A 57,671-nucleotide genomic window follows, 5' to 3' on the forward strand; every position below is an offset into this window, starting at 1 on the left:
TGCTTAAACACACAAACACGGAAAGGAGGATAACTTACAAAATTTTTTTCGTGTCTTGACAAAGGGGAGCATTATATCGCCTAAAGTGTCGCCCCCCTTAAAGGCATTCGTACTACGTTTGAGCTGGTAAGTCTGCCACCAGTAAACTTGACTTGTTATGCCCTTTTGATGCGCGAAAAATATTTTTTAAAAAAGTCTTGACGTTTATTAGCCGGTTTAGGTAAGGTTTTGCGTCACTCTATTACCTGCTTAACAATATCAATTAATTCATCGGTAAGGTTATCGTGATTCATAAAATACTGATAAGCTTCAAACTGGTCTTTCAAATGTCTTTTAGCTAAATTAAGAGTACTTTCTAGTCTTATTGGAAAGGTGACTACTTTATTTTCGCCTGCAAGTTCAGAAATTAGCTTATTTTGCTTTTCCTGATTAACCTTATTATCGGGATCCATGCCGTCTTCAATATCAAGGTCATGGAGAACTACATACGGAATGCCGAAGGCATTCAAAACTCTTTGAAAAAACGGAATAGATTGTTTGCCTCCCGCAACAATTATTGACATTTCTATCTCTTCTGTTCGAGTTACAATCTTTTTTAAATACTTTGCCGTCTCAGTAATTGCTATTTTATCTTCTGGTCCTTCAACCAAAATCACCTTTTTTGCAAAGAAAAGTTCATTTACGTTAGGGTTCAACTGTGTTAAACCCTGAAATACTTTTTTATCAATCATTCCATCAAAAGCATCTTTATTACAATTATTTACCTTGGTTCCAATATTCACATTTTCTTTTCGAATTATAGAAATCGATTCGTATTCATAAGCATCTATCATTAGTGGAGAATGGGTAGTATAAATAACCTGGTCAGTTATAGAAAAAGATTTCATAACATCAAAAAACAGTTTTTGTAGTTGGGGGTGTATGTAAAGTTCAGGTTCCTCAATTAACAAAAGGATAGTCCTCAATGATTTTATATCACAACCAGCATTCTCACCCTCAGCATCTGACACTAATTGGTTTCTTTGATTTAAAATCAGCGCCTGCAGTAAGGAAAATACTACACATCGTTGTAAGCCATGACCTTTTAAGACAACTTCGGTTAAAACCCCATCATCTACAGAAATGGTTATCCCGCGAGAAAATATGTCTTTTATTTCATCAGTTTCTACCTGCAATCTTATACCCTTTACTGAGGGCATTAAACGACTTAAAATTCCAGATATTGCTGCCTCAATTTTATTTAGAGAATCAAGCCGAGTAACTTCCGCTCCTTCAGCAGTTTCATTAAGTAAAGCGCGTATATTATTTAATGCAGCTTGAATTTCCTGATACCTTGGGTCTGTCTTTAGTAAACGGTCTGTGAGATCACCAACCAACTTTCTAAAAGTAGTAGTGCTAGATCTTTGGTTTACCTCGTCATTGTAATCTGTAATGGCTCTTAATATATATACTGCTGGTAAAGAAGCTATCACGTTGCTTTGAAGGCCAAGAGCCTGGGTGTTACTTATATCAGGCTCGTCAAACTCAATGTCGTTTTCTTGTATATATCTCTCTAAACCCTTGGCATATGAAATTTTATTGCATTTTCTATCTTGTAGAAAGTAATCTGGTAATTTGTTGCCCTCAACAATTTCCAACCATTTAGGTCTATCACCTAATTTCTTATGTATCTTTTCGATAGATAAAAACCATTCTTTTGGTTCAGCTTTGTAGCCATGATATTCTGTTTTGACGCTGACCTTGCCACTTTTAACATCGGACTCTAGTCTAAATTGTTTCTCCAAAATTAAATTACCGTTTACCAAATATGGTTTCCAAACCTTTTTCTCAGAAGGAGTAAGTTCAATAAACTCACCCTTAATAATAATAGGTAACGATTCATCATTAAACGAATCTATGGTTACTCCTCCAGAACCTGCAGATAAGAAAGCTTCAATTGCTAGTAAAATATTTGATTTTCCCGTATTGTTCTCACCCACCAATGCATGTAAGGAACAAACGTTAATTTCTCCTGAATCTTTGATAGAGCGAAAATTTTTAATGTAAAGCTTGTTCAGTTTCATTATAAAAACCTCCTTATTTTACTATCAAAATTTCGTCGTTACGGTGGAGACGCCAGTTACCCAACGCCCCTAGCTCGGATACCGGCTTACGGAAATACCGTACCGGGCCTATTAACAATAGTCACTTCCGTAATCAGACAAAACCTAATTAAGTTCTAACTGGCAGCAGCGGCTCTCCATTAGTCGAGGCTTCAGTATTTTGTATCTTTTAAGGTTTTTGAAATTCCTTCCAGTTGAAGCTCCGCCTTTGACTCCTTCGGTTTAGCCATTTATACAGGATTCTTACGGCATTTTGGTAGAACTCATGTGTTGCCGCAGTTGAGCATATTGAGTAATTTTTTAACACCGGCAGGGCTGGTGCTTTACCGGTGTTTTTGTATGCTCAACTGCCGAAACACGGCTATATGTTAGGTAATGTTCGGCGCCGTTCCTTAAGTTTTATTAAGTACATTGTTGCTATGATTATCTAATTCGGGTATTCCATTTACACCGCGAATATGACCTTTTAGTATTTCGATTTCCTTGATAAAACTTCTACATGCTTCAGATACATCTGATATTTTGTATACTTCGTCTTGCATAACACAATGAAGAGCCAAGTTTAGTAAAAGTGAAGAATTGGCAAAGAATTCATGAAACCTTTTGATAGTCTCTTCATGGAGCCAAATCTCCACCGATTCAAATTCATTCATTAGAGCTGTCAAATCTTCTAATGGGGCAAACTTCGTCGGGTCCTTTCGTCCTATAAATTCGTTACCATGGTCTATAAAGTTATAAAGATATCTTTCATACTTGGACAGCGCTACAAAAACTTTAGTATAGGCCTGTTGCCTAAGGCTCAAATTTGTCAGCAATATCCTTTCTTTTTTATCACTTTTTCTCTTGATTGCATTAGAAATTTCACTGAGCGCAAATCCTAGCACAGTTCCACCAATACCAATAAAAGCTGATATAAGACTACTGTCCAAGACTGTCACCCCCAAAGTAGATTTTATTGCCACAAAGAATTACCAAGCCAAATTTCGCCTACCCGATATATACTAAACAATCTTCCCGCGCCAGCACGGCAGGTGCGGCTTTTTCCCCTGTATCTCCCACTTACCGCAAAAACCGTGACAGCCGGGGACGAGGCAAGCTGGGTCGGAGCGTAGCGGAGCCATTTAGCTCGTTGTTATGTGATGTATGATCTGCTTTCATAATTCTTTTCATTTTGAGTGTTTCTTAATTACTGCGCCGTACTCTCCATTCAAAAGTCGTTCTGTTGACATTAAAGTGGTAAACTGACTTAGATCACCAATATTAATAGTTAACGGTGTTCTAATACCTTCATTTAATATTACAATTCTATATTCGTTCTGATATGCAAAGCTTTTATCTTTCCAATAAAAAACGTCAGTATTTTGTTCTTTCCAACACTTTAGCCGGCGAAAGTTATTAACGCTAAAATCATCATACATAACTTTTTTGGCAACAAAAGAAAGTCCCTCTTCTTTAAATCGCTGAAGTAGCTTGTCTGTAAATTTGTCAAATGGAATTAACAAGACATATTTACCAAAATCAAGTAAAAATCGCTCTTTCTGTTCTTCGGTAAAGACCACTTTTGCTTCGTAGACCTCCTCCATTTCTCTCGTTATTTCAAGCATATCTCCATCTAAACTAGTTAAACAAAAAATTGGTTGTTTAATCAACTCGTTTACTGTTAATGTCATTCTTTTAGCCTTACCCGCCCCAATTATTTCATCAGTATTTGGATCGCGCAATTCAAAATCCATTTCATTAAAAACTTGGGTAACTTCAAATATGTCACCCATGCCCTTTTTACCTTCATTTTTTTCAAGTTCAATGAAATATTGGAAGTTGTTCATATATAAATTGCCGGACTGAAGTGATTCCAGGTGTTGTTTGTTATTGGAGAACTTCAATAAAATGAAACCTTTATCTTGATAGAACGGAATATTTGATAACCTCATTAATTACCCCCTAACTGACCCCAAAGACCTATCGTACTAGAAAGACCCCAAATATAGACCATATTTCACCTTAACGCATTGGGTGGAAACGAACTTTTCCTTCTCACAGGCTGGCGCGATTTTTGCTCATCGTTATCGTCGCTATAGCGCAAAAAGCGTGACAGTTGAGAACAAGAAAAAGTTGGATCGGAGCGTAGCGGAGCCGTTTCCACCGTTGTTAGGCGATGAACGCGCGCCCCAGATATATGTAAGAACAATTCCAAAACGCTAACTATAATATACCCCTCATGTTTTGACCTCTTTTTACCACCTTTTTCTTCTTTTCACCTCATTTTACCTCTTTTTACCATGTTTAAACTCTTATACAATCAACCTTATCTTTTGGTTGAATTTTTACGACACCATAATGAAGATTTTGGAACACAAAACTATTGATTACCCTGCAGAAATAATATATAATAGATATGACTAGAAAAATATTCCACCATGGGAGGAGAAGTTATGAACTTCGAGTGGTTTAATCCATCGCTGGGAGCTCCGGTTGTATCGATAGCCAGCTACGGCTTAACATTTTCTGGTGGAGCTATTGAGGCGTTAGGTAATCCCGAATATGTTATGCTTGGTTTTGACGCCGAAAACAAAATTATAGGAATTAAACCTTGCAGCAAAGACGATAAAAATAAAATTGAATTCATTAATAAGAAACGCAAGGGATACATTAGGCTAAGCAATAAGGATTTTATTAGATTTATAGAAAGCAAAATGCCCGACGATTTTAAGATAGATTCCACAGCAAGAAAATATATAGCAAAGTGGGATAAAGAACAACAAGTCTTGTTAATAGACCTAGACCAACCCATAGAGCAAAAATAAGGCTCTATGTATTGATAAAAAAATGAGAGATAGCGGCAACTATCCCTCATTTCCAGGAAACACTGGCAGGTTTCCTGACTAAAGAAAACGTAAAATCTTGTATCTTTTATTATAACACATTTTTCTTTAGTTTAAAAGTCCTCTGCCAGGTTTGGGGGGAATTTTTAATGAGGGCACTCAAAAAAAGAAAGGGCTATTACATTTTTAGGCCCTACATTACCATCAAAGGATTTCGCTATTACGCTAAAGACTACGGTAAGAAAGCCTTCAAAATATTCATTTATGAATAACTTACCTGGTCAAAGTCTCCAGTTCCATCGTGAACTGGAGATTTCTTTTTATTTTCATACTATGCATGTGCTGGAAACGAACTTGCCCCGACCGCAAGGCTGGCGCGGTTTTTGCACCTGCAATTGCAAAAATCGTGACACCGAGCTCCCCAAATGCCTGCATCACCGTAAGAGACGCACCGGCCTCCTTACCAAGGACCGATAAGGAACGTACACTGGCGGCCAAACCGAGGGTAATTGTTGAGGTTCTGCCAAGGTAAGTCTCGGTTCCCCATCTCTTAGGCCACCCATTCTTGGTAGCGCGATTTTTGCCAGGTAACTGCAAAAACCGTGACAGCCGAGGACGGGGCAAGTTGGGCGGAGCGAAGCGGAGCCGTTTAGCCTGTTGTTGGGTGAAGTTATGCTACCAGCTTTCAATAAGTTCTTTATAACCTTCAAAAACCAAAGACATTGCCGTATATTTATAACGATACTTAATAGGTTTAGTGAATTTATTAGTACGTTTAGTAATTGGGTGTGATAAATCACATTCCAACCGTTTCTCGTGAATTTCCTTGCACATTACAAAGAATTTGGGGTAATTTTTTTCAAGTGCGCTATTCTTTGAATTAGTTACGCCACCGATATTGCCTAATTGATATTGACCTAGATTGTTATCGTGATTATAGAGTCTATATAATGTTAAATCATTAAATGAATCCAGAATATTTACAAATGCAGATATATCGTTTTGAGAATAGCCGTAAGCACGGATAATTTTATTTTCAGCGGCACCATGATGCTCTCCAAAAACTTTTTTCCAAGAAATTTCCGGTAGTTTCTTATTACAAATACGCTCTAAACACTCCTGTATCTTACTCGGCCTAGAAGCTGCTCTATCAATTATTCCTGCGTACTTCAAAACTTTTTGAGCTGTATAATGGAATTTTGTATAAGGAGGGTTAATTTTCAAGTTAAGCTTAACTATTTCGTGTGCCGCTGAAACGGCAATATCAACGTTTTTGTGTTTCAAAAGAGTGTTTATGATTTCTAAATATGAAGGTCCTCCCATAAAATCTCTATTTATATCTGTGATCAAGCTTTTTACAACCCACCAATCTTTTTCTTCTTCAAAAAACTTTTTTATCTCATCATATTTAAGTGCATTATTCTTTAAAAGCCACGAAACAATAACTCTCCGATACATAGGCGTAAGAGTATTTCTTTGTTTCCACCTATTTTTTAGTAAATCTAGGATTTTGGTATACCCAACCTCATTTAGTTTATCCTCAATTGCGTGCACCAAATAGGCATTTACAATCTGATATACTTCTGGTTCATTTAAGATTTCTATAATTTGATCCAGCAACTTGTTTGGAATTGAACGTGAATAAGAACTAAAATACATAGCAATTGACTCAAATAGCTGTGGGTAATTTCGTAAGACATTAAGGATTTTACTAGAAAGCTTATAATTCGGCTTGGCTTGTGCTAGTAGCATTTTAAATTCAGTTATACTGGTATCTAGGTTCTTTTTAATAAGCTCACAAATTTTGCTTTGTACCGCTTTCTCTCCAACGCTGGCTTCTTTAAGTTTTTCTATTTCAAAAGAAAAGAAACTTATATTTTTAATCTCTTTATTTATATCTTCTATTTTGTGAACATCTATTTTTGAGGATTGTGGGAACAATCCTATCTGCTTACAAACATAATCCAGTTTTACCAATATTTGTCTTAAAGAAATTTCGTCTCTCGCCAGGATTTTAATGTCATCCACATATCTAAAATATTTTAAATCACTATTTTTTCTGAACCTTTCGTAATGCTTATCTAAAAATGTTAAAATTACCTCAGACAGTACACCGGAAGCAATAGGCCCTTGTGGGATACCATGTCCTTGAAGTATACCTGTATTGGTAGTCCAAACACTCAGGTAACTTTTTAACAGCTCAATAAATTCTTGGTCTATACCATATTTTTCAAGGAAAAACCCTAAAACTTTATGGTCGATACTGTCATAACAGGCTGTGATATCAAAGGAAGCTACATAATCATACCCATCTTTGTATGCTTTCTTTATTGCCCTATTAAATAATTTATAGCTCTCTGTCCACTTTTTATAGAAAAATATGCTTGTTTTACCGGCATATACATTGCCAAAAACCGTTTCAAGATACCGACTTTTATTAGCTTTATAATGATATTCCGCAATTACATTAGCAAATGCTTGATAAACTATCTGGTCTTCAATTGAGAGAAGCGTATAAGGCCTCATCACATATGGAGACTTAGGAAAATACGCTTTGCAGGGAATACTAGGCTCATACGTATCATTTTTTAATCGTTCACTCAAGTCTTTAATGTTATCATCTATTGCAATGGCGTAAGAAGCATATACATCTCTAAAAAAGTTTTTGTATTTATATGATGGATCAGTATTAATCCATCTCCAAGCACGCCGTAAATTTTCCTTGCTTTGTAGCTTTCTTAAGTCATTTGCCATCGTTTTCTCCCTATATTTTTTAAAAGTTCTGTTAACTTAAATCATGATTGCACCGTGAAACCCCAGTTGTTATGCTGGTTGGTAGAAGATTCCGCTTTCTCCCTCAGTTAACAAAGAGTTATCTACGATGCAAATTTCATGTCCACGTTGTTCAAACACCGATTTATACAGGTATGGCAAAGATAAATTAGGTCGTCAAAAATACTTGTGTAGAAACAAAGCTTGTAATCACCAGTCTGTTCTAGGAGTCAAGAAAAATTATTCAGAAGTTAAATGTCCCTAGAGCGGTTCAGGTATGTCAGTATATAAAAAGCGCAAGTTCTATACCCGTTACCGTTGTAATGGTTATCGAAGACCTATTAATCGGTGTAACTACAAGGTAAATATCTACAACATCCTCGATGAGGTTCTAAACACTGTTTCAAAAGTCGTTTCGGGTAAACCAAATTTCAAAACAATGGCGTTACCCTCAACATATCATTTTAAAAGCGCTACGCCTTTATTATCAAAATTGGTTAACCACCACGGAAATTGCTGACCTGTTATCAATGGACAGTATTAAAGTTTCTCATGTCACTATCCATTTTTAGACCCGTAAATTTGCATACTTATTTTCTTCCTTTGCCTCAACCCGTTCTTTTCAGGTTTGTGACGAATGGCATCTTGATGAAACTGTTGTTAAAGTTAAAGGTAAAAAATATTACTTACGGGTTGCTTTATCGGCAGAAACTAGGGTCGTATTAGCATGGCATCTCTCGCCTCATCGGGACACTATACAAGCCATTAGGATAATTCGTGAAGCCATTAGAAACTCTAACGGCCTGAAGCCATCTATGGTTGTTACTGACCGTTATCCCGCTTACGTTACTGCCTTTAAACTCGAATTAGGTGAAAATGTTGAACATATTAGAGTAGAATCCCATTTCAAATAACACTTTAGAAAGTTTCATGGGCACTTTTAAGGATTGGTACCGTAAATTAAAAGGCTTCAAATCCTTTAACAGCGCTGTTAATTTTATTTTTTTGAATGACCATCTATAACTTTTATGAGACCTCACAGCGGCCTTAGTTACTGGACACCTGCCGAAGTCGCCGGCTTTAAATCTAAATTCAAAGATAACCGCTGGATTTCATTAGTCGCCTAATTCCTTAAAATTTTGAAAACGAGGGAGCTTTTTCATCATGTTAAGTTAACAGGTCCCTCTTTTTCTATTTTTGACTTAATTCTTTATTCAATCCCGTTTTCCTCTCATTTTTCACCCAATTGCTACTTTTTGCTAAAAATAAAAAAGTAGCATTTCACCTAACCACCCTCATACCGCGCCGCTGTGATCTTCGCGGCATATAGCTTCCTGTAAATCTCTCTATTGTTGATTATTCAACATGTTCCGCCTTTTTCCTTTTTTATGGAAGGGTGGGGTGCTCTGGCTACCGTCAAGGAGCGACTGCGCCTGCGAAACCGCAGCCAGGAAGGCAGGGAGTTCCCGCATGTTTGAAGATGGCGAATATTCCGCTTGTGTCAGGAGGGCATATTATTCTGGAGCGGAAACTTAAATCGTCCTCCGGCCCGCGACCCACGCAGTGGAAGCGGCTGCCGGAGGAGATTTCGTCCGTGAGCGGAAGAATAATATGCCCTCCATGTTTTGTCGAGTTCGGGAACGCTGCCTGCCTGGCAAGGGTTTGCAGCACAAAGCTCCGTGATAGCCGGACACCCCACCCACCCTTCCAACAGACCGGCATTTTTTTATTCCCCAAAGCCCAGTTCCTTCATTTCGTTGTAACGAAATACCGGGCCTTCCATGCAGATGTATTTGCCGCCCAGCAGGCAATGCCCGCATTTACCGATGCCACACTTCATGTAGTTCTCCAGGGTGGAAATTATATTTTCCTCTTTAAATCCCAGCGCCAATAGGTCCTTGATGACAAAAGGTATCATCACCGGCGGGCCGCAGATAAAGGCCGTATAGGTTGCGGGGGTCAGCTCTATTCTGGGCAGCAATTGGGTGACCAGGCCTACATTGCCCTGCCATTGGGAGTCCCCCCTATCCACGGTATACAGCACCTCTGTATCAGGCTCGCCGGCCCATCGGGTCAGTTCACGGGTGAACACAATATCCCCCGGCGTACGGGCGCCGTATAAAATCTTTACCTTGCCGTAATCCTGCCGGTTATCCATTACCCAGTTAATCAGAGAGCGCAGGGGCGCCAGGCCAATACCCCCGGCAACAAATAGCAGGTCAAAGCCCTTCACCTCGTCAGCCGGGAAACCGTTGCCATAAGGCCCCCTGATGCCCACTTCATCCCCCGGCTTCAGTTGATGAATTACTTCCGTCAGTTTACCCACCCTTTTAATACTCAGTTCAAGAAAACCCTGCTGCGATGGCGATGAAGTTATTGATATAGGCGCCTCGCCCACGCCCAGAACAGATATTTCCACGAACTGAGCCGGTTTATATTGAAACCTCTTCTGCTCCTCCGGGTCGGTAAATACCAGGGTGAATGTCTTGGTATCGGCTGTTTCATCAATTATATTTTTTATTACTGCGGGTTTAGGTGTTAATTCGTTTTTATTCATTTCCCCACCTCCGCCGTTACCTTTTTGAGAACATCTAACATGCTGATGTGCCCCAGACAAGTAAGGGAACAACGGCCGCAACCGGTACAACCTGGGAAACCGTAGGTTTCCGGATATTGTTTCAGCTTATGGGCAAATCTTTTCTTCAGGCGCTCCTGCCGGCTTTTTATCAGGTTATGCCGTCCCGCCATGCGGGTAAAACCTTCAAAAATGCAGGAATCCCAGGTTCTGACCCGTTTCCCTTCCAGATCCTTGTTTTCCCGGTCCACTACGTTGTAGCAGAAACACATGGGGCAGACATAAGAACAACTGCCACAGGCGGCGCATTTGCGGCTTATGCTGCTGACAAACTCATCATCTATTAATGAATAACAGGCCCGTACGTCAGTCAAAGGCAGATTGGCCACCAATTTTTGCATAGCGGTTAATTCATGCCTGGATTTTTCACCCTGCTGCTCGGCAGTGGCTTCTTCGAAAAAATACCGGTATTTTTCTACGGCATTGATGCCATTAGGAGAAATGGGGGTGGCTATAAAGCTGTTCCCCATGTCCGCCAGGAAAATGTCGGCCCCTTCATGATAAAAGGGTCCGAGGCCCATGGCATGGCAAAAACAGTTGGCATCCGGGTCATTACAGCCGATCACTATCAATAGAGTATGTTCCCGGCGCTTCCGGTAATAAGGATCCTGGTAATTTTCCGTAAAAAACCGGTCAGCCTGGATAATTGCCTTCAAATCACAGGGCCGCAAGCCAAAAAATATCCTGGGGAACTCATCGAATACTTCTTTTATTGTGCCAAAAGAACGTTCCCTGAAAGTGAACAGGGTTTCCTCCTGCGGCAAAAAAAAGGGCTTGGCGGAATATAACGTCTTTTTGCATTCAAGCAGTATATTATCGGGGTTAAAAGCTTCTTTGAAAATTATATCCCCGCCCTCCAACCGAATAGGAGCTACGAGAATACCGTGTTTAATTAATTTGCGCAGCCACGCTTTGACCAATCCTTTGTTTAAAATATAGTCCAATTAGTCCACCCCCTTTATCTTGACGGCACAGACCTTGTATTCCGGAATCTTGGCAATGGGGTCCACAGCGCTGTTGGTCAGCAGGTTGGCGGCGGTTTCCGCAAAATGGAAGGGCATAAAAACTGTTCCGGCAGGCACAGTATCGGAGACACTGGCCCGGCAGACCACTTTGCCACGGACGGAAGAAACTTCCACCGGCCAACCGTCTCTTATCCCAATTTTCTGGGCATCTTTTTTATTGATTTCCACGTAACCGTCGGGGACTTCCCTCTGGATAACTGAAGTCCTGCCGGTCATGGTCCCTGTATGGAACTGGTAGGCAGTGCGGCCTGTCGTGAGTATGTATGGGTAATCATCGTTTGGTGTTTCTGCCGGCGGCCGGTAATCAACGGCATGAAACTTGCCCCTGCCGCAACTGAACCGGTCTTTATGGAGGTAGGGAGTACCCGGATGCTGCGTGTCAGGACAGGGCCACTGCAAACCCTTTTCATCCTCCAGTCGTTGGTAAGTAATTCCGCGGTACGCAGGCGTAAGGACAGCTATTTCTTCCATAATCTCTTCCGGTGTCTCATATCCCATCAGGTAACCCATTTTACAGGCCAGGGCTAAAATTATGCGCCAGTCTTCCATGGCTTTCCCCTTGGGTGCCAGAGCCTGCCGGACGCGCTGCACCCGGCGTTCCGTATTGGTAAAGGTGCCTTCTTTTTCGGCAAAACAGGCCCCCGGAAGTACGATGTCGGCCAGAGCAGCCGTCTCTGTCAGAAAAATGTCCTGCACGACCAATAATTCCAATTGTTCAAAAGCTTTCCGGACATGGTTTATGTCAGGGTCACTGACCAACGGGTTTTCACCCATAATGTATAAACATTTAATTTTGCCTTCTTCTGCGGCCCTGATCATTTCTGTTAAGGTCAGTCCCGGTTCGGCAGGCAATTTTACCTGCCAGGCCTGTTCGAACTTGCTCCGGGCATCTTCATCGTCAACTTTTTGGTATCCGGTCAGGACATTGGGCAAAGCTCCCATATCACAGGCGCCCTGCACATTATTTTGGCCTCTTAAGGGGTTCACTCCCGTTCCGGGCCGGCCTATATTGCCCGTAAGCATGGCCAGGTTGGCGCAGGCCCGGACATTATCCACACCGGATGTAAACTGGGTCAGACCCATACAGTAGAAAATCATTGCTTTGTCTGCGCCGGCGTATAACCTGGCTGCCTTAACCAAATCACCGGCGGGAATACCCGTCAATTGCTCGACATAGATGGGACTATACTTTTTAACAACCTGCTGAAGCTCCGCAAAACCATCCGTTCGTTCATCAACAAAAGTTCGGTCGCACAGGTTTTCTTCAATTATCACATGGGCTAATCCGTTCAACCAGGCCACATTTGTGCCCACTTTCGGCTGTAAATAAAGAGTGGCATAATCAGCTAGGGGTATTTTACGGGGATCAATAACAATGAGCTTTGCTCCTTCTTCAACGGCCTTAAGTATTTCCGCCCCCACCTGGGGGTGCTGTTCTGTTGTGTTGGAACCTGTAACCAATATCACATCTGCCTGGGATATCTCATCAATAGAATTAGTCATTGCTCCACTGCCAAAAGATGCCGCCAGACCGGCGACTGTTGAAGAGTGTCAGAGGCGGGCGCAGTGGTCAATGTTATTTGTGCCTACAACAGCCCGGGCAAATTTCATAAACAGGTAATTCTCTTCATTGGTACATTTGGCAGAACTGAAAAATCCCACTGCATCGGGCCCGTATTTTTTAATTATTTCTTTTAATTTGCCGGCAGTTTTGTTCAAAGCGTCGTCCCAGCCCGTTTCCCTGAGACTGCCCGCTTCCCGGACCAGCGGAGAAAGCAGCCTGTCAGGGCTGTTTATAAATTCAAAGACATTCCACCCTTTTACACAGAGCCTTCCCCTGCTGACCGGATGCTCGGCGCTTGGTACTACACCTGTTATTTCTTCCTTTTCATTGACCATCAGATAAAAACCACACCCACATCCACAATAAGGGCAAGTAGTCAGGACCTCTTTCAAAGGAAAACCTCCTCTCCCTAAAAGTAATTGTTATGTTTTAATTTTATTCCCGGGGTTCCGGCACTATCCCCATTCCGCAGGTTAATTCCATCATTTGCTTGCATTTGGCCCGTTCAACTTCCGTACAGCCCACTTCCTCCAACTCTTTTTTAGTTATGTTTTTTCCCCGGGCTACTAAATCGCAATAGTACACCCAACCGTTCATTGTGGGATATTCCATACGGTATTTACACATTTTGAATTCCCCCTCCACATAATCATCAAAAGTGAACAGCTCAAATTCTCTGACTCCCAAGGCTTTGGCCAGGGCGCGGGCTATTTTTTTAGACGGGTTTTTAACCTTACCGTTTTCGATTTCAGACAGGTAGCTTGGACTAATCTGCCCGTTGGCCAGTTGAGATATCTGCCGCAAGCTGAATCCCTTGGTTTTTCTGAGGGCCTGTATTTTTTTCCCGTTAATCATAGACATCTTTCTCCTGGCACACAAAGAAATAATTAACCATTAAGAATAAGAATGAACAATTAATAAGGAATATTAAAAAATTAAAATCATTTTTATATGTCAACTGCATATATTCTAATTAGATACTTTTTTAACCGTCTGCCGGTTCTGGAACCAAGCCGACCCCAACGGCTAATTCCATCAGGCTTTGGCAGATTTTCCGCTGCTCCGGAGTACAGCCTATCTCTTCCAATTCCCGGGCAGTTAACTTTAATCCAAAGGCTACTGCGTCGCAATAATAATACCAACCGTTAATGTTTTCGCCTTTTCTAACGTACGGGCACATAATCTCACTCTCCCACTTAATTGCTGAATTGGCGCCAACCAGCGTTCGCTTTGGTAAAAACTTAAATGCATCTGTTCAGAATAGCGAACAATTAAATTAAAAAAAAATTGTGGTTTTGGTAAATTATATGTTCGCTATACCGAACTTTTGCCTGTCCAGAAATTTTTTTTCGGAGGAAGCTGCATGAATAATACTCTTGGTGACAAAATAAAACACTTATTATTTTTACGATCCATGAAACAGGCTGATTTGGTTAAAGTATCAGGCGTTTCCAAAGCAACCATAAGTGAATTAATCAATAATAAACAAAAAAACCCCTCTATTGAAACAATTGAAAAAATAGCCAAAGCCCTACGGGTATCGCCTTTATATTTCCTGGAGGAAAATGCCGTTACCCCTTTGGAAGTTGCTCCTCATTTACCTCAACATATCCGCGAATTCATTCTCAACAGCGAAAATATGGATTATATTGTTCTGGCTCATAAATTAAAAAGTAAAAACCTCCCTGTGGAGGTCATGGAAAAGATAATAGAATCCTATGAATTCCTTATCCAAAACAAAAAATATGCAAATTCATAAGATATCTTTAAGACAGTCAGAGCATATAATATAACATAAGTCTTGCAGGTATTGAAGGTATGGCCCGTGAAAATACGAATTGTAAATTTTCAAGGTTACATTAAATGGCTGGTAACCACAGAGGTGATTTTCGTCGATCCTTTGTACCTTGACGAACTTTTGGAAAAAATCCAAATAACCACTAAGTTATAACTGTAATAAAAAAACAATCGTTGCTCATTGTTTCACCATTACATTGTGTTCACTGCCGGAATTAATATTAAAGGGACCGCCCAAAATCGTTTTTGGGACAGTCCCTTTTATCATTTGGTAACGCCTATTTGACTATTGATATAAAGATTTATTGGGCTATTTCTACTCTTGCACCCTGTTCCAGAGGGGTTTCCCCCTTTAACAAAAGTCCGATGATTCCTGCCAGCAATGGTAAAATAAAGATTAGGTGAATAGCAGAATAAATCCCAAAGTGATCCGCATATTTACCAATCAGAGAAACCGCCAAGCCACCCGCACCGATAGCAAAACCCAGACTCAATCCGGAAGCAAGCGCCTTGTTCTGTGGGATCACTTCCTGAGCGGCTACTACTGTAACCGAGAACGAGGACAATAGCGCCATCCCGCCAACGGCCAACAAGATAATAGACAACACTCCTTTGGTATAAAGGAATCCATAAAAGAAGAAGGAAGCGAGGATCAGAGAACCGACTATGAGAGGTTTTCTACCGTAGCGGTCCGAAATATAACCTCCAATGACTCCCCCCACCGCTCCTGTTGCCAGTGTGGCAAACATGAGATACCCGGTAGTTTCCGGTGAAAACTTCTCGGCCAAAAAATACATCGGTAAGAGGGTCATCAAACCAGTGTGTACCAAAGAGCGCAACGCCACCACTACCATCAGCTTAACTAGCTCTGATGAGGCTTTTCTAAGATCCGATACCACTTTTCCCAGTCCCGGAACATCGGCTCCATCGGATTTGATTCTGGGAGCAAACCAATAAAGAAGCAAACTGACCAGAATCCCGGGAATTATAACCAGCCAGGTATAGCCGGTACCATACCTGTGAAACAGGGGCAAAAGCAGCACAGGACTTATGGCCAGGCCTATGTTACCCATAGCAATAAAGGACGCCAGTACAAATCCTTTTCGACTGCCGCTTGCCTCTCCCACCATAGCTGCCGCCTGGGGGTGAAAAGCGGCCGTACCCATTCCGGCTAACGTCGAAACAACCAGTAGTAAGCCATAGTTTGATATATAACCGGTTATCCCCAGTAAAATCGACATCCACAACGTCCCCACATATACCAGCCATCGCTGCCCTTTCTGGTCTACCAGGTAGCCGAAAACCGGCTGCACCAAAGAAGAGCTTACAGTGAAAGCGGAAACCAAAGCTGTTCCGGCAGCAACGGTTAAGCTATGAGCGGCAATCATAATGGCCACGAATTGGGGAAGAAAGTTGGCATACATATCGTTGACCAGATGGGCCACGAACAATACACTTACAGGCGCTAATTTAGCTTGCGATGTTGATGACATGTTTATTTCCTCCTGGTGTTAATCTTTTTGACCTTTTAATTTTTCATACGTTGTCAAAAAATAGTTCAAATTAGCCCTCCGCAGCTCTATGTCATGTTTCCATCTGTCCAGCTTATTCCAGCCCGCCGGTGTAATCCGATATATCTTACGGGCCGGACCGGATTCAGTGATATTCCAAACAGACGTCACCGCTCCCTCTTTCTCCATCTGCTGCAGGGTACGGTATATAGCTCCGGTATCAGCCTGAAACAGAGGCAAATTATCATTTAAAGCGCTGTAAATGGCACCGCCGTGGGCCTCTCCCTGCGCTAGGACCAGAAGTATAAATGCAGGTAAATGGCGATATTGTTGTCTCTTTTTTGCCGGCATATTAATGCCCCCCTTTCCCAATATACCGACAGGCCATTTTTTCTAACTATATTTTACAGTATACTGCTATTTACAGTATACTGTCAATGCCTTGATATAGTTAACAGCACCCTTGTGTGTTAAATCTCACATTTTCCGTGTGACTGACATATTGATAAAAATCTTCCGGCAAAAATTCAGGCAACTTCCGATATCTTAATTCATAAAATAGATTTCGAAATAGGTTTCTTGATACAACGGCGTATCAAGTTCAGTTGGCAAAGGGGCCACGAAAAGGTTTAACTTTAAACCTTGTGGCCTCTTCTTTGTTTTTGGACTTGCCGGAAGGTACCACAGCTTAATTTCTGTGGGAATGGAAATTTCTTGAAGGTTGGAGGAGAAAAACATGTGTGGAATTACAGGCTGGATTGACAGGAATCAAGACCTTACGCCATACCGTCCGATTGTTGAAGATATGACCCAAACCCTGGCCCCACGCGGTCCCGATGCAAAAGGCATATGGCATTCACCCCATGCCATTCTTGGCCACCGGCGTCTCATAGTTATAGACCCCACCGGCGGGAACCAGCCGATGATACGCCGTCGGGGAGACGAAACCTTTGTCCTTGTCTATAACGGCGAGCTGTATAACACACCCGAACTGCGGGCGGAATTAATTTCCCGGGGCTATACTTACCAGGGCCATTCCGATACTGAAGTGCTTTTAACCGCTTATATGGAATGGGGAGCCAAATGCGTTGAGAAGCTTAACGGGATTTTCGCTTTTGCCGTATGGAACGACAAAGAAGAAAGTCTTTTTCTGGCCAGGGACCGTTTTGGCGTTAAACCCCTGTTTTATACCCTACGGGATGGCTCCTTTATCTTTGGTTCTGAACTTAAGGCTTTATTGGCCCATCCCATGGTTAGGCCGGAAGTTGATGCCGAGGGGTTAGCGGAAATTTTTGCCCTTGGGCCTTCAAGAACGCCGGGTCATGGAGTTTTCCGAAACATAGCGGAAGTAAAACCGGGGTACTGTCTGCTTTTTAAAGATAACCTCATCCGCACAAAGCGTTATTGGGTTTTGGAAAGTAAAGAACATACCGATGACCTGGAAACCACCACCGCTAAAGTAAGGCAACTGTTGGAAGACTCTATCCGGCGCCAGTTGGTAGCTGATGTCCCCGTCTGCACTCTCCTTTCAGGCGGGCTGGACTCCAGCGCTTTAACTGCTTTGGCCGCCACAGTATTCAAGGAAGAAGGGCGCGGTCCACTACATACCTTTTCCATTGATTACGAGGGAAACGACCTGTACTTCCAGGCCAGTCACTTCGAGCCAACTGCCGACGGCCCTTATATCAACCTGGTATCTGACCGTTATAAAACTATACATCATCATATAAAAATTGCTACAGACAAATTGGCAGAAGCATTAATCCAGGCTACCCTGGCCCGTGATCTGCCCGGTATGGCCGACATCGACTCCTCACTTCTCTTGTTCTGCCGGGAGATAAAAAAAGAGGCCACCGTGGCCCAGTCAGGCGAGTGTGCCGATGAGGTGTTCGGCGGCTATCCGTGGTACCGGGATGAAGATGCCTTTAATGCGAATACTTTCCCATGGCTCAGGGGTTTTGACCGGCGTAAAAAGATATTTTCCGCGGAACTGCTGGACTACATCAAACCTGAAGAGTACATCAGGCGTAGGTACGAAGAAACAATTGCCGAAGTCCCCAGGTTGCCGGGCGAAGACCCTATTGAAGCCCGCAGGCGGGAAATCTTCTATTTAAATTTTAACTGGTTTATGGCTACCCTGCTTGAACGCAAAGACCGGATGAGCATGGCCACGGGCCTGGAAATAAGGGTGCCCTTTTGCGACCACCATTTGGTGGAATACGTCTGGAACATTCCATGGCATATGAAGACCTGTGGCGGCAAGGAAAAAGGCATACTTCGCCGGGCCCTGTCCGGGGTTCTGCCCGATGAAATCCTGTACCGGCGTAAAAGCCCTTACCCCAAAACCCACAACCCGGCTTATATGGCCATTGTGCGGGAGCATCTGCTCCATATTTTGCATGATTCCTCTTCACCCCTTTTGCCTCTGGTCAATTTAACTGCCCTGCGGAAAATGGCTCAATCCGGTGGGGATGTTTTTGATCGGCCATGGTTCGGCCAGTTAATGAAAGGCCCGCAGTTATTTGCCTTTCTTATTCAGGTGGATACCTGGCTGCGGGAGTATAAAATCAGTGTTATATAGCTTTATACAGCATTATGTAAAGACCCTTTTACTTTAACCCATGCTCGTTAAAGAAGGGTCCATATTTCTTGTCTGAACCGGAGATATGGTTTATAAGCCAATCCTTCAGGAAGGTCATTATCTCCATGGAGATGGCAAATTTACCGTCCTTCAGGTCCTTCTGAAACTGCAATACTTTCTCGGTAAACTTATCATGCTCAAGTTTGTGCTGAGTATACTGGGGATAAGAATACTTAGTCATGTATTTCTCTTCTGCAGAAAAGTGAAACCTGGTATAATCCGTCAGTCTGGCTAAAATATCGTCCATTATTTCCTTAGTTTTACCCACCTTCATCGCATCATGCAATTCGTTTACCAGTGCAACAAGCGTTTTATGATGGTCATCCAGTTCCTTTACACCTACACTGAACTTATCGTTCCAAACCATCAATGCCATTGTCAACCCCTCCTTGAAAAATATTTAAAAAATATCATTTGGTTTCTCACCTTAACCCATGCTCGTTAAAAAAGGGTCCATATTTTTTGTCTGAGCCGGAGATATGGTTAATCAGCCAATCCTTCAGGAAGGTCATTATCTCCATCGAAATGGCAATTTTCCCCTCTTTCAGGTCCTTCTGAAACTGTAGTACTTTTTCGGTAAATTTATCATGGGCAAGTTTTTGCTGAGGATATTGGGGATAGGAATACTTAACCATGTAATTTTCTTCGACAGAAAAGTGAAATTTAGTATAATCGGTAAGTCTGGCTATTATATCATCCATTATTTCCTTACTTTTACCCACCTTCATCGCATCATGCAGTTCGTTTATGAGTGCAACAAGCTTTTTGTGGTGGTCATCCAGTTCCTTGACACCCACACTGAACTTATCATCCCAAACCATCAACGCCATTGCAACAACCCACCTCCAATTAGCAAGATTAGGTAAACACACATTGTGCTTTCGACAATAAAAAGCAATATTCCTGTTTACTTTTAAAAATATAACAAATAATTCTACATTTTTCCACAAAAAACACCCTGGGATTTTTCCCAAGGTGCTCCGCCATCACGCTTTCGTACTTTCATGGGCCAGGATAATAGCTTCAGCAATTTTTTTCATGGACAACCTTTTTTTCATGCTTAACTGCTGCATCTTACGAAAAGCCATTTCTTCGGAAAGTCCCTGCGTCTTCATCAAAATGCCTTTTGCCTTCTCCACCAGCTTCCTGGCAGCCAGTGCATTTTGTAATGACCGAACTTCTTTTTCCAAAGAAATTAATTTTCTATAGGAATTTACAACGTAATCTACCACGGAAATAAGGGCGGCCGGCTCAATAGGTTTGGGGAGAACAGGAAAAGGCCAATCTCCTTTGGCCATGACTACATCAAGCTCAGAGTATGTAGCCACAACAATTACCGCAGCAAGCCTGCTTTCTTCTATTATCTTGCCCACCTCAATACCATCCATCCCGGGCAGAAAAGCTTCTAGAATTACCAGGTCTGGCTGCATCGTGCGAGTTAATTTCAAAGCGGTTATCCCGTCCGCCGTTTCAGCAATTACCTCGTAACCGGCAGGGACCAGATATTGCTTTATGGTTTTTATGAAGGAAACATCTTTATCTGCAATTAAAACCCGCACTTTTTTCCCACCTTGTAAATCGAAAAAAGATTTTTCAAAAAGACTTTGGCTTTATTTTAACATATCAAACAGCAAACTCATATACGGTAGGGCAAATTTGTTCATATTTGCAGCGCTTGTAGTAACGTAATTATATTGTGCTGGTATTTTTTACAAATATTTTATTAAATTGCAGGATTTTTTATCCAATCTGTAGTAATAGACATTATACGACAAAATATTACATTTCATCAGTGCGGAAAACATTTTGTAAGTTAATCGGGTGGAGGGAAATTATGGAGAGTCAGGTAAGAAAAAAATACGAACCAAATTTTATTGACCGTTTGGGATTAAACGGTCACGTGTTTACCAGGGTAAGTTTTAACCAAAAATTTATTTTTCCGGCCATCTATATTGCCCTACTTACTTTTTTGGTCCCCGCAGTTTATTATCAGGGAAAATGGAATAACTGGAGCACAATCATGCTGACAGCATCAATTCTTGGTCTGGTGCTGAATACTGTTATTGGAGGTAAAATTCCGGCGCTTACTAATATTTCTGGCATATTTCATCCCATCTATGCTTACGGCACTGCTGTTATTTTCGGCCTGGTCTCGGGACTCCATCTCAAAGACTGGATACTGGCAGTTATTTTTATCGGTTTGGGTATTTTTTGCTGGTGGATACCCGGCGCCGGCCTGTCCAATGCTATTAGAACAATTCTGAAAGGCATTAACATTGCTAATGAAGGGAACCTGCAGCATCGTATTTTTCTCAGGGTGAGGCGCTACGACGAAATTGGCATGTTGGCCAATGATTTAAACATTTTTTTTGATACCCGGCAAAAGTTTGTAGAACTCCTTACAAAACATGCCAACGAAATTAACAATACAAGTAAGGAGTTAAAAAAAATCACCGAAGAAAGCACGCAGGCCTTTTTACAAATTGCCAATGCCACCGCTGATATTGCCAGCGGAAGCAACCAGCAGGGCGATAAATTAATGAACATCAGCAGCGCAGTCAACAATCAAACGGCAACTTTGCATAGCTTTGTCAAGCAAATGGAAAACGAAAACGACACCATCGTGGAAACTTCCGCCGTAATTCAGCAGATGATTGCATCCCTGGACAGAATAACAGCCAATATCAACAGCGTCGCCAAAGATTCGGAAGAAGCACAAAAAATAGCCCTGAAAGGCCAGGAAATTATTTCCCGGACAATTCACGAAATGACTAACATACGGGATGCTGTTTTTGATACCGCCGAAAAAATACAGGCTCTTGGCGAAAGGTCGCAAAAAATCGGGGAGATTATCCAGGTTATTGATGATATCGCGGAACAAACCAACTTGCTGGCTCTTAATGCCGCCATCGAAGCCGCCCGGGCCGGTGAACACGGTAAAGGTTTCGCCGTTGTTGCCGATGAAGTTCGTAAGCTGGCCGAACGTTCCGGGCAGGCCACGAAAGAAATTTATGCTTTAATAACGGCTATTCAGCAGGAAGTTAATGAAGCCGTCGAGGAAATAAACAACGGTACAAAAATAGTCCAGGCGGGCACTGAACTTTCCGCCGAAGCAGAAACCGCTCTTTCTGCAATCAGTGAAAACGTGGCGCAAACCAACATGAACATTCAGGAAATCAGCCATGCCACCAACGAAGTAACCGACAGCAGCACGAAAGTTAATACCAGCATAAGGCAACTACAGAGCATGTCTGACGAAACATTACAGTTGCTACACAACCTGGTGGAGGAAAATACCAATATAAAAACTATGGTCAACGAAGTAGCAAATCTTTCCCAGGGCTTTGTAGCAAACTGCCAGCAGGCGTCCGCTTCAACAGAACAGGCGACGGCCAGCTCCCAGAGTGTGGCCGGTGTAGCCAAAGAACTGGCAGCCACCGCCGAATCACTCAATAAATTCTTAGCCCAATTTAAACTATAAGCTCAGGGAAGCTTTGCCAACGTGAAGTAATATATTAGTCGCCCTCCGCTAAGTCGCAACTATTGTTTCATCGTTACAGGGCAACCAGACTGCAAAAGTTGAAAAAACCGTTCAAAATTAAAAGAGGCCAAGAATGATTTGGCCTCTTTTTCATTTAGCTGTTATATTAAAAAGTAGGAGGTTTTAGCCCAAATTAGCCGAGTATCTTTTCAGCTTCTTCAGCATCGTGCTCCATAACATACTTGATGCCCGTAATTTCAGCAGCTTCTTTGGTTAAAGCAAATATGTCATCACGGGTGATGTATTCCAGAGCAAACTTCCGGGCGCCACACATCAATTGACGTAAGCCTTGAGCCAGACGTTCGAAGTAAGTATATACACCCACAGCGCCAACGGGGAGTTTGTCGAAGTCTTTGCCTAGCCTGTTTTTCAGTTCATGAGCGTAGATGAATACCTGCTCCACGGTTTCGCCATATTTCTTGTATTCATTAGGCACTTTGCCCTGTTTAACAGCTTCGCCGACAGTCTTGCCAACCATAGCGGCGGTAAGCGGCGAACGGGCCATACCAACAGCTTTCACATAGGGCGCCGACATGGCAAGAGCTTTAAACATATGGTCTTCTAAAGTGAACCCACCGGCAATGGCAACCTTAGGTACAAAGGCGCCTTTGGCAGCCAACTTGTCAAGGTACCTGGTAAGTAAAGCCTGGATATAGAGGGTTGGGATACCCCATTCGTTCATCATTCTCCACGGGCTCATACCTGTACCGCCGCCGGCGCCGTCTACAGTTAACAGGTCGATTTTCGCATCGGAAGCAAACTTCACGGCGCGGGCCAGGTCTGCTGCCCTGTAAGCGCCGGTCTTCAGGAATACATACTTGGCGCCGGCTTCACGCAATTGCTTAACCCGCGCATGGAAACTGTCTTCGGTAACCATACCTATACGGGAATGCCTTTCAAATTCAGTGAAAGCGCCGGCCTTAAAGGCTTTTTCTACTTCCGGGTCTTCAGGATTCGGCAGTACTATGTAACCCCTGCTGTAAAGCTGCTTAGCGCGCTCAAGGGTGTTTAACTTAACCTCGCCACCGATATCTTTGGCGCCCTGGCCCCACTTCAGCTCAACTACTTCAACGCCCAGTTTCTCAAGGGCAAACTCCTGAACACCAAGCCTGGTGTCTTCTACGTTAGCCTGTACCGCAACAAAGCCTTTGCCATTATACCAGTTCTGGAAGTCCTTGACCCGTTTTTCTAAGTTCGGAGCTTTGACTACTTTGCCGTTTTTGATTTCAGACTTGGGGTCCATGCCCACAACGTTCTCACCGATAACGATCCCAACTCCGGAGATAGCTGCGCCGGCAGCCAGGTGTTCCCAGTTGTCAGCAGCCACGTTTGTTGAACCCATCCCGGCAATCACGATGGGTAAACGCAGGGGCAGGTCACCGTAAGCGCCCACAGCAGATTCAATGTTTACATTCGGGAAAGTGGCCACGTCGGGGTCAGCGGCAATTCCATGAGCGCCGACTGCAGTACCCGCAATGTTGAAATGTGAATAATCCACCGGGTAATCTTTTTCAGCAGCAGCGGTAATCTTACCGAAAGGCTGCGGGTACAGGGTTTCTTTACCCCTTATGGAAGATTTTCCAATTTCGCAAAGTCCCGGACACCCGTCCAGACAGGTTACGCACATCCCGCTGAAAGGACAGTTACTGTCCCCTGTGCGTAATTTTGTCAGTGTTGCTGCAGTAGCATTGATTCCTTTACTGTAGCTCATCCTCTCTCCATCCTCCCTTTGGTGAATTAAAATTTAATTTTAAACAAAAAACGCCCCACGGATCATAGCTTAAACCTATGACCAGTGGGACGCCATTGCCCCGTGCAACCTATATCTATATATGCGGTTGCATCATTAATATATCCTTTCACATTATATATAATTATTGTAAAATAATCAATATTGTTGCTGGAAAAAATATTGTATACAAAACCGAATTATTATATTATCGTTTCTATACAACGATAAAGAAAAAATTTACTCCCTGCCGTTTTGGGCCTGTCCATATTTGGCAATTATTTTTAAAGCCACTTTTTTCATAGGCATACACTTGTCCATACTAATTTTCTGCAAAAACTTCAAGGCTTCTTCCTCGGTAAAACCCAACATATCGGCCAGGATGCCTTTGGCCTTTTCTATCAACTTCCGGTTCTCCAGGTTCTCTTTAAGCTTTTTAATTTCGGCTTCCAGGTTGAGCAGCCTGCGATAATTTGCCACGGCAATTTCCATGTTAGGAATAAGGGTTGCAAAATCAATGGGCTTTACCAAATAGCCAAAAACCCAATGTCCCAGCACATAAGAGAGAATCTCATAATCATCGTAGTCAGCCATTAAGATTACGGGGGCTATGCGGTGCTCTTCAAGAAAATAGGAAATATCCAAGCCGTCCTGGCCATGAAAACGGGCATTGATCAGGGCCACATCAGGCTGGCTGCTGAAAATCATATGGAGGGCGCTGCGAGCTTCGGAAGCTTCGGCTACGACAATGTACCCCGCCTGGACCAGTTTTTCCCTGAGGTATTTACAGAAATCTACATCCGGGTCAGCTATCATGATCCTTAGTTCGTGCATCGCACCCACCCCAATTTGAATTTCCCTACTCCGGTTTTCAATATCTAATTGTAGCACATTTTAAATATTGTTGACAGTAGATTATTGAAAGCAATTATATTGCAAAAACTTTATAAGAGTAATTAAAAGCATGGCCCAAACTGCAATAAGTTGATGCCATGCTTAATCAGCCATTAATTTTTTACTGATTAGAACAGTTTCCATCAGCCAGGAGCTTATTCACGGTCAAACGACCTTCTGAATTGAGGTAAGCGGTAAACTTGCGGGAAGGCTTGTCTACCCTGTATTTCTCCCTGCCTATTTGCACCACCACATCGGCATTAATTAATTCGGCAGTTATCCGGCCCTTTTCCTTAATTTTGAGTAAAGTTTGCGAATCAAAATCGGAACCTATATCAACTACATTTATTTCGCTGCCTGCTACTACTTTAATGCCTCTGGCCACACCCGGCTCACCGCAAATATCGACCCTTCCCCCGGCATTTATATTAGAAATATAGCAGCCCTGTCCTTCTATTACGACATCGCCACTGGACATAAGCGAGGAATTTTGCACATATTTCGCTTTGATAAATTCAGCTTTCTTACTATATTGTTCAATATAGTCCATTGCCTTTTCCACAGCGGATTGCAGTTCTTTGAGGTAGGTAAAGTCTTTTATCCTGCTGGCATTTAAGCCGCAGAAATTTCTCCTCAGGGTATCAACTACCCGTGATATCTCTTCACTCACTGAAAGGCTTGCGCGGGTAATGATATCGGACAGCCACTGCACTTTTTTCGGTAATTCCCGGTAAAAACTATCTACCAGAAACTGAATAACAGCGCCATCACCGGCGGGCCCGACCGCTAAATAGTCCTTTGACTGTTCACCGGTAAAATGCATATTCTCCAATATGTCCCGTATTTCCGCCAAATTCGGAAGGATAGAAGTATATAATGCTGCCCGTCCCCCGGCAATTAGAGTACTGCCGAATACCGACTTATGTACTACAATGCTGGCCCCCGCCCGTATGGTGGCCTGCGACACGTCGCCGAATACCTCTACATTACCATCAGCTTCGATAAGACAACCATCCGTTACATCGCCTTTAACTTCTATATCGCCGACAAACTTTATATTGCCTGTAGCAGCATTGACCTCCTGCACCACATAAATTGGATCAACAGAAACATAAGTCACCTGGCCGCTGGTCTCCAAATAAGGGCGGCCATCAATGGTTGCCACAGCCCGCATTCCATCCTCTGTAACTTCACAGCCTTTTCTTACGTTAATCTGGCAATCTACCGGGCTCCTGGCCTGAATAACCTCGCCCGTCACAGCCCAACCGTCTTTTCCTTCCTGCATCGGTACTTTTAAGGCTACGATATCACCCTTTTTTACTGACACCAGTTTGTCGTTTTCGAACAAGCTGCCCCTTTCATTATTTTTACTTTTTTCCAGAAAAGGATAAATTACATAAGCATGTACCCCATCCACAGGCCTTTGTCCCTGTGCCACAAGGAAGCTCTCCTTGCTGTTAGGGTTTTCTATTACCTCCTGAATGGCATCATCTATAATACCCTTGACTACTTCCTGGTTCTCCAAAAATTTCCTGACTTCTTCCGGGGTAGGTGGGGGAAGTTCCAATATTTCTTCAACTTCCGTAAGTAAAGTTAGCCTGGGGGCAGCCGGCTGGTCCTTCAATTTATATTTTACCCCCGGCTTGGTAGCTAATCGCAGATAAGCGGCCAGTTTATCGGGGGATATTTTTAATTCCAGATCAGATTGCGGCTCTTCATGCAATAAATCTATTTTGATCTCATCTTCCTCTGAAATGATGGATTCTCCTTCGATCTCATTGCCGTTGACAATTAATCTTATGTGCTCACCCGGCTTAACGACAGCGTATTGGTCCCCGGAAGGATTAATAACAAAAAACCGGCCTTCTTTAATCCCTGCCAAACCAACCTGAATGTCTTTACTATCTGTTTTGGGAGGCTTTCCTGTCTCCCTCTCGACTATGTCCCCGCTTTTTAAACCGGTACTGCCATTTTCTCCCCACTCCTGCCCGCTCCTGTTCGGTTCATACCGGCCGTTTCTGTCATGGGTTGCAGCCCCAATGTCAAGGTCTGCCAGAATACCCTCCAGTTCGCGTTCTTTAAGCACTTCTTCTTTTAGAGAAACCCGCACCTTGGCGGGGACAGCCCCTAGACCCAGAAAACCGCGCCTGCCCTCTGAAAGAATTTCCGTAACAGTTTCATCTTCCCTGGCATTTAACAGCTTTAAAGCCTTTGTTTGCGCTTCCTTTACTGTTTTCCCCGTTACCAGGATACTACTTTGTCCAGGCACAAACCGCTCACCTCTTTTCTCATGGACCAGAACTAACAGAAAAGTGACCGAAAAACATTTTATACCCCCGAAAATTTTTTAAATATATTTCCACAAAATTTGCTCAAATTCCTTTTGCAAGTAAGTATATGACAAATATTCTCTCGCCCTAAATATAAACCCTGGGAATCCGCTCACTTAACATGCAGACTATTTCATAATTAATAGTTCCCAGCAGTTGTGCCAATTCGTCAGCAGAAATACAGTCGTCCCCCTGCCTGCCGATGAGCACCACTTCATCAGTAGCGGCAACATCAGGTATATGTCCTACATCTACCATAAATTGGTCCATGCAAATAACGCCCGCTACAGGGGCTCTGGTTCCTCTTATCAATACATGAGCCTTGGAGGACAATAACCTGGAATAGCCGTCGGCATAACCCATAGGAATTGTGGCAATTATCGTCTTTTCTTGCGTCGTATAGGTTCTGCCGTAGCTGACGGTTGCCCCCTGGGGAACTTCTTTGAGATGGGAGATTTCGGCTTTTAACGACAAGGCCGGTTTTAACGATACTTTTGCCCGGTCAACTTCCGGAGAAGGATATAACCCATACAGGGATATACCTAACCGCACCATATCAAGGTGAGTTTCGGGCATATCAATAATTGCGCCTGTATTGGCGGCATGTTTAATGGGAATCTTTACCCCTTGCCGTTCAAGGACAGCGCACATATCGGTAAACAGTTTAAATTGCTGCCGGGTAAAGGCTTTATCCTTTATGTCCGATACGGCAAAATGAGTAAAAATCCCTTCCACAGACAATCCGGGAAGCGCCGCAATTTCTTTTATTTTTTCCACAGTCCCCGCCCCGGGCAAAAACCCGAGCCGGGTCATTCCGGTATCAATTTTTATATGTACTTTGGCCCTTTGTCTCAACTTTTCTCCGACTGCTGAAACAAAACGGGCCATCTCAAGGGTATATATTGTCTGGGTTACGTTGTGCCTAACTGCTTCCTCTGCTTGCTCTTTTGGGGTGTAGCCTAAAATTAAAATAGGCGCATCAATACCTGCCCTTCTCAGTTCAAGAGCTTCATCCAGCATGGCCACACCCAGATAAGAAGCACCGTTTTGTAGAGCTACCTGGCTGACAGGCACAGCCCCGTGTCCGTATGCATTGGCTTTGACCACGGCCATAATCCGGGCCTGGGGTTGGGTGATACGGCGAATTTCCCGTAAATTATGAGCAATGGCACCTAGGTCGATCTCTGCCCAAGCCGGTCTAGTTTTCACAAAACCACCCCTGTCATCAAATCCATTTCTTAAGCGTAATCGCTCCAGTTTCACAAAAACTTAATCTCTTTTAGCCAGAGCTTTAACTATGTCTGCCCTGCTGACAATACCGACAAGAGCTCCGTCCCTTACGACCGGAAGGCGATTAATCCCTTCATCGGCCATAGTGGTAGCTATATCTTCGATTTCCGCGTCTTCTTCAACAGTGACCACATCAGTGGTCATTATGTCTTTAACCTGTACTGCCACGGCTTTTCGCAAGTCTTCCTCAAATTCTTTGACTGAGTCAAGGTATATGATTCCGCCCAGAAGCTGAACATAAGACGGAACCTTAAGCTTTTGGGTCTGTACCAATAGGTCGGCTTCCGTAACAATTCCTACAATTTTCCCTGCTTCATCTACCACAGGGACACCGCTTATTTTTTTGTCAGCCAGAATTTTTGCCACTTCCCGGACAGTTTGTTCCGGCCTTGCTGTAATTACTTCTTTGGTCATAATATCTTTCGCCTGCATGTCAAGCTCCCTCCAATTCCCGAAATACTTTGGGTAATAAATTTAAAATGTCACCGGCCAGCAAACCGGCCTGGCCCTTTTCAAGAGCTCCCAGGTCGCCGGCGTAGCCGTGGATAAATACTCCGGCAGCAGCCGCCCGGACCGGCGCCAACCCCTGGCCGATAAGACCGGCTATAACTCCTGTTAATACATCACCGGAGCCTCCCGTAGCCATACCCGGATTACCGGTGGAATTGACAAAGAGAGAACCGTCAACCCCGGCTACAACAGTTTCAGCTCCTTTTAAAACCACATTCACGCGCCAATTGGCGGCAAATTCTCTGGCCACTTCAATTCTATTATTTTGAACTTCTTCAGTTTTTATCCCGGCCAACCTGGCCATTTCCCCGGGATGGGGCGTGATAACCACCGGCGCCTCGATTTTTTTCAGCACTTCCAGGTTGCCTGCCAGGGCATTAAGACCGTCGGCGTCGATTACCACCGGTTTATTTAACTCCGGCAGTAAATCCCGGACAAAGCCAGCCGTCGCCGGTTCAGTGGAAATCCCCGGTCCCAGCGCCACCACATCCGCAGATTCTGTTAAGGCAATAACTTCTTCCAGAGCGTCTCGGCTGATAGTCTTTTTTTCTGTCTCCGGAAGCGGTTTTGTCATTACTTCCGTTAGCTTAATTTCCATTAAGTCATGCAGGCTCCTGGGTACAGCCAGGGTAGCCAACCCGGCGCCTGATTTTAAAACCGCCGTACTGGTCAGAACAGCGGCCCCCGTAAGCCCTTCGGACCCCGCCACCACCAACACCCGGCCATAATCCCCTTTATGCCCTTGGGAATGGCGTTTAGGCAACATTTGGGCCACCAATTCTTTAGTCAGGAGGAATTTATTAAAGTTCTGTTTTTTCACTAAATCAGGCGGAATGGAAATATCAGCAATATGTAGTTGCCCGGCATACTCTTTACCGGGATGTATTGTCAAACCCAATTTCGGCAGTCCAAATGTCACCGTATGGGTTGCCCGTATACAAGGGCCATGCACCTGGCCCGTGTTTGCTTCCAACCCGGAAGGAATGTCGACAGCCACCACCGGTTTGCCCGATTCATTGATAAGCGATATTATTTTACCCATGTGGTCATTAACGGCGCCTTTGAAACCGGTGCCGAAAACAGCATCCACAACAAGGTCAGTATAAACCAACGTAAGTTTAACTATATTGAGGGAGTTGCTGTTATTAATGGTAAATATCTTCTGTCCCATGTTCTGCAGTATATTCAGGTTGACCTTTGCATCTCCGGTTATATCCGCAGGTTCCCCGTTTAGCAGAACCTTAACCTCTGCACCCATGTTCAGAAGATGACGGGCGATAACGAATCCGTCGCCACCGTTATTGCCTTTGCCGGCAAATACAGCCACTTGTTTCCCCGGAACTTCTCCCAAAATCTCTTTAATGACTTTAACTACCTGCAGCCCGGCATTTTCCATTAATACTACCCCGGGGATGCCCACCTGGTCAATTGTAAGTTTATCCAGGTTTTGCATTTCTTCGGCAGTAACCAAAAACAAAAAAACCCCTCCCTAGTAATAATATGTAGCCTCCTGGAAATGGTCATGGTCCACGCCCCAAGATTCATCCCGTTAACAGCACAAAAGCCACGGAATACTCTTCCGTATGAGACAGAGAAATCTTCGTCTGGCAAATTCCCTGCCGTCTGGCTTGCTCCAGTGCTTTACCCGTTAACTTAACCGTCGGCGCCCCACTGGCATCTGCCACTATTTCGATTTCTTTCCAGCCAACGGGGCCAATCCCGGTACCAAGAGCTTTGGCTACCGCTTCCTTCCCAGCAAACCGGGCAGCAAGGGACTGAACCTTGAGCCCTTTGCTATTGGTACAGAGTTCTATTTCCCTTGGGGTATAAACCCGCGATAAAAACCTTTCTCCTACCCGCTCCAATATATTATATAGTCTTTTGTTCTCAACAATATCAGTTCCTATCCCTATAATCACCGGTATTTCCCTTCCTTGTAAAGCGGCTATAGTTTCCGCTTTTTTTTGTATATTCATTCTAGGAAAAGAAAAAAAAACCTGCAAATAATGCAGGATTTGCTTTGGTTAAACAGCTTCGTTATGTATTTCAGATAATTCCACCTTTTCCTCATCGGTTAAAAGTTTATCCAGATCAAGAAGTATTAACAGACGTTCTCCCACTTTAGCCACCCCCGTAATATACCGGGCATCGATACCCGAAACAATATCAGGGGCATTTTCAATAGTGTCGGTACTTATGCGCAAAACCTCTGATACGGCATCAACTTTCACCCCAAATGTATGGTGGGCAACCTGAATAACTATGATTCGGGCTTCCCCCGTATATTCCGTTAATTCCAAATCAAATCTCTTCTTCAGGTCGATAATGGGGATAATCTGCCCGCGTAGGTTTATTATTCCTTCTACAAATTCAGGCGATTTCGGCACTTTCGTGGTATTGGTCAAGCGGTTAATTTCCTTTACCTGAGTTATCGGCACACCGTATTCTTCATTCCCCAGTTTAAAAACAACCAGTTGGATTTCAGACCCTTCCGCAAAGCTCATAACCTTTCACCTCCATAGAATTGAATACATATTTCGACAAAAAAATCAATTTCCCTTTATTACATGCCCAAAATTTTCCTCAACTTTTTAGCCTGAGCCCTGCTTACGGGCACTTCGCTTTTCTCATTGTCCTCAACTATAAGGGTATATGTGCCGTTAAAGAAAGGAATTATTTCTTTAACTTTGTGCAAGTTCACCAGGTAGCAGCGATGCGTACGGAAAAACATGGTAGAATTCAACCGGCTTTCCAGCTCTTTCAAAGTAAATCGGGTGAAGAGTTTGTCGGTGAAGGTTTTGATATATACATAATCCTGCTCCGTGAAGGCATATATGATATCTGACTCGTTGACAAGAATAGTCTTACCTTGTTTTTCGGCAGGGATCCGGTCAATTTTAATATGCTGGGGCTTAGCGGCAACCTGTTCCCCGCCAGTAGTTATCGTCTCCCCGGCCTTGGCAGAGTCATTAGCCGCAGCAGCCTGCCGCTGATTAATTTTCATAATTTTATTAATAGCCTGGGTCAGCCGCTTTTCGTCAAAAGGCTTCAAAATATAATCTACCGCGTTAACTTCAAAGGCTTTCACGGCGTACTCGTCATAAGCGGTAACAAAAATCACATGCGGTGGATTAGGGAGCTCCTGTATCCTGGCCCCCACTTCCAAACCGTTCATCCCCGGCATTTCGATATCTAAAAACAATATAGAATAATCCAGCGCCTTGATCAGTGTAAGAGCTTCCTGTGCATTTGTGGCTTCGCCAACTACCTCGATATTGTCAAATTTGTTCAGGAGAAACCGCAATTCTTTCCTGGCCGGGTATTCATCGTCCACAATCAATGCCTTAAGCTTCACTTGCCTCTTCTCCCCTTTCCGTGGATTCGGAATCTTTTATCAACGGCACCCGCAGGGAAATGGTGGTACCGACATTTTCTTTACTGGTTATAGTAAGCATGTATTCCTCACCGAAAAGGCTTTTTAACCGTTCGTTAACATTGCTGAGGCCTACGCCGTTTCCCTTACCATAACCGGGAATCAATACCTTGTCCAGTTTGTCCTCCGGTATCCCCACCCCGTCATCCTTAATGGTGATGTGCAATTCCTCGCCGGCCTTTTTTACGGAAATATTAACGGCCCCGGGGCCAACTTTAGGCGTTATTCCATGCTTTACCGCATTTTCCACCAGGGGCTGCAGAGTAAGGACCGGTACCTGGTAATCCATCAAATCCGGGTCAATATCCCTGATAATACGAAGCTTTTCTCGAAACCTGGCCTTCTCCAGTACCAGGTAAGTATTGATATATTCCAGTTCCTCCCGTAATGTATTGAAGTGACCGTGTTTCTTTAACGTCTGCCGGAAGAAATTAGCCAGTCTGATTAATAGCCGGCGGGCTGTCTCCGGGTTAGTCCGGCTAAACATGATAATGGTGTTCAAAGTATTAAAGAGAAAATGAGGGTTAATCTGAGCGTGCAGAGCCTGCAATTCGGCCCTGGTCACCAGTTGTGCCTGCCTGTCAAGTTCCGCCAGTTCCATCTGCACACCCAGAAGCTGCGCAATACCGACAGCAAGTTTTACCACATGGGCCGGCATCTGTCCTTCTTTCGTCTGGTACAGCTTCAGGCAACCGGCCACCTGGCCCCTGCACTTCAGCGGCGCTATTACTGCTGCTTCCAGGGGACAGTCGCAGTCTTTCACCGGGCAATTCAGTTTTTCTTTGTTATCAACAATTTTTAACCCCCCGGTAGCAATTACCTGTTTGGTTGCCTGGGTTAGAATCAGCCGCCCGGGCTGGTGACGCTCACATCCGGCGCCAACATAAGCCAGGACTTTTTCCCGGTCAGTAATGGCTACTGCCGCCACATCGCTAATCTTAAGAATGATCTCCGCCGCTTTCTGCGCCGTTTCCTCATTTAACCCCTGACGCATGTAGGGCAAAGTTTCATTGGCAATCTTCAGGGTAGAATCTATGTGTTCTTCGCCGCCTTCAATAGTATAAGTAATAACCCTTTTCGACTGTAAACGGTCAAAAATGAAGTAAGCACCCAGGGCATTCAGGCAGAAAAAGGCAATAATTATTATCCCCGCGCTGCCAGACAGATCCCTGGATAAAAAGACTATGCCAAACTGTAACAGGGCGAGCCCTATAGCGATACCTACTATCCTGAGGAAATGCATTACCGCCCGCTCCTTTCTGCTACCGTTTCTTAAAGCACGCGCGAATTTCTTAATTTTCTTAATATTATTTTTTTATTCGACTTTTTTTCAGATATTCCTTTATTCTGCCTTGTAAAAAACAAACCCGGCTTCAGGTAAAGTTTCCCGACCCGGGTCTTTCTGGTAAAATGATGCATTTATCGGAAAACCGCAACTGCTCCGGTTACTTCGCCATTACTGACAACAGGGGTGATATCAGCAACAACCGGATAACCGCTCCCACTGAGGTCCAGTCCACTAATACTCTGGTTTTTCACGATCGCCTTATTAACCGGCAATGGCAAAACCTGATCCACTGAATTGCCCAAAACTTTAGCAGGATCAATATCCAGCAAACTGGCCGCCTTTTTGTTAACCAGTGAAATCTGGCCCTTCCGGTCCACAGCCAAAACACCCACATAAAGGGAATCTAAAATTGCTGATAACCCCTCAATAGCTTTTTTATACTGATCGATAAAGGCAAAAGCCAAGTCCGTCCTGGTCAGCCATCCCACCATATTGCCGTCGTCGTCTACAACAGGGAGCCGACCGACAGGTATATTCAGCGCTTCTTCAACAGGCAGTGTTTCACTTATAAATATAACGTTTTTGTTCATCAAACGTTCCACCGGCATATCCAGCGACTTGTCCAGGGCCCTCATCAGGTGGGTTTTGGTAAAAATACCCACCACACGGTTTTCATTGTCGACAACAGGCGCACCGTCTATTACCCTTTCCAAAAATATCTGGGCTGCCTTGCGGACAGGCCAGTCTTTATGTAATTTCACGACTCCTTTGGACATAACGTCTTTTATTAAAACCCGCATGGCTATCCTCCCGAAAAAATATAGCTCAAATACATAATACACTAAAAACAAGTAAAATGGTAATTTTTTTTGTTTCCAAAATATAAATAATTAAGGAACAATTTGTCCTGAAACACTCAAAATATAATCCGGGGGAGAAAAACCAATGGGTTCATCAAAGGTTGTCTTTATCGATTTACGCAAAATATTCCTGCAACTTCTGGCCATATCAATGGCCGTATCACTGTTTTTTGCTTATCGGTGGTGGAATGAGCCTTACCTGATTAAGTTCAGTTCCCCGGAGCTGGCTGCCTCCTACGATAGTAAAGACCCGGTATATATCAAAAGACTTGATCGGCTGATTAAAGAGGCAAAAACAACCGGGCCAACGGACCAAAAAACGGGCCGCTTTTATGTTCATATTACCAGCCGGCGCCATACCAGGACTTATGTCTTTAATGCTCCATCCCTGCTCTATAATAAAGAAGAAGGCGTTTCCCTGCAGGCAGATGCTCCTTTGCGCGCTGAACTTAAGAAAATCATCATTGAATTAAAAAGAAAAAGTCCTTATGGAGAACCGGTTCCCTGGCCAACAGTAAAACAAAGTTTTCTGATTAACAAAACTGTAATGATTAGGGACCTGGACAGTGGGATAAAAATATGGGTTACCCGCAGGGGAGGTTATAACCTGGCCAGAATTGCGCCGGTAAACCAGGTAAATAAATCACTGCTAAAAAAGATATTTGGCGGAAAATGGAGTTGGAAACGCAGAGCAGTAGTGGTCTACCTGGAAAATAAAAAGATAGCCGCCTGCCTGGCCGGTATGCCACAGGGAAAAGAACAGCTTTTTTCCTTATATTTTGTGGACGCCGGCACTAACCAAAGCATGAATCTAGCTAATAAAATGTTGATTTTCAAAGCAGCCGGTCAAATTAAGAAGATGTTTAAAAAAACCTCTCCCGAGGAAGCCATTCTGGGCGCTTTGACAGCCATTGACCAGCAGGACGGCAGGACTTTGAACATTTTCCTCACCCGCCCGGTGCCCCGGGACCTGCTGAAAAAATCAGGCATTATAAGCGTCACCCTCAGAAACCTTTATAAGCTGGACGGGACCTGTTATAAGGCCGTTGTTTCGGCATCCTTCGCCAGAGGGCCTTATAACCGGTGGTGTTCCCTGAAAATTGATTTAAAATATAATCGGCAGGAGTCCCTCTATCAATTAAATCCGGCCTTTCTGCAAAAATTGCTGATTATTAAGAATACGTATTAAAAATTGGCAGGAATCAGACTTCCATCAGTCGTTTGGATAAACTACTGAAAAATTTGACCAGCACCGGAGTATTCAGGCAAAAATTGGCCGACATTGGTTTCAACATGAGCATCAATTCCGGGTCCATTTTGTGACCGATAGGGTAGAACTGCAGGTTGATAGGTACAGCTCCCAAATTTAAAAAGAATTCCTTCCGCCGAGCCAGGCCGTCCCTGGTGGAGCGCACCTCAAAGACCATGGCCACCAATTCTTTCCCCGCTTTGCTTAGGGTATTTAACGTCTGGTAATACAGGTACGAGCCTAAGCCCCTGCGTTGGCAATGAGGGGCAACAGCGATGAATTCCATGAATGCCATTTTGAGATCCGGTAAATAGTAGGTGGAAGTTACCCCTATGACGCTTTCAGCATCACTGGCAACCAGGAAGAAGTAATCGTCCGATTCCCCACGCTGAACTTTCAAAAGGTTGTTGGTCATCCTTCTTTTTTCGGCGGGAGTAAATTCAAATATATTCGTACAGAAATTGATAGCTTCCACCGCCAGGGAACAATTAGCCTTGTTCAATAAGGAAATTTTAATATCCGCAAAACGGGGCAAAACCACAGGGATCCCATCATTATCGTAAAAAAAGGGGTAATTATGTACTCTGATCACGGCTGAAGCACCGCTCTCAACAATAGCTGCATTGGCCTCATCAAAACCCAAGTGCACCTGCGACTCCGACGCCGGTTCAACCCTGACGAGAATATCCTGGTATTCTATTTTCTTTAAGCCCTGCACCAAAAGATTTACCCTATCCCCGTTAGACAAAGATAGTTTTTGTGCGTCTTCCCTACTTAAATGTACGTGAGAATTGGGAATTATAACACCTGCCCCGATTGCCACTGTTCCCATTGGCCCAATTAATACAGCGCCCGGTGTTCCCTCAAGGTCGCCGGAATCTTTTAAAGGAACTTTTAACCCTAACTCAATGGCCGCCGACTGGGAAATTTCCACCTGGGTTTTATCCCGGTAGGGTTCAACCACGGCTACGTTGTGAATCTCCCCCTTTGGCCCCACGACGTCAATGAATTTATCCGTCCTGTAATTGCCGGTCCCGGCAGCGTAATTAGGTTCCTGTTGCGCTATTTCGTCACCGAATAAAATTTTTGCATGGTCCAGAGATAAATGGACATGGTGTTTTAGTATTTTGATGGGCACGGTAAGGGATAATGTCATGAATAACGCACCTTCTTTTCGCCAGCTCCGGAGCAACGGTTGTTTTCACCGTTACAGGGCTTTGTTAATGTTTTTAAGTGCTAAAGTTGAGTTATTTTATTAATTCTACCTGTTGAATGCCATTTCCTTGAATTACAACATGTTTATTACAAAAAGTGAAAAATTATATTCAACATCAACAGTAATAGGGGTTGATGAATGAGGTAGACAATCAAAGTATGGGCGCCCAGGTAATTAACTGGGTTTTGTGGACTGAAACGAAACTTGAGCAAACTTTTATGGTTTTTGTATAAAACCTTGCCAAGAAAAACACCATAGACAAAAACGCCGAGCCAGGGAATTAACGGATAATAATCAGATGAAACAAAGTTGCTGCTTTTAATCCCTAGGGGAAACAGGTAATCAAATGATACTTCCGGCAAAAACCGCCCGGCCCATATCGCCAATGTCCCCAGCACCGGCAATGCTATTGAAGGAAGTCTGGCGAGGGCAGGATAAAGCATAATGCTTACCCCCAAAAAATGGAGGATCCCGAATTTAATACCCCACTGGGCCTGCCATAGGTGGGTAACGGCAGTAATACCCATCGCAATAATCAATAAACGCAATCCCCGTTTCAGGTTATTGCGGCTTAATGATGAACTGATACCCGATATCAACATAAAAAGAATGACAGAAACCTTGCCTATATAATAGTAAACTCCTGTATAATAAGCCACCGGGTAATGAAAAAACTCATTCAGGTCATATAAAAAGTGAAAAATTATCATCAGTATTAAAGCTATGCCCCGCAAAAAATCCAATTCCCAGATCCTTTTTCTTTCGTCCCTGTTCAACATTCATGTACTCCCATCTTCACATAATTCCCTCAAGAATATTTTACACTAACTAAACTGATCAAGTTATTTATTTTCTATAACTTAGCAAATTAAAGTTTGACCTAGAAAAAATTGAATATGATTCACCTATTCAAAATAATTGTGATAAATAAAAGATAAGCTTGCTATATAGATATTTTCCAACCTTGAATATGGCAGAACTTGTATTTACAATAAAAGTCATCACTAGATGCAGTCTGGTTTTAAAATTACATTATTAAAATGTTGACCATAGATAAATTAAGTGTACGAGGTGAGCATTTATGTCGTTCCAGAGGAAATCTTTTATTGTCGGCATAGTCATACTAAGCTTTATTTGCGGCGCCGTCTTTACCCTGGGCGGCAGTTGGGCCTTACACATGTACAAGCCCACACCGGTTTTAGCCAATAATCCAAATGAGAACAAGTCACCCGCCATCACCATAGGGCCCACGACAATATCAACCACTGTGAAAGAAGTCAGCCCGGCGGTAGTCAACATTGAGACAGAAGTAGTTAACCAAAATGGCTTGCAGGATAACCCCTTCTTCAACGATCCCTTTTTCCGTGAATTCTTTGGCAGTCAGTTCGACCTTACCCCCAGGACCGAAAAAGGGTTGGGAACAGGCTTTATTATAAAGCCGGACGGATATATACTTACCAATGAACATGTCATAAGGAATGCCCAAAAAATTAAGGTTAAAATTCAGGGTATGCAAACCCCTCTGGATGCCAGGGTGATCGGAGCTGATGAGGAGCTGGACCTGGCCCTGATTAAAGTTAACCCCAAAGGGGCATTACCAACCCTGAAGTTGGGCGATTCCGACCGTATCCAGGTAGGCGACTGGGTAATTGCCATAGGCAACCCGTACGGCCTTGACCATACCGTTACCGTTGGGGTAATAAGCGCCAAAGGCCGTCCGGTTAATATCAGCGGCAAGGAATATAAAAACCTGCTGCAAACCGATGCCGCAATAAACCCTGGTAACAGCGGCGGTCCGCTGCTAAATACCGGTGGTGAAGTAATTGGAATTAATACCGCCGTTAATGCTTCCGCGCAAGGGATCGGCTTTGCTATTCCTTCCGCCACCGTTAAACAGGTGCTGGACCAGTTAATAACCAAAGGTAAAGTGGTCCACCCGTACTTGGGGGTATACCTGCAAACCCTGGACAAAGAATTGGCTGATTATTTTGGTGCCCCGGGAACAGACGGAGCTGTCATAGCCGATGTCACGCCCGGCAGTCCGGCAGATTCCGCAGGATTACAGAGAGGGGATATTATTCTCGAAATTAATAAAACGAAAATCAAGAATTCGGACGAAGTTGTTGACCTGGTTAAGAAATCCAAAGTCGGAGACAAACTGGTCATGCAGGTTTTCCGCAACGGCCATTCCAGCTTCGTCACCGTAACCGTCGGCGAGAAAAAATGATAGTATCCAGCAAATAAACGGGTAGTATTCGAATAGTACTAATGAAAAACATTCAAATTTGGCCGTTTCAGGATAAAAGCGCTTTATCCGGGAAATCAACCCGGACAAAGCGCTTTTTTGTAAACAGGACATTTCCATACCGGCGCAACATTTCGTCCTTAATATGTTATAATCATATGTATGTACCTAGCATATAGAAATCTCAGGATTTATCATATCAGTAAAATTTAGAACATGTTTCTTATTGTATTCCGGACGTTCGAAGTTTTCCTCATAAATAATGAGCTTGGTATTACTTAGTTCCATAGTAACAGTTGCATTTCTCCTGGTAATGGCAGCTGACAAACCATCAATTATTTTAAAAAGTTTGAATGCCGGAATTAACTCTCTAGGGAAATTTGGAGGAAGTTCATCTTCACGATGGTGATGATACTTTACCAACAATGTAACGTACTTACTGTACCCCATTTGGGCAGAGAACTCGGAGCTTCTTAAAGCATGTAAGCTACTCTTTTCAAATACAGCCATTGGGTCAACTGTATCTCCTATACGAAGAACAGGCTGAATTTTCCCGATATCATGAATCAGGATTGCTTGAATCAATAATTCTTTATCAATATTAAACCTTTTTAAAACCCCAAGGCGATCTATTTGACAAAGAATTCTTAAACAATTTACCACATGCCAGTAACCGCCTTCGTCTATTTTGGCGATAACTGTTATTTTTTTCGTTTCAGGGTTATAAATGTCCTTGTATTCGGGAATCTGCCTTAATTTGCTTTCGATTTCACGGGGGATAAAGAGACTTAATGCCTGTGATAGTTCATCAGTGGTGGACTTAAGCGCCTCAACCGTTTGTTTTAACTCATCGGAATTGTCATCGGAATTTACAAAACTAACTACTATACATTCTATGTCAAAACCAGTTTTTATAACTTTTATACCCGCAGATAAAGATATATAATTTAACAATTTCACCTCAATTTCCGAACATTCTTGTCCACTTTTTATGTATTGCCAGAATTTACTATTGATAAATTCTTTATAGCTGTTGCTGAAGAATCCGCTAAAAACCAAGTCTGCCCTTCTGTGCAGGTAATTAACCGGCAAAACCTCACTAAAATTTTTTATCGCTGCTGAATTTGCATAATCAATATATAATTCTTGATCAAGAACAAAAATACTGGCCGGCACATGTTCAAAGGCTTCCTCAATCCGGCAGAGCTTTTTTCTTACACTTGCACTCATTGCTTTTTGCCGGCACAGGAGCTGCGTTTGTTTTTTTTCCAGAATACCGATGATCCTGTAATCACGGTTCTGAACAAGTAAAAATTCACTTTTCTCTTTATCAAATATTTTGTTTGCTAACCAGATGGATATACCTGAATCACAAAAAGAAAAATTATTAGCTTTTTTATTCGGTTGTCTCCCGTTTAATTCTATTCCGTATAATACATCAACAATATTATTGAAATTATCTTTAATTATATATAGCAAATTGTTCTCAACCTTATCAATGTTTAAAACCCGCCAGTCCCCGTCTAGTCTTACTTCACAAAATTTTGTATTCATATAAAAATCAACACTGTAAGGCATATTTTGAAAAGAAGTAAGCAATTTTTTAAAACTTTGGTAACGAATCATTAACTTATCCAGATCCTGGCTTAATCTGAGTAGATAACTCTGTTTGGCAATATCCTCTTCACTGTTAAAAACGTATAGCATTTGTTCTTTATATTTTTCTATTTCTCTTTGCAGCTTTTTTATATATTTTAAAGACCATGACATTATCTACCCCTCCTTCTTAAAAACCGGAGGATTATTTTTTCAAAATAAAAATATCCTCTCCAAATAATTCAGGTAAGCCTATCAAATCAAGTACTTCAAAAATTTCATTGGAAATATTTATAATTTTTATAGGAATTCTTTGCTTTTGACATTTTTTGATAATCTGAGCTAATAGGTTGATACCCGAAGAATCGATAAACCTGATCTCATCAATATCAATAACTAAATCTCCTACATCCTTTAAATCACTGAAATTATCGTCAAATGCAACCGTTGATATGTCGAGGATGCCGGCTAACCTGTAATAAGTCACTTCTTCTTCTACCTTTTTCTTAATTATTAAAGACATATTAGCCCCCTTTGGATTCGAATATCAGGTTAACTTATCCATGCTATCGTTTAAACTAATTTCAACCGGTAAAATACATGATTTCTCAATAATCAGCGTTGTTCCCTCTATACCGGTGGACAGTATTAACCTGTCAGCATATTTTAACATGATGGTAAATCCACAACCCAAAGATTGCTTTGTTGAAAAATTTTTCATTAATGTCGCTTTTGGTAAATTCTCCATTGCAATCCCGGGCCCAGTATCAGAAACTTCAATCCTGAATCCGTTTGAAAGTATATTAACTTTACAAGTTCCACCATCAGCATGTTTTACTGCATTAGTCAAAGCTTCGGAAATACAAATCAGCAAAACAGTAATTTCTTTTTGATCTATTCCGCATTTGTTAAATATACGCTCGATTTTTCTCCTTACAGAATCGAGGTCTTCCGGTTTGCGAAAATTTGCGCTTAAAACAGTTGTACCAACAGCCATATAGGCGGCGATTTCTTCTCTTTCGGCTAGAAGCAATTTGCCACAAGTGACAGCCTCTATTACTTCCCGGTATACCCGCTTTTCTTTTTTCTTTATCTCCCTCTCTTTCTCCAGAACAGCAGTTACATCCAGCACCAGTAAACCGCCGGTATCATAGTCAAAAGGGATAGCGTGGGCATCATACATTTTATCCCCCACCAGCAGGACTTCCCGCATAGGCTCCCCGGTTCTACAGCATTTTTTAGCAACCTTAACCAGGTCCTGAACAGGCAATGAAAGGGGCCCTGCCCGTTTATTTAAAGGCTTAAATGTGTCTTTTTGGTACTTAAACACCTGCCCAACCTGGAGTGAATCCAAAATTTTGGCCTTTTCCAGCTCTTTTGTTAACCTCTCGAAGACAATGCCCTTCACGTTGTCCGGTAGTGATTCCGTAATTTTTTCAACCAATTGTTCGTCCGACATCGTCAGGGTCATATATTCATCGTTATTTAACCGGTAGGAACATTCCCCCTGCCGCCGGACTTCTATAATATCAAAGCCATGGTAATCAAATTTGCCCCGGTCGGAAATTTTTTGCACTTTGACCTGCAGGTTTTCTTGTAGGTTTATAGTATAATGCTTGCCTGAAGGAACCTGACATTTAATACCTAAACTTACCGGGCTGACCATGAACAGTTCCCCTGGATATTTTTCTCCTTCCGGAGATTCCAATATTATGTTTTTGGAATAATCCAGTTTCCTGCGCAGCAACCCCCCGTCAATAAGGGAATAACAATCCGCACAGGCGGTCTCAGAATTTTTTTTGCACTTTTTGCACTCAATCATGATTTCCAATCCTTCCTTATTTACCGAGGACTTTTAATGAATTATAATTAATGCAAAGGTAACATCGTCTTTGTTTTTCCCGGCAAGCAACTCAACTTCATTTTTGAGTGCCTCATAAAATCCTGGTTGGCCTGCATGTTGCTGAACAAATTGCAGAATTTTGCTACCGTTCCTCATGTTTATCCCACTGAGTATTTCCGGTAATCCATCGGTATACAGAACCAGGATGTCACCTGGTTCCAGGCTGCAGTAACCTTCCCTATATTGATAATTGGATAAAAAACCCACTGCCGGACCTTCTACCCGCAGAAACTCTGCTCGTCCCGGCTTTTGTCTATAAACTATGGGGGGTAAGTGGCCACCGTTAGCAAAACGCAAAATTTTCTCTGAAGTGTCATATACCCCCAGAAATACCGTAAAAAATTGCTTTGTTTTGTTTAAATACGAGCAGCTAATTTTATTTAATTCGGTAAGGCAATCACCGGGACTTGCCTTGCCCCTTAAAAGGGCCCGGATGGTGAACATGGTATTATTCACTTGAATGGCAGCCTTCATCCCATGCCCCATAACATCGCCGATTACAAAAGCGAATAATGTTTCGCTTAAAGGGATAAAATCATAAAAATCGCCACCAATTTTCTCGGCAGGACAGTTAAATGCAAATATATCCAAGTTTTCCCAGGTTTGCTTCGGCGCGGGAAGTAACTTGGCATACATATCGCGAATTAGCTCCAGGTCCTGGTTCAGCATACTTATAATTAATTGAGACAAATACAAATTCCGGTTACGTTCCTTTACCAAACCATCAATGATATATTGCAGGTACAGTAAGAAAAAGAAAACCAATAGAAATACCAGGTAGTTCCTTTCTTCCATCACAATGGTTCCCACCACGGAAACCAAACCTATTCCTACCATGGATAAAAGATTGAACTTAACAGAGTAAAATAAATCTTTGGTGAATCTACCTTCATTTAACAATGCAGTATACAAAAGTTTTATAACGATGCTCGCGGTAAAAAAGCTTACCAGAAAAACCAACAACCGAGTATATAATGTCAGGTCAACTGATTTTTGCAGTTGTAACAGAAAGCGTCCTGCAGTTAAAGTGGCGAATACCTGGGTGGAAAAATTAAAAATTATATCTTTAAGAGGTTTTTTCAGCCGGAACTGTTCGTAAATGCCTTTGATTATACCGCCTAAAAATGCAGTAAACAGCGCCCAGTCAGGAGCAAAACTTGTAGCAGAATATGCCAATACACTGACTTCAAGGGAAAAGGCCATTTTTTGGTCCGATTCGAGATTTATTAACGAAAGTAAAAGATATACGCAGGCAAAAGCTAACTGATTAATAAAAATGTCGTTGGAAATATATAATAATGTACCGTTAACAATAACCCCCAAAATTATAATTATTGCCCACAGTTTTTTCATTTGCCCGGCCCCTGTTGCAAAACTTCATAAAGGCCGATGATTTCAAACACTTCATCTATTCCCTCCGGTACATTAACCAGCTCAAACTGAATATTCTTATCAAAAGCGGATTTGATGGCTGATACCAGACTGCCGACTCCCGTTGAATCAATAAATAACAGCCCGGATAGATCCAGCGCCATTTTCGTCACGCCGGTCAAGTTATTGGTCAAAATTTCTTCACATTCGGAAGCATTTGCCATGTCAATGTTCCCGGACAACGCTATATGTTTGGTATAACCTTCTTGTTTTATCCGAACGTCTATCATAGTGACACCTCTCATTATTTATCATTTGCTACTAACAAATAAACCCTTGTCATCATCCCAACAGCAATACACATTCTGCATTTCGGAATCCGCTTTATAAGAATGATGACCTATTTTCAAAATAACGTTGGGATATACTTTTTGGGCTTTAATTACACCGCTCTCTTTGGTTGAAATTTTCGTTAACACCGCCGAACCAGCCCCCAATTGGGAAACCGAAATATCCCCTTCAGCAGTGATCTCGCCACCGCGGCAAATACCTGCTATGGTTATATCTTTGCCGGCATATAGATTGGTGCGGTAACATCCCTGCCCTGCTATGTAAATCGAACCGGTAGCCTCTACGGTGGCATTTTGAACATACTTAACCGTAACATCCGCTTCCGTTATTTCGGCTGATTCCTCGGCAATTCGGGTGATTTCAGCCAGCATTTTTTCTATGTCGGTTAATTCATCAAGGGACTTTATGTTCAAAGGTCCCAGACCTGTTAATTTTTCAGTCATTACGTTTATGCAGTTAATTATTTCAGAACTGGGTTTATATCTAACGGATTTTAAATGACTGCTCAAATTTGCCACTATGGCCGGCAGTTCCTTATACTTCATATCAATAAGCAATTTTATAAGGTTTCCGTCACCTTTAATATTTAAATCCCCAACAGAAAAATTGGGATTGCTTTTTAACTGTTTAATATTTTTCTTAATATTGGCTAACATTTTCAGTAACAGGTTAACTCCGGGAAGAATACGATTTAAAAAAGCCCCCTCTCCGCCGGCTGTTACCAATCCCCCTATAAGGCTTTGCCCTATAAATATACTGCCCCCGGCAAAAATTTGCCCTGAATAAACATTGCCCAAGACAGTTACCCTACCGGTAGCCTGGACAATTAATCCCTCCAAAACGTTTCCGTGAATAACCACATCGCCTTTAAACCGGATATGCCCCGTGGAAATATTGACATCACCTGGAACGGTAAGCTCTGGTAACACTTTGATCAGCCTTTGTTTCCCGGCTAAAACAGGACGTCCAGCTATCACGGCCACCGCTTTCTGCCCGTTATTCACAAGGCAAGCCCCTTCGCCCACATTAATTTGAACATCTTTAGGTTCACCTACGGGTATCTCTTTCCCAGTTACCGTTACCCCTTTTTTTCCGGGAACCGGGGGGCGCTTTACAGCCAGTACAGTTCCCATTTCAACAGATTGGAACTGTCCTTTGTCCAAATAATCTATTCGTCCGGCGTCCCGCATTTCTTTTGAAATCCTCTGGTCGTTGCTGAACAGGTATTCTACATAAGCATCCTGAGGAAGAACAGGCGGCCGGCCACGGGCTATAACTATTTTTTCCCCCGTGGGCGCTTTAAGCTCCCGCTCCAGGGCGGCAAAGTCAATTCCACTTTTAATCCCCAGTGACTCCAACTCCTCCAAAACCTGTGCAAGGTCTACCGGTGGCGGTAAAATTTCTTCAACAACTTCTTTTTTTAAAACTAGATGTTGAGATGCTTCCTGATCTGCCAACCGGTATTTCCTGTATGGCTGCCGCTGCACAGTCAGGTATGCTTCCAGTCCATCGTCGGAAATAGTAATCTCTAAATTACTTTGTGGTTTCTCCTCATCAAAGACTATTTGTAAATGTATATCTTCAGTCAACAGCACCTTGTCGCCAACTTCCATGCCGTTAACCAAAAACATAACTCCATCGCCGGGAGAAACACTGGCGTATTTACCGGTACCTTTAGGGTAGCTGATGATGATTTTACCGTTTTTCACACAAACGCTTCCGTCCTGATTCTCCGTTGAAGAAATCCCCCTGTTATCATTTATTTCAATATAATCAGTACCGGTTGATATCTGTTCGGCCCGTTCGGAATTATTGAGCGGACTTTCCAAAACCTCTTTAATCAGGTCTTCTATTTTTCTCATGGTATTTTCTCCCCTTTGACCGCAAACTCTAATTTGTGAAAAGTATTCAAGCTATTTTCAAAACAATAAATACACATGAGGTAACTATTCACATCCATAGTTATATTGGGACTGTTTTTGCTAATTTTTACTATGTCGAATATTTTTATAACCGACATATAATTTACCTTTGGATTTTTGGGATTTATATTTGTATTATCTGGACATTTTAGTTACTAACGGGTAATTGAGTTTAATTTCAAATCTGATCTGTAAGTTTTGGACATAAATAAAGCACGGTTTTTCACACCGTGCAACCAATATTGAATGTTATTGAACTTTATCCGGTTTTATCCAGATTTTTCCCGGAATTCACTGGGTTTAACGCCAACAACTTTCCTGAATACCCGGCTAAAATAAGCAACATCGGAAAAACCCACCTTTTTCGCTACCAGTCTAACAGGCAGCCTTTCTTTCTTCAATAACATCTTGGCCTTTTCGATGCGCCGGTGCGTTAAGTACTCAATAACCGTCATCCCGATTTCTTTTTTGAAAGCGCGGGAAAAATATTGAGGATTATAATGAGTTAATTCACTTATGTCCTTCAGGGTGATAGATTTATTCAGGTTATTTTCAATATATTCTTTAATCTCCTTAATGAGACGCTGAACCGAAGCTTTTTCGTTATTTGCAATCAATGCTATAATTCTATCCACACAATGTTCCAACCATTCTACCCATAACCTTTTTCCTAAATCAGTCATATCAACCAATTCATTCGTTAAGGCAGAATTGATTTGCGAAAGTTCCTCTGAATTTACATTGGCTTTGCGGGCAGCTCTCAACAGCACCGCCAGAATTTCGAGACAAAAGACTTTTTCCCAAATAAGATTCGACTCCAAACGGGGCTGGAAGTCATTAAATATATCATGAATACATATGATTGCGTCATCATGTTTCTTTCTTAAAATCATGTCTATTAATTTTTTTTCTCTGTCCAAAAGATAATTAGATAAATCTTTATAAAACTTCTCACATTCTTCAATGGTTAACAAAACCCCATTCATCCGCAGAAACTCGGCCAGATTCAAAGCATCACAGGCCTCCAGATATGATTTTCTTAACTTGGACAGATCCTTATATATTTTTCCAATGCCGATATTTAACTCAATACCTGTTTTCAGGGCAACCTGTTCCATCAATCTGTAACCGTATTTTTTTAGAACGGTGGTTGTCAATTTAGACTGTCCATATTTTTGTCCGAAAAAAACAACGATTTGGTTGGGATTCAACGGGACTGGACATAAATACAGATTTCCTTTTAACATCCCAATAATATTATGAACAATTAATTTGTCCAAATTAATGGCATGACTTGACAATACCATTAACACTCCACACTTCAAACTGACAAAAAACTCATGGAATTGGTTTCTTAACTCGTTACTGCCCGAAAAACAACCGGACAGTAAAACTTTTCGGATAAATAACTGGGTGCTTGCCAATTCTATTTTTTCCCGTTCAAACTCAAGTTCCTCTTGTTCGTTAATGCCCAAAATTTCCGTTAACTTGCAGCAAACTTCCTCAAACTCCCCGGGCTGCACCGGCTTGAGCAGGTAATCAAAGGCCCCTATTCTTAAAGCTTGTCTGACATATTCAAATTCTTTATGAGCTGAGATAAAAATCACCTGGCACTGCGGCAGAAATTCTTTAATTTTTTCTGCTGTGTTCAAACCATCAAATTTCGGTATATTTATTTCCATGATAACCACATCTGGTTTGACCTTTCTTGCTTTTAACAAAGCCTCAACGCCATCTGTAGCTTCGGCCGCATAACTCAGGGGAATATTTCTTTCTTTTATAATGGTTTGAATTGTTTGACGTACCAGCTTATCACCATCGACAACCATGAGTTTATACATTGCTTTTCCACCTCCTTCTACTCGGGATAACCCTTGTTAAATTGTTTCGCCTAAATTATAAAATAATCCTAGGCCATGTTTTTGGGTTCTCTGGACAAACATCCTGACTTTGGTTCGACCGCCGAAAGGGGAGGGGGAAATTAACTACCACGCAGAATTTAACAGATGTCCGAACAGGGTCAAATGTTTTCCGAAGCGGAACCGCTGACAGTTCCATAATCAGTAAAGCACGAGGGGGCACCGGTAATAGTTCATCCTTAAGCATGGAAACCATTTGACCCGGTTCTTGGAGAAAAATGGAGAGTTTGGCGATAAACTGTGGCTGGAAACTTGGCCGTTTTTTCTTTTATCACCATAACAATTTATTATTGTTATACAGCGCTGAGTTTCGCCGAAGCAGAATCCTGAACTACTGGGTTGTTTACAGCTTGGACAGGGAACCAGTTAGGGGACAAGTCGCCGTTTTGTTCACCGAACCCCTGGTTCCGTTTATTGGATTGAAAAACATCAATCTGGAATACGGGACCTAGGCTAATAATGCTATTCCGCTCCGCAACATTAATCTTAAACCCCAATAAGTTTACCACCATGGGTGCAAACAATTTACCAATCCTCCTTCAGGAAATTTTGCCTTCCCGGGGGCAAAGAGGTTTTGGTCGCCGGCGAATCCACCCCGTCATTATCATCTACAAAACAACGGGTACCCAGGAAACAGCTTTCATCGCCGTAATTCTGGCCAAATCCCTGATTTCGCTTATCCGAATTAACCCAATCAGCCTGTAGGCTTTGACCGATATTGAAGGCAGAAGCATTTTCTATGGAATTAATTTTCACTAAAAAAATATTAATTACTATAGACGGCATTTACTTCCCCCCCTGGCTATATTACCAACATATGCCGAAAACTGCAAAATCATGTCGCGTACCGGCAGGAGGTGAACAGGCTTGGATATGGAGAAATTAATGCGTTGGCGGGAATTGACGCAAAAATATCAGGGAAAAGATTTTTGGTCCGAAATATTTAGCAACCCTCATACCCAGCAAATGCTGTCATCTTTTACAGAAATGTTTGGTAACCACGCCAGACCCGGTACCTTTCCCCCCGTAGACATATATATGAATGAAAAAGAAATTTTAGTTGTTGTATCTTTACCGGGGCAGGCCAAGGAGGAAATACAATTAAGTTTGGCCGGGGACCGGCTTAGCATAACCGGTAACATACAACCCATTTATAAGAATTATACCCAGGTAATAACCGAGAGGTTTTACGGTCCTTTTCAACGTACTGTTCAGTTGCCGGAAGTCGTTGATAAAAACGGCATTGAGGCCCGTTTTGATAAAGGGCTTTTGGAAATAAAATTTCCACGTATCTGCAGAGAACAGGAAGAATTCATTCATATAAAATAAAACGAATGCAGGGATAACTATGGTATACAACATAACAAAAAGAATTAAAAACATTGTTGGCATATTCTGCGTAACCTGCCATAAAGAGCAGATAAAAAATAAAATCCGGAGCCTGGAAGAACAGCTCATCACGCTCAGGGAACAGTGTCGCAACAGACAATCTGAAAACGAACCTCCCATAATAATTGAACAGCTTTATGTAGATAAAATCATGGTGGACAAAGTAGAACTGGTAAACAATATTGGAACTTTGGGCATCAAGGAGTTAAGCGGCATCCTCAACATCGGCGCCAACTATGGTGGAAAAGCCCCCTCCAATTTAGACAAAGAAAAAGAGAAGGTCCCCGAAAAACCCGGTCGCAAACCCCAAAGACCCTGTCCAAAAAAAGACGGCGGCCCCAAGTATTCGATTAATTTTCAACCGAAAACCTGAAAACGCCTATTAATAAAGAGTTTAATAATATCCACGGGAAGTTTTTTTTTACCTCCGGCGTCTCGGTACACATATCTGTTGGCCGACCCGCAAGGCATCCGGATCTACTCCTGGGTTGGCCGCTAAAAGCGCATCCAGGCTTATGCCAAATCGGACAGCTATAGAATAAAAAGTGTCACCCCTCCTGATTTTATAAGGTCTGGTTCCGTCCGGGCACTCTGTAGGCGGTACTGCTACAGGTATGCAGATAACCTGACCCACCAGCAACCTGTCCGGGTCCACTCCTGGATTGGCTGCCAGTAAATCATCCAATGAGATATTATAGCGGCGGGCAATTGAATAGAAGGTATCCCCCGGCTTAATTGTATAGTAGTTTCCACCCGGGCAGGGCGGCACTTGGGGCCTTACAGGCACACATATCGTCTGGCCTATTTGCAAAAAATTGGGATTTACGCCCGGGTTGGCGGCAATCAGAGCCGGTACGGAGGTATTATACCGCAGGGCAATGCTGTAATAGGTATCTCCTGCTTTAATTATATAGGGCATAGTTCCCCGGGGACACCGGTGTACGAACGGGTAGTAATACATGGAAAATCACCCCTTAAACATTAGCTCAATCTAGTATATTCAAGCTAAGATAAAAGTGACATTTCGTCCCCGGTTTTTATCAGGTTGGACAGGCTTAACATTATCGCATATATTACAGTGCAATGATTAACAAACTGATAGGTATCTACATAATATAATATAAAAATTTCAACTTTCACCGTTCTATTAACACTTAACACTGTAGTGGGAAACAATAAGTTGCGACTTAGCGGTGGGCTTCGGAGCAACGGTTGTTTCACCTGTGGAGAATGCAAATATGGGGGGTAAATATCATGTTCGATGAATATAATGCTCAACAGTTCTGGGGTTTCCGGCCCTGGGCCAGACCCTGGGTTGGGCCTTGGTGGGGCTTTAGGCCCTGGGTTGGGCCTTGGTGGGGTTTCAGACCCTGGTTCGGACCCTGGTCGGGCTTTAGGCCCTGGTGGTAATATCCAAGCCAGTCTATGGGAGGGGTGGGTGAGCTCTCCGCTACCACGGAGCTTTATGCTGGAGAATGGCGGCAGGGTAGGAGGGTGTCTCCGCTACCCGGGAGCTTAGTGCTGCAAACCCTTGCCGTTCAGGCAGCGTTCCCGAACCCGATGGCTTATATTGCAGTTTCGGCGGAAAAACCGCTGCACATAAAGTAAACGTTGCCTAAAAGTTACGGGCGGAGACAGTGTAAACTCCGTTCGGTTGAAATTGCCGAACCCGGCCAAATCGTCATCCGTGACTCAATGGCCGGGTTTCCGACGTCCGTGTCGGAAACGGCAATTTCAAGCCCTCACTGTCGTAAACACTGTCTATCCGCCCTCCACTAAGTCGCAACTTATTGTTTTACCTCCATAGCGGTTATCTACGACTACGATACAAGGGTTGTCACACCGGTACAATGCCTACCCTCAACAGCGGAGGGGTGGGTGGGGTGCTGAGGCTACCGTTAAGGAGCTACTGCACCCCACCCACCCCTCCATAAAAAACCGGCGGATTAAACTGGAGCCTCGCTCGGGAAAATATTTAAGTTCCCCAAAGTGCTTAATCACCCCTATTCGCCAGCGCTCCCGTTTTCTTCCGGTATAAAGGGCTGTACTGTAAACAATACGTCGGCAGGCACATTAAGCAACCATAACATGGCCTGCTCCCTGTCCCCCGACACCTGTTTCATTACATTGGCATTAAGGGTAAGGGTAACCCCTTCTTCCTCATCCTTGTTGTAAAAAGACCAGGAGAAACCATTTCCGTTCCGGCAGATAAAACTACCTGCTTCCGAATCGCATTTTAACAGGAAACGCACTGCGTCGTTACCGCAGCTTTCCCTGTCGGCAATAACCAGCATATTTTCGGACAGACCGATAATGTCCACAGCATACTTGCAGGCTTTATAACCAATCAGGACTCCGGGGCAAAGATGGGTGTGGTGCTCGGCCAGCTCCTGTAAATCAGGGGGTAATAGTTTCCAGTCCATATTTCCCTCCTCATTTTTTAAGTAAAAGGATGTACTTTTTACTTCGGCAGTTCCCGTTCCTTTCCTTCCAGGAATTCTTAAAATAGTTCATTTACACTTTTACTATATTTAAAAAAGGAAAATGGAAAACTTTGTCGAATAATGGACATAGATTCTGTTATTAATTTTCGGAGGTGAAAACATATTAAAGTCAAAATTGCTTATAAGATTTGCGGCGCCTTTACTATTGTATTTTGGTCCATGGTGCTCACGGCTGTTTTGGCCTATACTAAGTTTGCAGGAATAGGCGATCAATTAATAGCCGCAAAGGTCGGAAACAGTGATGTAATAAACCGCATAGTGCAAGAAAACCTGCAAGCCCTTGCCTGGCAGTTGGGAATTATAATTGTTGTGGTACTTATTATATCGGTGGGCTTCACTGTTTACCTTATTCGCAATGTAAACAGGCCGGTCAAACTGTTGAAAGATTTAACCAACCGGATTTCTAACGGCGATTTAACCGAAAAGATTAGTAATATTGAAGTCATTAAAACCAACGACGAGCTCGAAGACCTGGGCAATTCTTTGCAACTGATGTATAAACACCTGAAGAAGTTCCTTTACAACATCTTCATGGCCATAGACAATGCGGTGAAAACCAGCGATACTTTAAATAGCAACTCACAGAACAACTTATCCGCTATTGAACAGGTAACGGCGGCCATTCAACAGATCTCTGTCGGCAGCCAGTCACAAGCTGAAGACATCCACAGAACTTCCGCCATTATCAGCAAACTGAACAAGGCATCGCAAGTTGTTAAAGAAAGCGCTTACCAACAAAATCAAAGTGTAAAAAGAACAGTGGAAACCATCAATAAAATGGCAGAAGCCATTGATAAAGTGGTCTATAATACCAAACTGATTGTGGATGATACCAAAAACAGCTATGCCGCCGCAACTGAAGGAAAAGACCTGGTGGACGAAACTATCGAAGATATAAAAGGCATTAAAACCATGGTAGATAACATAGCTCAAAAAATGAATTCCCTGATCGAACGATCCAACCAGATAGGCGAAATTGTACAAGTCATTGATAATATTGCTGAACAAACCAATCTACTGGCGCTGAACGCAGCTATTGAAGCCGCAAGGGCCGGTGAGCACGGTAAAGGCTTTGCTGTTGTCGCCGACGAAGTAAGAAAACTTGCCGAAAACAGCCGGAAATCAACGGAAGAAATCAGGACCCTGATTGCCGGTATCCAACTCGAAACCGAAGAAGTAAACAAGGAAATGACCAAAGCCACGGCCGACGTTGAAGAAGGCGCTCAAGTAGCTTACCGGGCCGGAACAGCGTTGCGGAATATCATCAAAGCTGTGAACAAGGCAGCGGCCCAGGTAGAAGAAATTAATGCCGCCATGGATAACATGAAGGACCAAAGTAAAGAGATAACCGAGGCCATCAACATTATCGCCGGAATTACAGAGGAAAACAACAAGATTACCGATGAATTGTCTGCCGAAAGCGACACTGCCAATAATTCTATTCTAAACATTTCCAGCATAGCAGAAGAAAATGCAGCCTCAACCCAGCAAATAAGCGCCTCCATAGAGCAGTTTACTATTAATACCAACCAGATTATTTCCGACATTAACAAACTGGACGAATTAATTAAAAACCTGCGTAAAGAATCGGAATTTTTCAGATTACGGTAAATTTAAACCCCTGTCAGTAAGACAGGGGTTAAGTTTACTTTTGCATCTTGTCAATAATATCTCTTGCTATAACTACACCACAAGCGCCGGCCTGAGCCAGGCCGCGGGTAATACCGGCCCCGTCGCCGCCTGCGTATAAACCTTCTATTTCCGTTTCGAAATGATTGGTCAGGTTCGGGCGGGAAGAATAAAACTTAGCTTCCACACCATAAAGCAGGGTATGCTCTGAGGCAATCCCAGGCGTCACTTTATCCAGAGCCTGAATCATTTCTATGATACTTTTCATTGTATTGTATGGCAACACCAGGGCCAGGTTGCCGGGTACGGCCTCTTTTAGGGTTGGTTCCACAAAACCTTCCTTAATTCTTTTCTCTGTTGATCTACGGCCGTTCAGTATATCACCGAATTTCTGAATCAAAACACTGCCATTGGATAAATCATTAGCCAGTCTGGAAATAGACTTGGCATACTCTATGGGCTTATCAAAAGGATAAGAGAATTTGTGGGAAACCAGTAAGGCAAAGTTTGTATTGTTACTGCCTAAATTCTTATCTTTGTAAGCATGGCCGTTAGCCAGCATCACACCGGAATGGTTTTCAATGACCACGTGACCGGACGGGTTGTTACAGAAACTCCGGACTGTTGTGCCAACGGAAGTCCTGTAAATAAACTTACCTTCATATAAATGTTCATTGATTTCTTCCATAATGATGTCCAGGGTTTCCACACGAACCCCTATATCCACCTGGTTATTGACCATTTCCAGGCCGTGCCGTTTCAGAATTTCGGAAAACCATTCCGAGCCGTCCCGCCCGGGCGCAATGACCACTTTGTCGGCATAGAATTTTTCTGCAGATTTTGTAATAACACCCTTAACCATGTATTTTTCGCCGGTTTTTTCAGTAATTAAATCGGCCACCTCTGTCGCAAATGTCATATCAATGTATCCGTTGAGAAACTCAAAAATACTTTTTAAAATTTCCAGGTTTTGTTCCGTTCCCAAATGCCTTACCTGGGCCCGCAGCAATTTCAGCCCGGCGGCAAGCCCGCGCTTTTCAATGTCTTTTACCGCCGGATTATTGGGGTCTGTGGCCACTGAATTGGCGCCGTGTTTGATATTAATTGCATCAACATATTTAATTAAATTTAATACTTCAGAAGGTGGCAGATAATCAGTCATCCAACCCCCAAATTCGGTGGTAATGTTAAATTTTCCGTCCGAATAAGCGCCGGCGCCGCCAAAACCGTTTGTTATCGAACAGGCGGGTAAGCAGCCGCCGGATTTTTTCTTCTCTGTCGGAGGCGGGCACTTGGTCAGTTTCTTTTGCAGAATCGGACAGGTCCGTTTATAAATGTCCTGGCCCTTATCAATTAATAATACCTTCATATGAGGGGCTTTTAAAGCCAACTCATAACAGGTAAAAATACCGGCCGGACCTGCGCCTACTACAATAACGTCATATTTTTTCACAGTACCACCCCTGTTTTTCGACAATTCCCAAACAGATTAATTATGTATCATTTGACGAAATATTTCAATATTAATTATTGGAATGGTTTCCAGTACCTGTTAAACGAATAAAACCGCAGGCTGTTACCTGCGGCCTTGCTGATAAATGACCTGTAATTTTTTCATATGAAAGACTTGTAACTTTTAGTGAGCACAATTGCCAGGGTGATGTTCATGATGATGGTGGTGTTCTCCATGGTGATTGCAGACCGTTCTTCTCGATATAAATTGTCCCCGCGCAAAGGCTTCAGCTACTTCTTTAATTGGACCGGAGGCGCCAAAAAGGACTTTAAAGCCTTGGGATTCAAGGGCTTCCAGGGCGCCTGGCCCAATCCCTCCGACTATTACCACCTCTACCCCCTTATTTTTCAATAAACCGGCCAATCCTTCATGCCTGTGTTGAAGCCCTTCTGCTGAAATTTCCTCAATGTCCATAATTCGGTTCTCGCTGTTAATTTCCACAATGGCAAAACCGGTGCTTCGGCCAAAATGCTGGTTGACCTCGCCGTCGTTATTCGGAATGGCAACCTTCATTAAAAAATCCCTCCAATTAATTTTTTATATATTATTGAACTTCATCTCTATATTTTTTGCTGATTAACCGTGCCACATTAGCAACGGTTTCATTCACGTCTGTTTTTTCCTCAAAGTAGTTTTCAATTTCACCTCGGTCAGAATACGCAGCAAACTCTGGATCCAAAGGTAACTGACCTAATAAGGGTACACCCATCTTCCCCGTTGCTTCCTCAGTATTATCGTGGCCAAATAATTCAATCCGTTTGTCACAGTCCGGACAGTGAACATAAGTATAATTTTCCACCAATCCAATGACAGGAATGTGCATCCGGTCAGCCATGTGAATAGCTTTTTTGACAATCATGGTCACCAAGCTTTGCGGCGTTGTAACAACTATAATTCCGTTTAGGGGCAGTGTCTGCATAACAGTCAAAGGAACGTCACCGGTCCCAGGTGGAAGGTCCACCAACATGTAATCAAGTTCGCCCCACTCAACATCTGTCCAAAACTGTTTCACCACCCCTGAAATAACGGGTCCTCGCCAGATTACAGGTTCATCTTCGTTGGGAAGAAGAAGGTTCAGGGAAATAACTTCGATTCCTGATCTAGTCTTAGCCGGCTGAATGCCCTTTTCTCCATTTTTCAGCCTACCGTGTAAACCAAAAAGCCTGGGTATACTGGGGCCGGTAACGTCAGCATCCATGATACCCACCTTAAAACCCTCGTTCTTTAAAGCTACCGCCAGCATAGCCGTAACAGAACTTTTACCGACACCGCCTTTCCCACTCATAACGGCAATGACGTTACGGATATTATGTTTGTTTTCAGGCATGCCGGGACAACTTTCTCCACTGCATCCTTCCTTTTGACTACAGGTACTGCAAGCACTGGACATTATAGCGTTCCTCCCTCAGGTTATTACGGGCATATGCCCATTTATTATTATAATCCTATTTCTATTTCTTGTCAAATATTCAAAACCAATATTACCCATTAAATTTTAATAATCATTCCCTGTCAGTGTGCCCGTTATACCTTTTCTGTCCTCCCAGATTGAAGACAAATTGCATAACGCGACAAGGGGAGGTTAAATGATTGTTGCAACATTTAACCTCCCCGAATCTTTTGAAATAACCTTTGTCAACATTTACAAAGAATCAATGGGAATAAAACGGCGCCCTCTAAATATCCCGGGAATCCCCTGAAAATCTTTTATCAGCTTATGTGCATAATCAAAGTCTGCCGCAATATCTCCGCATGAATGGGCGTCGGAACCGGTGGTAACTTTTGTTCCGCCGGCTTCAATATATTGTTTAAGTATTTCCGAATCAGGTGTGCATTCCGTAAAACCCCTTCTTAAAGGCGAAGTGTTTATTTCCAGGGCAATTCCCTTATTTACCATTTCCTGCAGGATTTCAAGGGTCATTTCTTTTTCTGAATAGGATCCTTTAAAGTATCTTTTAGGCAGGTCGAAATGGGCCAGTACATCAAACCCACCTAATTTTACGGCTTTAAGTACTTCTCTGTAGTATTCACGAAATATCTGCTGCTTGGAATAGTTTCCTGATATAACTTTATCTCCGACATAAGTTTCACCCAGATAGTGTATGCCAACCATTACAATA

Annotated in this window: 54 protein-coding genes and 1 pseudogene (1 of these 55 running past the window's edge); 13 read left to right on the forward strand and 42 right to left on the reverse strand. The window is 42.8% G+C overall.

Translation table 11 applies throughout. The features are described from left to right. Positions 1–233 precede the first annotated feature (233 nt). The 3 genes from ACSNJE_RS07130 to ACSNJE_RS07140 all read right to left on the reverse strand — a co-directional run bounded on the left by ACSNJE_RS07130 (position 234) and on the right by ACSNJE_RS07140 (position 4,033). A complete protein-coding gene (locus ACSNJE_RS07130; protein WP_495252317.1) occupies positions 234–2,063 on the reverse strand; it encodes an ATP-dependent nuclease in 1,830 nt (609 codons plus the stop codon). Positions 2,064–2,494: 431 nt separating this feature from the next. After that, positions 2,495–3,031: a hypothetical protein gene (locus ACSNJE_RS07135; RefSeq protein WP_495252318.1), complete on the reverse strand. Its 537-nt coding sequence runs from the start codon at positions 3,029–3,031 to the stop codon at positions 2,495–2,497. A gap of 237 nt (positions 3,032–3,268) precedes the next feature. Further along, positions 3,269–4,033: a hypothetical protein gene (locus ACSNJE_RS07140; protein ID WP_495252319.1), complete on the reverse strand. Its 765-nt coding sequence runs from the start codon at positions 4,031–4,033 to the stop codon at positions 3,269–3,271. 501 nt (positions 4,034–4,534) lie between these two features. On the opposite strand from ACSNJE_RS07140, the gene ACSNJE_RS07145 reads away from it, so the two are divergent. Further along, positions 4,535–4,906 carry a hypothetical protein gene (locus tag ACSNJE_RS07145; protein ID WP_495252320.1) on the forward strand — a complete coding sequence of 124 codons (372 nt, stop codon included), beginning with the start codon at positions 4,535–4,537 and terminating at the stop codon, positions 4,904–4,906. Positions 4,907–5,073: 167 nt separating this feature from the next. Beyond that, complete coding sequence (locus ACSNJE_RS07150) at positions 5,074–5,196, forward strand: hypothetical protein (RefSeq protein ID WP_495252321.1); 123 nt, start codon at positions 5,074–5,076, stop codon at positions 5,194–5,196. A gap of 403 nt (positions 5,197–5,599) precedes the next feature. Here ACSNJE_RS07150 and ACSNJE_RS07155 read toward each other — a convergent pair whose 3' ends face one another. Next, positions 5,600–7,678: a reverse transcriptase domain-containing protein gene (locus tag ACSNJE_RS07155; RefSeq protein WP_495252322.1), complete on the reverse strand. Its 2,079-nt coding sequence runs from the start codon at positions 7,676–7,678 to the stop codon at positions 5,600–5,602. A 127-nt stretch (positions 7,679–7,805) separates the two neighbouring features. On the opposite strand from ACSNJE_RS07155, the gene ACSNJE_RS07160 reads away from it, so the two are divergent. Both ACSNJE_RS07160 and ACSNJE_RS07165 read left to right on the forward strand, forming a co-directional pair. Continuing rightward, a complete protein-coding gene (locus tag ACSNJE_RS07160; RefSeq protein WP_495252323.1) occupies positions 7,806–7,961 on the forward strand; it encodes an IS1 family transposase in 156 nt (51 codons plus the stop codon). Positions 7,962–8,343: 382 nt separating this feature from the next. Further along, positions 8,344–8,610 (forward strand): annotated as a pseudogene (locus tag ACSNJE_RS07165) (DDE-type integrase/transposase/recombinase); the annotation flags it as partial. Between the two features lie 812 nt (positions 8,611–9,422). Here the strand turns inward: ACSNJE_RS07165 and ACSNJE_RS07170 are convergent. The 5 genes from ACSNJE_RS07170 to ACSNJE_RS07190 form a co-directional block, all read right to left on the reverse strand. Continuing rightward, positions 9,423–10,253, reverse strand: a complete 831-nt coding sequence (locus tag ACSNJE_RS07170; RefSeq protein ID WP_495252324.1) for an FAD/NAD(P)-binding protein — start codon at positions 10,251–10,253, stop codon at positions 9,423–9,425. Next, positions 10,250–11,275: a 4Fe-4S dicluster domain-containing protein gene (locus ACSNJE_RS07175; protein WP_495252325.1), complete on the reverse strand. Its 1,026-nt coding sequence runs from the start codon at positions 11,273–11,275 to the stop codon at positions 10,250–10,252. The genes ACSNJE_RS07170 and ACSNJE_RS07175 overlap by 4 nt, the downstream gene beginning before the upstream one ends. After that, positions 11,276–13,312 carry a formate dehydrogenase subunit alpha gene (gene fdhF, locus ACSNJE_RS07180; protein WP_495252326.1) on the reverse strand — a complete coding sequence of 679 codons (2,037 nt, stop codon included), beginning with the start codon at positions 13,310–13,312 and terminating at the stop codon, positions 11,276–11,278. A 43-nt stretch (positions 13,313–13,355) separates the two neighbouring features. Then, complete coding sequence (locus tag ACSNJE_RS07185) at positions 13,356–13,775, reverse strand: helix-turn-helix domain-containing protein (RefSeq protein ID WP_160315536.1); 420 nt, start codon at positions 13,773–13,775, stop codon at positions 13,356–13,358. Positions 13,776–13,905: 130 nt separating this feature from the next. Then, positions 13,906–14,100, reverse strand: coding sequence for a hypothetical protein (locus tag ACSNJE_RS07190; protein ID WP_013119559.1), 195 nt, complete (start codon positions 14,098–14,100; stop codon positions 13,906–13,908). Positions 14,101–14,283: 183 nt separating this feature from the next. On the opposite strand from ACSNJE_RS07190, the gene ACSNJE_RS07195 reads away from it, so the two are divergent. Beyond that, the gene (locus tag ACSNJE_RS07195; protein ID WP_474773750.1) at positions 14,284–14,679 is read left to right on the forward strand and encodes a helix-turn-helix domain-containing protein; all 396 of its coding nucleotides are present in this window, start codon (positions 14,284–14,286) and stop codon (positions 14,677–14,679) included. A 340-nt stretch (positions 14,680–15,019) separates the two neighbouring features. On the opposite strand, the gene ACSNJE_RS07200 is transcribed toward ACSNJE_RS07195, so the two are convergent. Both ACSNJE_RS07200 and ACSNJE_RS07205 read right to left on the reverse strand, forming a co-directional pair. Continuing rightward, complete coding sequence (locus ACSNJE_RS07200) at positions 15,020–16,210, reverse strand: MFS transporter (RefSeq protein WP_495252327.1); 1,191 nt, start codon at positions 16,208–16,210, stop codon at positions 15,020–15,022. A gap of 18 nt (positions 16,211–16,228) precedes the next feature. Further along, the gene (locus ACSNJE_RS07205) at positions 16,229–16,579 is read right to left on the reverse strand and encodes a PadR family transcriptional regulator (protein ID WP_495252328.1); all 351 of its coding nucleotides are present in this window, start codon (positions 16,577–16,579) and stop codon (positions 16,229–16,231) included. Positions 16,580–16,964: 385 nt separating this feature from the next. Here ACSNJE_RS07205 and asnB point away from each other — a divergent pair, with 385 nt between their 5' ends. Continuing rightward, complete coding sequence (gene asnB, locus ACSNJE_RS07210) at positions 16,965–18,809, forward strand: asparagine synthase (glutamine-hydrolyzing) (protein ID WP_495252329.1); 1,845 nt, start codon at positions 16,965–16,967, stop codon at positions 18,807–18,809. Between the two features lie 28 nt (positions 18,810–18,837). On the opposite strand, the gene ACSNJE_RS07215 is transcribed toward asnB, so the two are convergent. The 3 genes from ACSNJE_RS07215 to ACSNJE_RS07225 all read right to left on the reverse strand — a co-directional run bounded on the left by ACSNJE_RS07215 (position 18,838) and on the right by ACSNJE_RS07225 (position 20,428). Continuing rightward, positions 18,838–19,245, reverse strand: a complete 408-nt coding sequence (locus tag ACSNJE_RS07215) for a bacteriohemerythrin (RefSeq protein ID WP_052217571.1) — start codon at positions 19,243–19,245, stop codon at positions 18,838–18,840. Between the two features lie 46 nt (positions 19,246–19,291). Then, a complete protein-coding gene (locus ACSNJE_RS07220; protein WP_013119554.1) occupies positions 19,292–19,699 on the reverse strand; it encodes a bacteriohemerythrin in 408 nt (135 codons plus the stop codon). 156 nt (positions 19,700–19,855) lie between these two features. Continuing rightward, a complete protein-coding gene (locus ACSNJE_RS07225) occupies positions 19,856–20,428 on the reverse strand; it encodes an ANTAR domain-containing response regulator (protein WP_495252330.1) in 573 nt (190 codons plus the stop codon). A gap of 275 nt (positions 20,429–20,703) precedes the next feature. On the opposite strand from ACSNJE_RS07225, the gene ACSNJE_RS07230 reads away from it, so the two are divergent. Next, positions 20,704–22,350, forward strand: coding sequence for a methyl-accepting chemotaxis protein (locus ACSNJE_RS07230; RefSeq protein ID WP_495252331.1), 1,647 nt, complete (start codon positions 20,704–20,706; stop codon positions 22,348–22,350). A gap of 193 nt (positions 22,351–22,543) precedes the next feature. Here ACSNJE_RS07230 and ACSNJE_RS07235 read toward each other — a convergent pair whose 3' ends face one another. The 11 genes from ACSNJE_RS07235 to ACSNJE_RS07285 form a co-directional block, all read right to left on the reverse strand. Further along, complete coding sequence (locus ACSNJE_RS07235; RefSeq protein ID WP_495252332.1) at positions 22,544–24,121, reverse strand: FMN-binding glutamate synthase family protein; 1,578 nt, start codon at positions 24,119–24,121, stop codon at positions 22,544–22,546. Between the two features lie 258 nt (positions 24,122–24,379). Further along, positions 24,380–24,973: an ANTAR domain-containing response regulator gene (locus tag ACSNJE_RS07240; protein WP_052217564.1), complete on the reverse strand. Its 594-nt coding sequence runs from the start codon at positions 24,971–24,973 to the stop codon at positions 24,380–24,382. Between the two features lie 181 nt (positions 24,974–25,154). After that, the gene (locus tag ACSNJE_RS07245) at positions 25,155–27,302 is read right to left on the reverse strand and encodes a flagellar assembly protein A (RefSeq protein WP_495252333.1); all 2,148 of its coding nucleotides are present in this window, start codon (positions 27,300–27,302) and stop codon (positions 25,155–25,157) included. 148 nt (positions 27,303–27,450) lie between these two features. Next, positions 27,451–28,572, reverse strand: a complete 1,122-nt coding sequence (gene alr, locus ACSNJE_RS07250) for an alanine racemase (protein ID WP_495252334.1) — start codon at positions 28,570–28,572, stop codon at positions 27,451–27,453. Between the two features lie 60 nt (positions 28,573–28,632). After that, positions 28,633–29,085 carry a CBS domain-containing protein gene (locus ACSNJE_RS07255; protein WP_013119547.1) on the reverse strand — a complete coding sequence of 151 codons (453 nt, stop codon included), beginning with the start codon at positions 29,083–29,085 and terminating at the stop codon, positions 28,633–28,635. 1 nt (position 29,086) lies between these two features. Continuing rightward, complete coding sequence (locus tag ACSNJE_RS07260) at positions 29,087–30,640, reverse strand: NAD(P)H-hydrate dehydratase (protein ID WP_495252335.1); 1,554 nt, start codon at positions 30,638–30,640, stop codon at positions 29,087–29,089. A 64-nt stretch (positions 30,641–30,704) separates the two neighbouring features. Further along, the gene (gene acpS, locus ACSNJE_RS07265) at positions 30,705–31,082 is read right to left on the reverse strand and encodes a holo-ACP synthase (RefSeq protein ID WP_495252336.1); all 378 of its coding nucleotides are present in this window, start codon (positions 31,080–31,082) and stop codon (positions 30,705–30,707) included. A gap of 105 nt (positions 31,083–31,187) precedes the next feature. Next, positions 31,188–31,667 carry a chemotaxis protein CheW gene (locus ACSNJE_RS07270; protein ID WP_052217557.1) on the reverse strand — a complete coding sequence of 160 codons (480 nt, stop codon included), beginning with the start codon at positions 31,665–31,667 and terminating at the stop codon, positions 31,188–31,190. Between the two features lie 59 nt (positions 31,668–31,726). Further along, positions 31,727–32,518, reverse strand: coding sequence for a LytR/AlgR family response regulator transcription factor (locus ACSNJE_RS07275; RefSeq protein WP_474773742.1), 792 nt, complete (start codon positions 32,516–32,518; stop codon positions 31,727–31,729). Next, on the reverse strand, positions 32,508–33,839 hold the full coding sequence (locus ACSNJE_RS07280; RefSeq protein WP_474773741.1) for a histidine kinase: 1,332 nt from the start codon (positions 33,837–33,839) through the stop codon (positions 32,508–32,510). Before ACSNJE_RS07280 ends, ACSNJE_RS07275 begins: the two co-directional genes overlap by 11 nt. A 176-nt stretch (positions 33,840–34,015) precedes the next feature. Next, positions 34,016–34,684: a CBS domain-containing protein gene (locus ACSNJE_RS07285; RefSeq protein ID WP_474773740.1), complete on the reverse strand. Its 669-nt coding sequence runs from the start codon at positions 34,682–34,684 to the stop codon at positions 34,016–34,018. Positions 34,685–34,829: 145 nt separating this feature from the next. Between ACSNJE_RS07285 and ACSNJE_RS07290 the strand changes: the two genes are divergently transcribed. Further along, positions 34,830–35,933, forward strand: a complete 1,104-nt coding sequence (locus ACSNJE_RS07290) for a hypothetical protein (RefSeq protein WP_495252337.1) — start codon at positions 34,830–34,832, stop codon at positions 35,931–35,933. A 13-nt stretch (positions 35,934–35,946) separates the two neighbouring features. On the opposite strand, the gene ACSNJE_RS07295 is transcribed toward ACSNJE_RS07290, so the two are convergent. Together ACSNJE_RS07295 and ACSNJE_RS07300 are read right to left on the reverse strand one after the other, a co-directional pair. Further along, positions 35,947–37,149, reverse strand: coding sequence for a PduL/EutD family phosphate acyltransferase (locus ACSNJE_RS07295; RefSeq protein ID WP_474773738.1), 1,203 nt, complete (start codon positions 37,147–37,149; stop codon positions 35,947–35,949). Between the two features lie 146 nt (positions 37,150–37,295). Further along, complete coding sequence (locus ACSNJE_RS07300) at positions 37,296–37,988, reverse strand: heparan-alpha-glucosaminide N-acetyltransferase (protein ID WP_052217544.1); 693 nt, start codon at positions 37,986–37,988, stop codon at positions 37,296–37,298. Positions 37,989–38,290: 302 nt separating this feature from the next. On the opposite strand from ACSNJE_RS07300, the gene ACSNJE_RS07305 reads away from it, so the two are divergent. Then, complete coding sequence (locus ACSNJE_RS07305; protein WP_495252338.1) at positions 38,291–39,436, forward strand: S1C family serine protease; 1,146 nt, start codon at positions 38,291–38,293, stop codon at positions 39,434–39,436. A gap of 186 nt (positions 39,437–39,622) precedes the next feature. Here the strand turns inward: ACSNJE_RS07305 and ACSNJE_RS07310 are convergent, their stop codons facing one another. The 9 genes from ACSNJE_RS07310 to ACSNJE_RS07350 all read right to left on the reverse strand — a co-directional run bounded on the left by ACSNJE_RS07310 (position 39,623) and on the right by ACSNJE_RS07350 (position 49,302). Beyond that, complete coding sequence (locus ACSNJE_RS07310) at positions 39,623–41,224, reverse strand: HD domain-containing protein (protein ID WP_495252339.1); 1,602 nt, start codon at positions 41,222–41,224, stop codon at positions 39,623–39,625. A 31-nt stretch (positions 41,225–41,255) separates the two neighbouring features. After that, on the reverse strand, positions 41,256–41,573 hold the full coding sequence (locus ACSNJE_RS07315) for an STAS domain-containing protein (RefSeq protein WP_474773735.1): 318 nt from the start codon (positions 41,571–41,573) through the stop codon (positions 41,256–41,258). Between the two features lie 24 nt (positions 41,574–41,597). Further along, positions 41,598–42,872, reverse strand: a complete 1,275-nt coding sequence (locus tag ACSNJE_RS07320) for an ATP-binding protein (protein ID WP_474773734.1) — start codon at positions 42,870–42,872, stop codon at positions 41,598–41,600. 33 nt (positions 42,873–42,905) lie between these two features. After that, the gene (locus ACSNJE_RS07325) at positions 42,906–44,306 is read right to left on the reverse strand and encodes a PP2C family protein-serine/threonine phosphatase (RefSeq protein WP_495252340.1); all 1,401 of its coding nucleotides are present in this window, start codon (positions 44,304–44,306) and stop codon (positions 42,906–42,908) included. After that, the gene (locus ACSNJE_RS07330; RefSeq protein WP_495252341.1) at positions 44,303–44,614 is read right to left on the reverse strand and encodes an STAS domain-containing protein; all 312 of its coding nucleotides are present in this window, start codon (positions 44,612–44,614) and stop codon (positions 44,303–44,305) included. Before ACSNJE_RS07330 ends, ACSNJE_RS07325 begins: the two co-directional genes overlap by 4 nt. 21 nt (positions 44,615–44,635) lie before the next feature. Next, entirely contained in the window at positions 44,636–46,537 is a 1,902-nt protein-coding gene (locus ACSNJE_RS07335) for a flagellar assembly protein A (protein WP_495252342.1), read from the reverse strand. A gap of 329 nt (positions 46,538–46,866) precedes the next feature. Next, complete coding sequence (locus tag ACSNJE_RS07340; RefSeq protein WP_495252343.1) at positions 46,867–48,438, reverse strand: response regulator; 1,572 nt, start codon at positions 48,436–48,438, stop codon at positions 46,867–46,869. A gap of 371 nt (positions 48,439–48,809) precedes the next feature. After that, the gene (locus ACSNJE_RS07345) at positions 48,810–49,040 is read right to left on the reverse strand and encodes a hypothetical protein (protein WP_200901017.1); all 231 of its coding nucleotides are present in this window, start codon (positions 49,038–49,040) and stop codon (positions 48,810–48,812) included. A 1-nt stretch (position 49,041) separates the two neighbouring features. Next, complete coding sequence (locus tag ACSNJE_RS07350) at positions 49,042–49,302, reverse strand: hypothetical protein (protein WP_052217526.1); 261 nt, start codon at positions 49,300–49,302, stop codon at positions 49,042–49,044. Positions 49,303–49,389: 87 nt separating this feature from the next. Between ACSNJE_RS07350 and ACSNJE_RS07355 the strand changes: the two genes are divergently transcribed. Continuing rightward, on the forward strand, positions 49,390–49,845 hold the full coding sequence (locus ACSNJE_RS07355; protein ID WP_242843561.1) for an Hsp20/alpha crystallin family protein: 456 nt from the start codon (positions 49,390–49,392) through the stop codon (positions 49,843–49,845). 19 nt (positions 49,846–49,864) lie between these two features. Continuing rightward, positions 49,865–50,278, forward strand: coding sequence for a hypothetical protein (locus ACSNJE_RS07360; protein WP_474773731.1), 414 nt, complete (start codon positions 49,865–49,867; stop codon positions 50,276–50,278). A gap of 48 nt (positions 50,279–50,326) precedes the next feature. Here the strand turns inward: ACSNJE_RS07360 and ACSNJE_RS07365 are convergent, their stop codons facing one another. Further along, positions 50,327–50,866 carry a LysM peptidoglycan-binding domain-containing protein gene (locus ACSNJE_RS07365; RefSeq protein ID WP_495252344.1) on the reverse strand — a complete coding sequence of 180 codons (540 nt, stop codon included), beginning with the start codon at positions 50,864–50,866 and terminating at the stop codon, positions 50,327–50,329. A 473-nt stretch (positions 50,867–51,339) separates the two neighbouring features. On the opposite strand from ACSNJE_RS07365, the gene ACSNJE_RS07370 reads away from it, so the two are divergent. Then, the gene (locus ACSNJE_RS07370; protein ID WP_495252345.1) at positions 51,340–51,513 is read left to right on the forward strand and encodes a hypothetical protein; all 174 of its coding nucleotides are present in this window, start codon (positions 51,340–51,342) and stop codon (positions 51,511–51,513) included. 395 nt (positions 51,514–51,908) lie between these two features. Here ACSNJE_RS07370 and ACSNJE_RS07375 read toward each other — a convergent pair whose 3' ends face one another. Then, a complete protein-coding gene (locus ACSNJE_RS07375; protein WP_495252346.1) occupies positions 51,909–52,328 on the reverse strand; it encodes an FmdE family protein in 420 nt (139 codons plus the stop codon). Positions 52,329–52,586: 258 nt separating this feature from the next. Here ACSNJE_RS07375 and ACSNJE_RS07380 point away from each other — a divergent pair, with 258 nt between their 5' ends. Further along, positions 52,587–54,020 carry a methyl-accepting chemotaxis protein gene (locus ACSNJE_RS07380; protein ID WP_495252347.1) on the forward strand — a complete coding sequence of 478 codons (1,434 nt, stop codon included), beginning with the start codon at positions 52,587–52,589 and terminating at the stop codon, positions 54,018–54,020. Positions 54,021–54,054: 34 nt separating this feature from the next. On the opposite strand, the gene ACSNJE_RS07385 is transcribed toward ACSNJE_RS07380, so the two are convergent. The 4 genes from ACSNJE_RS07385 to ACSNJE_RS07400 all read right to left on the reverse strand — a co-directional run. Beyond that, complete coding sequence (locus tag ACSNJE_RS07385; RefSeq protein ID WP_495252348.1) at positions 54,055–55,491, reverse strand: NAD(P)/FAD-dependent oxidoreductase; 1,437 nt, start codon at positions 55,489–55,491, stop codon at positions 54,055–54,057. 183 nt (positions 55,492–55,674) lie between these two features. Beyond that, positions 55,675–56,064 carry a NifB/NifX family molybdenum-iron cluster-binding protein gene (locus tag ACSNJE_RS07390; RefSeq protein WP_495252349.1) on the reverse strand — a complete coding sequence of 130 codons (390 nt, stop codon included), beginning with the start codon at positions 56,062–56,064 and terminating at the stop codon, positions 55,675–55,677. Between the two features lie 31 nt (positions 56,065–56,095). Then, positions 56,096–56,941, reverse strand: a complete 846-nt coding sequence (locus ACSNJE_RS07395) for an Mrp/NBP35 family ATP-binding protein (protein WP_495252350.1) — start codon at positions 56,939–56,941, stop codon at positions 56,096–56,098. A gap of 252 nt (positions 56,942–57,193) precedes the next feature. Next, positions 57,194–57,671: the 3' portion of a histidinol-phosphatase HisJ family protein gene (locus tag ACSNJE_RS07400; RefSeq protein WP_495252351.1), read on the reverse strand. It continues 302 nt past the right edge of the window; 478 of the gene's 780 nt are visible here — the last part of the coding sequence; its start codon lies beyond the right edge, outside the window; its stop codon occupies positions 57,194–57,196.

The sequence above is a fragment of the Thermincola sp. GK-1 genome, from assembly GCF_059412445.1.

Bases quoted from the DNA above. Each gene is read 5' to 3' on its own strand.
- ACSNJE_RS07130 (WP_495252317.1), bottom strand. From the start codon at position 2,063: ATGAAACTGAACAAGCTTTACATTAAAAATTTTCGCTCTATCAAAGAT.
- ACSNJE_RS07140 (WP_495252319.1), bottom strand. From the start codon at position 4,033: ATGAGGTTATCAAATATTCCGTTCTATCAAGATAAAGGTTTCATTTTA.
- ACSNJE_RS07145 (WP_495252320.1), top strand. From the start codon at position 4,535: ATGAACTTCGAGTGGTTTAATCCATCGCTGGGAGCTCCGGTTGTATCG.
- ACSNJE_RS07150 (WP_495252321.1), top strand. From the start codon at position 5,074: ATGAGGGCACTCAAAAAAAGAAAGGGCTATTACATTTTTAGGCCCTAC.
- ACSNJE_RS07155 (WP_495252322.1), bottom strand. From the start codon at position 7,678: ATGGCAAATGACTTAAGAAAGCTACAAAGCAAGGAAAATTTACGGCGT.
- ACSNJE_RS07160 (WP_495252323.1), top strand. From the start codon at position 7,806: ATGCAAATTTCATGTCCACGTTGTTCAAACACCGATTTATACAGGTAT.
- ACSNJE_RS07170 (WP_495252324.1), bottom strand. From the start codon at position 10,253: ATGAATAAAAACGAATTAACACCTAAACCCGCAGTAATAAAAAATATA.
- ACSNJE_RS07185 (WP_160315536.1), bottom strand. From the start codon at position 13,775: ATGATTAACGGGAAAAAAATACAGGCCCTCAGAAAAACCAAGGGATTC.
- ACSNJE_RS07190 (WP_013119559.1), bottom strand. From the start codon at position 14,100: ATGTGCCCGTACGTTAGAAAAGGCGAAAACATTAACGGTTGGTATTAT.
- ACSNJE_RS07195 (WP_474773750.1), top strand. From the start codon at position 14,284: ATGAATAATACTCTTGGTGACAAAATAAAACACTTATTATTTTTACGA.
- ACSNJE_RS07200 (WP_495252327.1), bottom strand. From the start codon at position 16,210: ATGTCATCAACATCGCAAGCTAAATTAGCGCCTGTAAGTGTATTGTTC.
- ACSNJE_RS07205 (WP_495252328.1), bottom strand. From the start codon at position 16,579: ATGCCGGCAAAAAAGAGACAACAATATCGCCATTTACCTGCATTTATA.
- asnB (WP_495252329.1), top strand. From the start codon at position 16,965: ATGTGTGGAATTACAGGCTGGATTGACAGGAATCAAGACCTTACGCCA.
- ACSNJE_RS07215 (WP_052217571.1), bottom strand. From the start codon at position 19,245: ATGGCATTGATGGTTTGGAACGATAAGTTCAGTGTAGGTGTAAAGGAA.
- ACSNJE_RS07220 (WP_013119554.1), bottom strand. From the start codon at position 19,699: ATGGCGTTGATGGTTTGGGATGATAAGTTCAGTGTGGGTGTCAAGGAA.
- ACSNJE_RS07230 (WP_495252331.1), top strand. From the start codon at position 20,704: ATGGAGAGTCAGGTAAGAAAAAAATACGAACCAAATTTTATTGACCGT.
- ACSNJE_RS07235 (WP_495252332.1), bottom strand. From the start codon at position 24,121: ATGAGCTACAGTAAAGGAATCAATGCTACTGCAGCAACACTGACAAAA.
- ACSNJE_RS07240 (WP_052217564.1), bottom strand. From the start codon at position 24,973: ATGCACGAACTAAGGATCATGATAGCTGACCCGGATGTAGATTTCTGT.
- ACSNJE_RS07255 (WP_013119547.1), bottom strand. From the start codon at position 29,085: ATGCAGGCGAAAGATATTATGACCAAAGAAGTAATTACAGCAAGGCCG.
- ACSNJE_RS07270 (WP_052217557.1), bottom strand. From the start codon at position 31,667: ATGAGCTTTGCGGAAGGGTCTGAAATCCAACTGGTTGTTTTTAAACTG.
- ACSNJE_RS07280 (WP_474773741.1), bottom strand. From the start codon at position 33,839: ATGCATTTCCTCAGGATAGTAGGTATCGCTATAGGGCTCGCCCTGTTA.
- ACSNJE_RS07285 (WP_474773740.1), bottom strand. From the start codon at position 34,684: ATGCGGGTTTTAATAAAAGACGTTATGTCCAAAGGAGTCGTGAAATTA.
- ACSNJE_RS07290 (WP_495252337.1), top strand. From the start codon at position 34,830: ATGGGTTCATCAAAGGTTGTCTTTATCGATTTACGCAAAATATTCCTG.
- ACSNJE_RS07295 (WP_474773738.1), bottom strand. From the start codon at position 37,149: ATGACATTATCCCTTACCGTGCCCATCAAAATACTAAAACACCATGTC.
- ACSNJE_RS07300 (WP_052217544.1), bottom strand. From the start codon at position 37,988: ATGTTGAACAGGGACGAAAGAAAAAGGATCTGGGAATTGGATTTTTTG.
- ACSNJE_RS07305 (WP_495252338.1), top strand. From the start codon at position 38,291: ATGTCGTTCCAGAGGAAATCTTTTATTGTCGGCATAGTCATACTAAGC.
- ACSNJE_RS07310 (WP_495252339.1), bottom strand. From the start codon at position 41,224: ATGTCATGGTCTTTAAAATATATAAAAAAGCTGCAAAGAGAAATAGAA.
- ACSNJE_RS07315 (WP_474773735.1), bottom strand. From the start codon at position 41,573: ATGTCTTTAATAATTAAGAAAAAGGTAGAAGAAGAAGTGACTTATTAC.
- ACSNJE_RS07320 (WP_474773734.1), bottom strand. From the start codon at position 42,872: ATGATTGAGTGCAAAAAGTGCAAAAAAAATTCTGAGACCGCCTGTGCG.
- ACSNJE_RS07325 (WP_495252340.1), bottom strand. From the start codon at position 44,306: ATGAAAAAACTGTGGGCAATAATTATAATTTTGGGGGTTATTGTTAAC.
- ACSNJE_RS07330 (WP_495252341.1), bottom strand. From the start codon at position 44,614: ATGATAGACGTTCGGATAAAACAAGAAGGTTATACCAAACATATAGCG.
- ACSNJE_RS07335 (WP_495252342.1), bottom strand. From the start codon at position 46,537: ATGAGAAAAATAGAAGACCTGATTAAAGAGGTTTTGGAAAGTCCGCTC.
- ACSNJE_RS07340 (WP_495252343.1), bottom strand. From the start codon at position 48,438: ATGTATAAACTCATGGTTGTCGATGGTGATAAGCTGGTACGTCAAACA.
- ACSNJE_RS07350 (WP_052217526.1), bottom strand. From the start codon at position 49,302: ATGCCGTCTATAGTAATTAATATTTTTTTAGTGAAAATTAATTCCATA.
- ACSNJE_RS07355 (WP_242843561.1), top strand. From the start codon at position 49,390: ATGGAGAAATTAATGCGTTGGCGGGAATTGACGCAAAAATATCAGGGA.
- ACSNJE_RS07360 (WP_474773731.1), top strand. From the start codon at position 49,865: ATGGTATACAACATAACAAAAAGAATTAAAAACATTGTTGGCATATTC.
- ACSNJE_RS07365 (WP_495252344.1), bottom strand. From the start codon at position 50,866: ATGTATTACTACCCGTTCGTACACCGGTGTCCCCGGGGAACTATGCCC.
- ACSNJE_RS07375 (WP_495252346.1), bottom strand. From the start codon at position 52,328: ATGGACTGGAAACTATTACCCCCTGATTTACAGGAGCTGGCCGAGCAC.
- ACSNJE_RS07390 (WP_495252349.1), bottom strand. From the start codon at position 56,064: ATGAAGGTTGCCATTCCGAATAACGACGGCGAGGTCAACCAGCATTTT.
- ACSNJE_RS07395 (WP_495252350.1), bottom strand. From the start codon at position 56,941: ATGTCCAGTGCTTGCAGTACCTGTAGTCAAAAGGAAGGATGCAGTGGA.